The organism is Acetobacter lovaniensis (genome assembly GCF_014207635.1).
Lineage (GTDB): Bacteria > Pseudomonadota > Alphaproteobacteria > Acetobacterales > Acetobacteraceae > Acetobacter > Acetobacter lovaniensis.
Genome location: NZ_JACHIE010000001.1, coordinates 570,794 through 625,804, shown reverse-complemented (window position 1 = coordinate 625,804; position 55,011 = coordinate 570,794). Strand labels below are relative to the sequence as shown.

At 60.2% G+C, this 55,011-nt stretch carries 58 protein-coding genes and 1 tRNA gene (2 of these 59 only partly in view); 33 read left to right on the top strand and 26 right to left on the bottom strand.

Going from position 1 to position 55,011, the window contains the following annotated elements; genetic code table 11:
* The 5 genes from lpxD to gloA form a co-directional block, all read left to right on the top strand.
* A protein-coding gene (lpxD, locus tag HNR55_RS02890) for a UDP-3-O-(3-hydroxymyristoyl)glucosamine N-acyltransferase (RefSeq protein WP_166111010.1) crosses the window boundary here: on the top strand, positions 1-23 show its final stretch. 1,063 nt of this gene lie to the left of the window's left edge; the window shows 23 of its 1,086 coding nt (coding positions 1,064-1,086); the start codon falls outside the window, past its left edge; it ends in the stop codon at positions 21-23.
* A 45-nt stretch (positions 24-68) separates the two neighbouring features.
* Positions 69-545 carry a 3-hydroxyacyl-ACP dehydratase FabZ gene (gene fabZ / locus HNR55_RS02885; protein ID WP_166111007.1) on the top strand — a complete coding sequence of 159 codons (477 nt, stop codon included), beginning with the start codon at positions 69-71 and terminating at the stop codon, positions 543-545.
* 130 nt (positions 546-675) lie between these two features.
* Entirely contained in the window at positions 676-1,533 is an 858-nt protein-coding gene (lpxA, locus tag HNR55_RS02880; protein ID WP_166111294.1) for an acyl-ACP--UDP-N-acetylglucosamine O-acyltransferase, read from the top strand.
* The gene (locus tag HNR55_RS02875) at positions 1,530-2,378 is read left to right on the top strand and encodes an LpxI family protein (RefSeq protein WP_166111004.1); all 849 of its coding nucleotides are present in this window, start codon (positions 1,530-1,532) and stop codon (positions 2,376-2,378) included. Before lpxA ends, HNR55_RS02875 begins: the two co-directional genes overlap by 4 nt.
* 42 nt (positions 2,379-2,420) lie before the next feature.
* The gene (gloA, locus tag HNR55_RS02870; protein ID WP_166111001.1) at positions 2,421-2,810 is read left to right on the top strand and encodes a lactoylglutathione lyase; all 390 of its coding nucleotides are present in this window, start codon (positions 2,421-2,423) and stop codon (positions 2,808-2,810) included.
* Positions 2,811-2,818: 8 nt separating this feature from the next.
* Here the strand turns inward: gloA and HNR55_RS02865 are convergent, their stop codons facing one another.
* Positions 2,819-3,268: a hypothetical protein gene (locus tag HNR55_RS02865; protein ID WP_242005389.1), complete on the bottom strand. Its 450-nt coding sequence runs from the start codon at positions 3,266-3,268 to the stop codon at positions 2,819-2,821.
* A 101-nt stretch (positions 3,269-3,369) separates the two neighbouring features.
* Here HNR55_RS02865 and rpmH point away from each other — a divergent pair, with 101 nt between their 5' ends.
* From rpmH to HNR55_RS02825, 8 genes are all read left to right on the top strand, one after another.
* The gene (rpmH, locus tag HNR55_RS02860; RefSeq protein WP_081774758.1) at positions 3,370-3,504 is read left to right on the top strand and encodes a 50S ribosomal protein L34; all 135 of its coding nucleotides are present in this window, start codon (positions 3,370-3,372) and stop codon (positions 3,502-3,504) included.
* Positions 3,505-3,528: 24 nt separating this feature from the next.
* Positions 3,529-3,909 carry a ribonuclease P protein component gene (gene rnpA / locus HNR55_RS02855; RefSeq protein ID WP_086645211.1) on the top strand — a complete coding sequence of 127 codons (381 nt, stop codon included), beginning with the start codon at positions 3,529-3,531 and terminating at the stop codon, positions 3,907-3,909.
* A 126-nt stretch (positions 3,910-4,035) separates the two neighbouring features.
* Positions 4,036-5,808 (top strand): membrane protein insertase YidC, encoded by a 1,773-nt coding sequence (gene yidC, locus HNR55_RS02850; protein WP_166110998.1) that lies wholly within the window; start codon positions 4,036-4,038, stop codon positions 5,806-5,808.
* Positions 5,805-6,476 (top strand): ribosome biogenesis GTP-binding protein YihA/YsxC, encoded by a 672-nt coding sequence (yihA, locus tag HNR55_RS02845; RefSeq protein WP_086645213.1) that lies wholly within the window; start codon positions 5,805-5,807, stop codon positions 6,474-6,476. The genes yidC and yihA overlap by 4 nt, the downstream gene beginning before the upstream one ends.
* 39 nt (positions 6,477-6,515) lie before the next feature.
* Positions 6,516-7,433, top strand: a complete 918-nt coding sequence (gene argB / locus HNR55_RS02840) for an acetylglutamate kinase (protein WP_166110995.1) — start codon at positions 6,516-6,518, stop codon at positions 7,431-7,433.
* Positions 7,434-7,567: 134 nt separating this feature from the next.
* Positions 7,568-8,416, top strand: a complete 849-nt coding sequence (gene dapD, locus HNR55_RS02835) for a 2,3,4,5-tetrahydropyridine-2,6-dicarboxylate N-succinyltransferase (protein WP_166110992.1) — start codon at positions 7,568-7,570, stop codon at positions 8,414-8,416.
* Between the two features lie 31 nt (positions 8,417-8,447).
* Complete coding sequence (gene dapE / locus HNR55_RS02830; RefSeq protein WP_166110988.1) at positions 8,448-9,623, top strand: succinyl-diaminopimelate desuccinylase; 1,176 nt, start codon at positions 8,448-8,450, stop codon at positions 9,621-9,623.
* Positions 9,620-10,243: a hypothetical protein gene (locus tag HNR55_RS02825; RefSeq protein ID WP_166110984.1), complete on the top strand. Its 624-nt coding sequence runs from the start codon at positions 9,620-9,622 to the stop codon at positions 10,241-10,243. Before dapE ends, HNR55_RS02825 begins: the two co-directional genes overlap by 4 nt.
* Positions 10,244-10,295: 52 nt before the next feature.
* On the opposite strand, the gene truA is transcribed toward HNR55_RS02825, so the two are convergent.
* The 3 genes from truA to def are packed head-to-tail and all read right to left on the bottom strand — an operon-like array spanning position 10,296 to position 12,670.
* Positions 10,296-11,099 (bottom strand): tRNA pseudouridine(38-40) synthase TruA, encoded by an 804-nt coding sequence (truA, locus tag HNR55_RS02820; protein WP_166110980.1) that lies wholly within the window; start codon positions 11,097-11,099, stop codon positions 10,296-10,298.
* Positions 11,096-12,091 (bottom strand): methionyl-tRNA formyltransferase, encoded by a 996-nt coding sequence (gene fmt, locus HNR55_RS02815; RefSeq protein ID WP_166110977.1) that lies wholly within the window; start codon positions 12,089-12,091, stop codon positions 11,096-11,098. Before fmt ends, truA begins: the two co-directional genes overlap by 4 nt.
* A gap of 18 nt (positions 12,092-12,109) precedes the next feature.
* Positions 12,110-12,670, bottom strand: coding sequence for a peptide deformylase (gene def / locus HNR55_RS02810; RefSeq protein ID WP_166110975.1), 561 nt, complete (start codon positions 12,668-12,670; stop codon positions 12,110-12,112).
* Between the two features lie 249 nt (positions 12,671-12,919).
* Here def and HNR55_RS02805 point away from each other — a divergent pair, with 249 nt between their 5' ends.
* Positions 12,920-13,420: an Hsp20 family protein gene (locus HNR55_RS02805; RefSeq protein WP_095349089.1), complete on the top strand. Its 501-nt coding sequence runs from the start codon at positions 12,920-12,922 to the stop codon at positions 13,418-13,420.
* A gap of 19 nt (positions 13,421-13,439) precedes the next feature.
* Positions 13,440-13,706, top strand: a complete 267-nt coding sequence (locus HNR55_RS02800) for a hypothetical protein (protein WP_086645376.1) — start codon at positions 13,440-13,442, stop codon at positions 13,704-13,706.
* 74 nt (positions 13,707-13,780) lie between these two features.
* Here the strand turns inward: HNR55_RS02800 and hpf are convergent, their stop codons facing one another.
* Positions 13,781-14,395 (bottom strand): ribosome hibernation-promoting factor, HPF/YfiA family, encoded by a 615-nt coding sequence (gene hpf, locus HNR55_RS02795; protein WP_166110972.1) that lies wholly within the window; start codon positions 14,393-14,395, stop codon positions 13,781-13,783.
* A 322-nt stretch (positions 14,396-14,717) separates the two neighbouring features.
* Between hpf and HNR55_RS02790 the strand changes: the two genes are divergently transcribed.
* Positions 14,718-15,011 (top strand): hypothetical protein, encoded by a 294-nt coding sequence (locus HNR55_RS02790; protein ID WP_166110969.1) that lies wholly within the window; start codon positions 14,718-14,720, stop codon positions 15,009-15,011.
* Positions 15,012-15,034: 23 nt separating this feature from the next.
* Positions 15,035-15,889, top strand: a complete 855-nt coding sequence (locus HNR55_RS02785) for an MOSC domain-containing protein (RefSeq protein WP_166110966.1) — start codon at positions 15,035-15,037, stop codon at positions 15,887-15,889.
* A gap of 69 nt (positions 15,890-15,958) precedes the next feature.
* Here HNR55_RS02785 and lptB read toward each other — a convergent pair whose 3' ends face one another.
* From lptB to HNR55_RS02760, 5 genes are all read right to left on the bottom strand, one after another.
* Positions 15,959-16,780, bottom strand: a complete 822-nt coding sequence (gene lptB / locus HNR55_RS02780) for an LPS export ABC transporter ATP-binding protein (RefSeq protein ID WP_166110962.1) — start codon at positions 16,778-16,780, stop codon at positions 15,959-15,961.
* A gap of 2 nt (positions 16,781-16,782) precedes the next feature.
* A complete protein-coding gene (locus tag HNR55_RS02775) occupies positions 16,783-17,778 on the bottom strand; it encodes an LptA/OstA family protein (protein WP_242005422.1) in 996 nt (331 codons plus the stop codon).
* Positions 17,779-17,871: 93 nt separating this feature from the next.
* Entirely contained in the window at positions 17,872-18,609 is a 738-nt protein-coding gene (lptC, locus tag HNR55_RS02770) for an LPS export ABC transporter periplasmic protein LptC (protein ID WP_166110956.1), read from the bottom strand.
* The gene (locus tag HNR55_RS02765) at positions 18,606-19,610 is read right to left on the bottom strand and encodes a KpsF/GutQ family sugar-phosphate isomerase (RefSeq protein ID WP_166110953.1); all 1,005 of its coding nucleotides are present in this window, start codon (positions 19,608-19,610) and stop codon (positions 18,606-18,608) included. The genes lptC and HNR55_RS02765 overlap by 4 nt, the downstream gene beginning before the upstream one ends.
* Before the next feature lie 48 nt (positions 19,611-19,658).
* Positions 19,659-20,318, bottom strand: coding sequence for a ribonuclease D (locus HNR55_RS02760; RefSeq protein WP_242005388.1), 660 nt, complete (start codon positions 20,316-20,318; stop codon positions 19,659-19,661).
* A gap of 203 nt (positions 20,319-20,521) precedes the next feature.
* Here HNR55_RS02760 and rlmB point away from each other — a divergent pair, with 203 nt between their 5' ends.
* Positions 20,522-21,340 carry a 23S rRNA (guanosine(2251)-2'-O)-methyltransferase RlmB gene (rlmB, locus tag HNR55_RS02755; RefSeq protein ID WP_095349081.1) on the top strand — a complete coding sequence of 273 codons (819 nt, stop codon included), beginning with the start codon at positions 20,522-20,524 and terminating at the stop codon, positions 21,338-21,340.
* On the opposite strand, the gene HNR55_RS02750 is transcribed toward rlmB, so the two are convergent.
* Both HNR55_RS02750 and HNR55_RS02745 read right to left on the bottom strand, forming a co-directional pair.
* On the bottom strand, positions 21,304-22,650 hold the full coding sequence (locus HNR55_RS02750; RefSeq protein WP_166110951.1) for a purine-cytosine permease family protein: 1,347 nt from the start codon (positions 22,648-22,650) through the stop codon (positions 21,304-21,306). The two genes, rlmB and HNR55_RS02750, sit on opposite strands and share 37 nt — an antisense overlap.
* 43 nt (positions 22,651-22,693) lie before the next feature.
* Complete coding sequence (locus HNR55_RS02745) at positions 22,694-23,512, bottom strand: SDR family NAD(P)-dependent oxidoreductase (RefSeq protein WP_166110948.1); 819 nt, start codon at positions 23,510-23,512, stop codon at positions 22,694-22,696.
* A gap of 110 nt (positions 23,513-23,622) precedes the next feature.
* Between HNR55_RS02745 and gmk the strand changes: the two genes are divergently transcribed.
* A complete protein-coding gene (gmk, locus tag HNR55_RS02740) occupies positions 23,623-24,273 on the top strand; it encodes a guanylate kinase (protein ID WP_166111289.1) in 651 nt (216 codons plus the stop codon).
* Between the two features lie 62 nt (positions 24,274-24,335).
* Positions 24,336-25,832, top strand: a complete 1,497-nt coding sequence (locus HNR55_RS02735) for a replicative DNA helicase (RefSeq protein WP_086645231.1) — start codon at positions 24,336-24,338, stop codon at positions 25,830-25,832.
* A gap of 142 nt (positions 25,833-25,974) precedes the next feature.
* Here the strand turns inward: HNR55_RS02735 and HNR55_RS02730 are convergent, their stop codons facing one another.
* The 4 genes from HNR55_RS02730 to HNR55_RS02715 all read right to left on the bottom strand — a co-directional run bounded on the left by HNR55_RS02730 (position 25,975) and on the right by HNR55_RS02715 (position 30,565).
* Positions 25,975-28,398, bottom strand: a complete 2,424-nt coding sequence (locus HNR55_RS02730) for a DUF3772 domain-containing protein (protein WP_373318128.1) — start codon at positions 28,396-28,398, stop codon at positions 25,975-25,977.
* A gap of 349 nt (positions 28,399-28,747) precedes the next feature.
* A complete protein-coding gene (locus HNR55_RS02725) occupies positions 28,748-28,891 on the bottom strand; it encodes a hypothetical protein (RefSeq protein WP_166110940.1) in 144 nt (47 codons plus the stop codon).
* 88 nt (positions 28,892-28,979) lie between these two features.
* The gene (locus HNR55_RS02720; RefSeq protein WP_184382550.1) at positions 28,980-29,768 is read right to left on the bottom strand and encodes an ABC transporter ATP-binding protein; all 789 of its coding nucleotides are present in this window, start codon (positions 29,766-29,768) and stop codon (positions 28,980-28,982) included.
* An 11-nt stretch (positions 29,769-29,779) separates the two neighbouring features.
* Positions 29,780-30,565, bottom strand: a complete 786-nt coding sequence (locus HNR55_RS02715) for an MlaE family ABC transporter permease (protein ID WP_166110937.1) — start codon at positions 30,563-30,565, stop codon at positions 29,780-29,782.
* 224 nt (positions 30,566-30,789) lie between these two features.
* Between HNR55_RS02715 and radA the strand changes: the two genes are divergently transcribed.
* The 4 genes from radA (at position 30,790) to HNR55_RS02695 (ending at position 35,858) form a co-directional block, all read left to right on the top strand.
* Positions 30,790-32,181, top strand: a complete 1,392-nt coding sequence (radA, locus tag HNR55_RS02710; RefSeq protein WP_166110934.1) for a DNA repair protein RadA — start codon at positions 30,790-30,792, stop codon at positions 32,179-32,181.
* Positions 32,182-32,237: 56 nt separating this feature from the next.
* Positions 32,238-32,311 (top strand) — tRNA-Gly (locus tag HNR55_RS02705).
* A 619-nt stretch (positions 32,312-32,930) separates the two neighbouring features.
* Complete coding sequence (locus HNR55_RS02700) at positions 32,931-34,418, top strand: hypothetical protein (RefSeq protein ID WP_166111283.1); 1,488 nt, start codon at positions 32,931-32,933, stop codon at positions 34,416-34,418.
* A gap of 69 nt (positions 34,419-34,487) precedes the next feature.
* The gene (locus tag HNR55_RS02695) at positions 34,488-35,858 is read left to right on the top strand and encodes an amino acid permease (RefSeq protein ID WP_166110932.1); all 1,371 of its coding nucleotides are present in this window, start codon (positions 34,488-34,490) and stop codon (positions 35,856-35,858) included.
* Positions 35,859-36,037: 179 nt separating this feature from the next.
* On the opposite strand, the gene putA is transcribed toward HNR55_RS02695, so the two are convergent.
* Together putA and HNR55_RS02685 are read right to left on the bottom strand one after the other, a co-directional pair.
* Positions 36,038-39,673, bottom strand: coding sequence for a bifunctional proline dehydrogenase/L-glutamate gamma-semialdehyde dehydrogenase PutA (gene putA, locus HNR55_RS02690; protein ID WP_242005387.1), 3,636 nt, complete (start codon positions 39,671-39,673; stop codon positions 36,038-36,040).
* A gap of 193 nt (positions 39,674-39,866) precedes the next feature.
* Entirely contained in the window at positions 39,867-40,571 is a 705-nt protein-coding gene (locus HNR55_RS02685; RefSeq protein WP_166110926.1) for a GntR family transcriptional regulator, read from the bottom strand.
* Between the two features lie 564 nt (positions 40,572-41,135).
* Here HNR55_RS02685 and HNR55_RS02680 point away from each other — a divergent pair.
* The gene (locus tag HNR55_RS02680; protein WP_166110923.1) at positions 41,136-41,576 is read left to right on the top strand and encodes a DUF2501 domain-containing protein; all 441 of its coding nucleotides are present in this window, start codon (positions 41,136-41,138) and stop codon (positions 41,574-41,576) included.
* A gap of 208 nt (positions 41,577-41,784) precedes the next feature.
* Positions 41,785-43,728 carry an acetate--CoA ligase gene (acs, locus tag HNR55_RS02675; protein WP_166110920.1) on the top strand — a complete coding sequence of 648 codons (1,944 nt, stop codon included), beginning with the start codon at positions 41,785-41,787 and terminating at the stop codon, positions 43,726-43,728.
* A gap of 33 nt (positions 43,729-43,761) precedes the next feature.
* Here the strand turns inward: acs and HNR55_RS02670 are convergent, their stop codons facing one another.
* Positions 43,762-44,025, bottom strand: coding sequence for a DUF1653 domain-containing protein (locus HNR55_RS02670; RefSeq protein ID WP_166110917.1), 264 nt, complete (start codon positions 44,023-44,025; stop codon positions 43,762-43,764).
* Positions 44,026-44,161: 136 nt separating this feature from the next.
* On the opposite strand from HNR55_RS02670, the gene HNR55_RS02665 reads away from it, so the two are divergent.
* Together HNR55_RS02665 and HNR55_RS02660 are read left to right on the top strand one after the other, a co-directional pair.
* Positions 44,162-44,665, top strand: coding sequence for a hypothetical protein (locus HNR55_RS02665; RefSeq protein ID WP_253545047.1), 504 nt, complete (start codon positions 44,162-44,164; stop codon positions 44,663-44,665).
* A 4-nt stretch (positions 44,666-44,669) separates the two neighbouring features.
* Positions 44,670-44,963 (top strand): hypothetical protein, encoded by a 294-nt coding sequence (locus HNR55_RS02660; protein WP_166110911.1) that lies wholly within the window; start codon positions 44,670-44,672, stop codon positions 44,961-44,963.
* A gap of 51 nt (positions 44,964-45,014) precedes the next feature.
* On the opposite strand, the gene HNR55_RS02655 is transcribed toward HNR55_RS02660, so the two are convergent.
* A complete protein-coding gene (locus tag HNR55_RS02655; RefSeq protein WP_166110908.1) occupies positions 45,015-45,977 on the bottom strand; it encodes an SAM-dependent methyltransferase in 963 nt (320 codons plus the stop codon).
* A complete protein-coding gene (locus HNR55_RS02650; protein ID WP_166110905.1) occupies positions 45,974-46,342 on the bottom strand; it encodes a DUF423 domain-containing protein in 369 nt (122 codons plus the stop codon). The genes HNR55_RS02655 and HNR55_RS02650 overlap by 4 nt, the downstream gene beginning before the upstream one ends.
* A gap of 161 nt (positions 46,343-46,503) precedes the next feature.
* Between HNR55_RS02650 and HNR55_RS02645 the strand changes: the two genes are divergently transcribed.
* The 3 genes from HNR55_RS02645 to HNR55_RS02635 all read left to right on the top strand — a co-directional run bounded on the left by HNR55_RS02645 (position 46,504) and on the right by HNR55_RS02635 (position 48,494).
* Positions 46,504-47,082 (top strand): cob(I)yrinic acid a,c-diamide adenosyltransferase, encoded by a 579-nt coding sequence (locus HNR55_RS02645; protein ID WP_166110902.1) that lies wholly within the window; start codon positions 46,504-46,506, stop codon positions 47,080-47,082.
* Between the two features lie 253 nt (positions 47,083-47,335).
* The gene (locus HNR55_RS02640) at positions 47,336-47,995 is read left to right on the top strand and encodes a coiled-coil domain-containing protein (protein WP_166110899.1); all 660 of its coding nucleotides are present in this window, start codon (positions 47,336-47,338) and stop codon (positions 47,993-47,995) included.
* 31 nt (positions 47,996-48,026) lie between these two features.
* On the top strand, positions 48,027-48,494 hold the full coding sequence (locus tag HNR55_RS02635; RefSeq protein WP_166110896.1) for a hypothetical protein: 468 nt from the start codon (positions 48,027-48,029) through the stop codon (positions 48,492-48,494).
* A gap of 105 nt (positions 48,495-48,599) precedes the next feature.
* Here the strand turns inward: HNR55_RS02635 and HNR55_RS02630 are convergent, their stop codons facing one another.
* The 4 genes from HNR55_RS02630 to cysQ form a co-directional block, all read right to left on the bottom strand.
* Complete coding sequence (locus HNR55_RS02630) at positions 48,600-50,039, bottom strand: FAD-binding oxidoreductase (protein ID WP_166110893.1); 1,440 nt, start codon at positions 50,037-50,039, stop codon at positions 48,600-48,602.
* 62 nt (positions 50,040-50,101) lie between these two features.
* Positions 50,102-50,668 (bottom strand): hypothetical protein, encoded by a 567-nt coding sequence (locus HNR55_RS02625; RefSeq protein ID WP_166110890.1) that lies wholly within the window; start codon positions 50,666-50,668, stop codon positions 50,102-50,104.
* Positions 50,665-51,666, bottom strand: a complete 1,002-nt coding sequence (locus tag HNR55_RS02620; protein WP_166110887.1) for an L-threonylcarbamoyladenylate synthase — start codon at positions 51,664-51,666, stop codon at positions 50,665-50,667. The genes HNR55_RS02625 and HNR55_RS02620 overlap by 4 nt, the downstream gene beginning before the upstream one ends.
* A gap of 107 nt (positions 51,667-51,773) precedes the next feature.
* Positions 51,774-52,544: a 3'(2'),5'-bisphosphate nucleotidase CysQ gene (gene cysQ, locus HNR55_RS02615; RefSeq protein WP_166110884.1), complete on the bottom strand. Its 771-nt coding sequence runs from the start codon at positions 52,542-52,544 to the stop codon at positions 51,774-51,776.
* Between the two features lie 159 nt (positions 52,545-52,703).
* Between cysQ and HNR55_RS02610 the strand changes: the two genes are divergently transcribed.
* The gene (locus HNR55_RS02610; RefSeq protein WP_166110881.1) at positions 52,704-54,176 is read left to right on the top strand and encodes a leucyl aminopeptidase; all 1,473 of its coding nucleotides are present in this window, start codon (positions 52,704-52,706) and stop codon (positions 54,174-54,176) included.
* Positions 54,177-54,221: 45 nt separating this feature from the next.
* Here the strand turns inward: HNR55_RS02610 and HNR55_RS02605 are convergent, their stop codons facing one another.
* Positions 54,222-54,668, bottom strand: a complete 447-nt coding sequence (locus HNR55_RS02605; RefSeq protein ID WP_086645253.1) for a DNA polymerase III subunit chi — start codon at positions 54,666-54,668, stop codon at positions 54,222-54,224.
* A gap of 96 nt (positions 54,669-54,764) precedes the next feature.
* On the opposite strand from HNR55_RS02605, the gene HNR55_RS02600 reads away from it, so the two are divergent.
* Positions 54,765-55,011, top strand: partial view of an aldo/keto reductase gene (locus HNR55_RS02600; RefSeq protein WP_166110878.1) — the 5' end (the start) only. It continues 608 nt past the right edge of the window; 247 of the gene's 855 nt are visible here — the first part of the coding sequence; its start codon is at positions 54,765-54,767; its stop codon lies off the right edge, out of view.

The window sequence follows — 55,011 nt, the reverse complement described above, 5'->3', positions numbered from 1 at the left end:
AGGGCGATTCAGACAAGGTATGAACTTATCCCGGATTGCGGTCCGGTACAGAGGGTGGTTTAGGGGACGTGGAGACACAACAAGAATCCCGGCAGGACGGCAAGACAATCGCACGGATTGATGTCAACCGTATCATGCAGGCGATTCCTCACAGGTATCCTTTCCTTCTGATCGACAGGATGGAAGATATTGTCCTGGGGGAAGAAGCGACTGGTATCAAGAATGTCTCGGTTAACGAACCGTTTTTTCCGGGGCACTTTCCCGGACGGCCCGTTATGCCCGGCGTCCTTATTGTGGAGGCCATGGCCCAGACTGCGGCAACGCTTGTTGTCCTGTCGCTCGGGGAAGCCTTTGAGGGCAAGCTCGTCTATTTCATGACGATCGAAGGGGCAAAGTTCCGCCGCCCCGTAGAACCGGGTGACCAGTTGCGTATCCATGTGGTCAAGGAACGGCACCGCTCCAATGTATGGAAGTTCCGTGGGGAAGCGCGTGTTGATGGTGTTGTGGTTGCAGAAGCAACCTTTAGCGCCATGATCATGGGTTGATTTTTACGCTTGGTGTGCCGGTTGGCTCAAGATATGCTTCAGCCCGGTTCGCTTTTACCGGCCGGCAGTCTGGAGCATGGGCCCAGTGTTTCTGTGTTGCAGGTCAGGCGGAATATAAGGAACTGAAGTGGTGCACGCTGTAGAGGAAGCCAGGCAGACGCTTGTTCATCCAACGGCTCTGGTTGCCCCGGGGGCAAAGCTTGGGCAAGGCGTGATTATTGGTCCGTGGTGCTCTGTTGGGCCAAATGCAGTTCTTGATGACGGGGTGGAACTGATCTCCCACGTTGTTGTGGATGGGCATACCCATCTGGGTGCGCATTCGCGCTACTTTCCGTTCTGCACGGTGGGTATGGCGCCGCAGGATCTCAAATACAAAGGTGAGCCAACCCGGTGCGAGGTCGGGGCCCGCACGGTTGTGCGTGAGCATGTGACCATTCATCGGGGGACGGCCACAGGGTCTGGCGTTACGCGTGTTGGTCAGGATGTGCTCATCATGGCCAATGCACATGTCGCGCATGATTGTGTGCTGGGTGACCGTGTGATCATTGTCAACAATGTGGTCATGGGTGGCCATGTGACGATTGGCAATGATGCGCGGGTCATGGGGTCTGCCGCCATCCACCAGTTTGTCAGGATCGGGCATGCCGCCCTTGTGGGCGGAGTGGCTGGTGTTGAGGCCGATGTTATTCCCTATGGGAGTGTACTGGGTAACCGCGCCAGACTGATTGGCCTGCACTGGATATGGCTGCGCCGTAACGGTGTGCAGTCGGCCGAAATCCAGTTGATGCGCAAAGCCTTTTTTACCCTGTATCCCAAAGTCTGTGGTGATGTGTCCTTTCAGGCACGACTGGCGCATGTGCGTCAGACCTTTGGAGATAATGGTCGGATTCAGGAAATTCTGGATTTTATTGATGCTCCCAGCCATCGCGGGCTCGTGCGCCCTGCGCGGGGTGGAGCCGCTGATCAGGCGGAAACCGAAGGCGCGTGAGTGCCCCGCCAACAGCGGTTGGCATTCTGGCAGGGGGAGGCCCTCTGCCAGCCAGAGTGGCAGAGGCAGCGCATGCCGCAGGCCGACCTGTTTTTATTATTGGATTTGAGGGGTTTGCCGACCCTGCCACGCTAGCGCCCTGGCCGCATGAATGTGTGCGTCTGGGGGCTGCGGGCCGCATGTTGAGCCTGTTACGTGCCCATGCCTGTTCCGATCTGGTGCTCATCGGCCCTATCCGCCGTCCTTCTCTGCGTAGCCTTTACCCCGATACCGAGGGGGCTCGTATTCTGGCGCGTCTTGGTAAAGCCCTGTTTGCAGGGGATGACGGCCTGCTGGCAGCCCTTGTGCGTATTCTGGGGGAAGAGGGTTTTCAGGTGCGTGGCGCACATGAATTTTTATCCCATTCCGTGGCTGAAGCCGGTGTGCTGGGCCAGTCAAGGCCGGATGCGCAGGCTCTGGCGGATATTAGGCACGGCGTAGCCGTTACTCAGGCACTCGGCCGACTGGATATAGGGCAGGGCTGTGTGGTGCAGAACGGCGTTGTGCTGGCCGTGGAGGCTATGGAGGGCACGGATGCCATGCTGGCGCGCTCGGGGGTGTGTCGCCAGCCCGGAGATGGCGGTGTGCTGGTCAAGCTGCTCAAGCCGGGGCAGGAGAAAAGAGCCGATATGCCCACCATAGGGCCGACAACCCTGCGGAACGCGCATGCGGCAGGCTTGCGCGGGATTGCGTTTGAAGCCGGGAACACCCTGTTAACAGACCGCGCCGCCTGTGTGGCAGAGGCCGAAAGGCTGGGTTTGTTCCTGATCGCCATAGACCCGGCAGAACTGCATTCCGTAAAATAACGGCGTAAAAGAGTTCTTTGTTAAGCTGAGGGGAGGAACGTTATGTCCAGTTTTTTGCATACCATGGTGCGTGTTCGTAATCTGGAGCAGAGTCTGGCATTCTACGCGCTGCTGGGTATGCGTGAGTTGCGCCGCCGTGATGTGCCGGAAGGTAAGTACACCCTTGTTTTTATTGGCTTTGTAGATAACGCTGATGGGCAGGCGGAAATTGAACTGACCTATAACTGGGGGCAGGACGATGGGTACGAGGTTGGTACTGGGTTCGGGCATTTTGCCATAGGCGTGGCCGACGTTGCCGCTGTTGTGGAGCGTGTTCGTGCAGGGGGTGGCAAGGTGGTGCGACCTGCCGGGCCAGTCAAGTTTGGAACCAGCATCATCGCGTTTGTGGAAGACCCGGACGGTTACAAGGTGGAACTGATCGAACGCCCGTAAGGCAGCGTTTAATCCGTTTTGCGCTGCTTGAGGCGGGCAGTCAGGCGGTCCAGCGAATCATTAATGGTTTCGGCCGCTTTTTTTGTGGCAGGGTCGGTGCTGAGTGCCAGTTGATCCGCAACCAGCATAACGGGCGAAATAATACCACGGATGTCATGGCGCAGCTTGGGGTCGTTCTCCCCTAAGGTTGCGGCAGGGCTGGGTGAGGCGTCTTCCTGCCGGGCGGGGGCGGGTGCAGGCTGACGTGTCGCTATCCATGCCGCACAGGCCCCTGCAAGCCCCACGAATGCGGGGGTGAGGCTATGCGGCGCACCCATGTCCACAGCCAGCAGGCAGGCCAGAACAGGCAGGCCGATAATGGCCGGAATGGTCCAGAAGCGGGTGGAGGAGAGCGGCATGCGGCCTTCCATCATGCGGGTGATCGTGCGGGAATGGGCGTGCGACTCTGCGCTGCACATTGACGTTCTTCTATCTGAACTTTATAAGCCGCGACTTCAAGAGAGAGTGGCTCGTACTGCGGCCACTGGCGAAGCATATTCAAACTGAAGGGAGTGCAGCCATGAAGCGCACTTATCAACCGTCCCGGCTGGTCCGCAAGCGTCGTCACGGGTTCCGCACCCGTTCGGCTACCGTTGGCGGCCGTCGTATTCTGGCAAACCGTCGTTCCAAGGGCCGCAAGCGTCTTTCCGCGTAAGCGTTGTCCGGCAGTCCGGTTTTGATGGACTGGTCTGAAGGTCAGGAGCAGCCAGCCGCAGGGGCGCAAGCGTCCATGCGGCTAAAAAAGAGAAAAGAATTTCTCTTCATGGCGGCCAAGGGGCGAAAAGCCCCGGTGTCTGGTCTTGTCCTTCAGCTTTTCAGACGGCCCGATTCGGACCCTGCGCGTGTTGGCTTCACGGTGACCAAAAAAGTCGGGAATGCCGTGGTGCGTAACCGGGTGCGCCGCAGGCTGCGTGAGGTTGTGCGCAGAGTGGAAGCCGATACACCGCTAAATGGGCTTGATCTGGTGCTGATAGGGCGGGGTGCCACGCGCGACCGCTCTTTTGACGCACTGGTGGCCGATTTTCGGAAAGCGTTGAAACTCTGTATGCGGGAGTCGTGAATGTCCCGTCTTGCATTCCTGTCAATCCTGCGCTGGAACACGGTTGTGCCGTTCAAGACCGCCCCTTGGGGTGGGTGTTGAGTTTTCCACTTTTGTTATGTGCAGGGGGCCTGTAGGCCAGAGCTCATGGATTCAAAACGTCTCATACTGGCAACGCTGTTGTCAGCTCTGGTTCTTATCGGGTTTGATTACTTCTTTCCCCAGACTCCGGCACATCAGCCTGCTCCGCAGGTAACTCAGAATGTGGCCAGCCAGACGGCTCCAGCCTCGGCGGCTGCGGCTGGCGCGGGTCAGGCAGCAACCGCGCAGGCCGCCAGTGCGGCGGTGGCGGATGTGCCCGATGGGCCGGATACCCGTATTGCCATTAATGCCCCGTCCGTTCAGGGGAGCATCAACCTGCGTGGTGCCCGGCTGGATGATCTGGTGCTCAAACAGTACCGCGAGACCGTAAAGCCCAACAGTCCGGACGTACGCGTTCTCAGCCCTGTGGATACCAAGCGGGCTGACTATGTGGATTTCGGCTGGCGCGCCGCATCGTCCGATGTGCCGGTCGCCCTGCCGAACGCTCACACATTGTGGAAAGCCTCCGGCACGCAGCTTGATGGCGAACACCCGCTGACCCTGAGTTGGGACAACGGCGCGGGGCTGACGTTTGAAGTCGCTCTTGGGGTGGACAAGGACTATATGTTCACGGTCACCCAGCGCGTGCACAATGCAACGGGGCAGAGCATTGCCCTGTACCCCTACTACCGTGTGAACCGTGGTTACACCCCGGAAGAAACCGGCGGTATGCTGGTGCATGAAGGCCCGATTTCGGTCATTGATGGCCGCCTGAACGAAGGGTCCTACAAATCCGTCCGTAATGACGGTGTGCCGCCTGAAAACGTGGCCTGGAGCCATCAGGGTACAGGTGGCTGGGCCGGGATTACCGACAAATACTGGCTTATGGCCATTGTGCCCGATCAGGCTGCCAGCGTGGTGGGGACGTATGCGTGGCAGGCTGCGCAGACGCAGTATCAGGTCGGGTTTACGGCAACGGCTCCCATGCAGGTGGGGGCAGGGCAGACCATTTCCACTCAGGCGCATGTGTTTGCTGGCGCCAAGGAAGTGCGGCTGCTTGAGCAGTACGAACACGACCTGCATATTCCCATGTTCTGGAAGGCCGTGGACTTCGGGTGGCTTTCCTTCCTGACCCGTCCTGTGTTTTTTGTGCTGGACTGGCTGAACAGCCATCTGGGCAGCTTTGGTCTGGCGCTGCTGACCTTTACGGTTATTGTGAAGGTGGCCTTCCTGCCGCTGACCATCAAGCAGATGCGCATGACCTGGAAGACCTCCCGCCTGAAGCCGCAGGTGGACCTGATCCGGGCACGCCACAAGGATGATCCGGTGGTGATGCAGCAGCAGATCATGATGCTGTATCGCAAGGAAAATGTAAGTCTGTTTGGCGGCTTCCTGCCCCTGTTCATTCAGGCTCCCGTGTTCTGGTGCCTTTACAAGGATCTGTATGTCACGATTGAAATGCGACATGCGCCCTTTATTGGCTGGGTGAAGGACCTTTCTGCTCAGGACCCGACCAATATCTTCAATCTGTTCGGTCTGATCCCCTTTGATCCGGCGCAGATCATGCCCATCCTCACGCTTGGGGCGTGGCCCATCATTTACGGTGCGACCATGTTTGTCATGCAGAAGGTCAGTGCGAGTTCCACCAGCATGGACCCCGCACAGCAGAAGGTGATGATGTTTATTCCGCTGCTGTTCACCTTCTTCATGGCGCGGCAGCCCGTGGGTCTGGTCATTTACTACTGCTGGAGCAACGTGCTGACCGCCATACAGCAGATTATCATCATGGGTCGGCTTAAGGCGGCGGACGCCAAGCCCCAACTGGTTGCCAAGAAATGACGTATCAAGAGCCTTCTTTCCGCGAACTGAAGGACGAAGCAGACATCGCCGCCGCTCTGGAAGAAGGGCGGCGGCTTTTTGCCGGTTCATGCGATTTTGTGTTTGGTGCTCAGAAGCTGGGCCAACTGCCACCGCAGACACTGCCTGAAATCGCATTTGCCGGGCGCTCCAATGTGGGCAAGTCCAGCCTGATCAATGCCCTCACGGGGCGTAAGACGCTGGCCCGCGCCTCGTCCGAGCCGGGGCGGACCAAGCAGCTCAACTTCTTTGATCTCGCACAGCGCCTGATGCTGGTGGACATGCCCGGCTACGGCTATGCCCGCGCTGCCAAATCCGTAAAGGAAGACTGGCAGGAGATGATGTTCGATTACCTGCGTGGCCGCCCCAGCCTGCGCAGGGTCGTGCTGCTGCTGGATGCACGGGTGGAAATGAAAACGCACGATCAGGAAGTTATGAAGCTTCTGGATCGTGCAGCTGTCAGCTTTCAGGTTGTGCTGACCAAGTGTGATGATGTTAAGCCCACCGCACTGGCCCGCAAGCAGGCTGATGTAGAGGCTGAAATTGCACGCCATGCAGCCGCTTTTCCGCATCTTTCTCTTACCAGCAGCCAGACCGGGCTGGGTATTGAGGCATTGCGGGCGGAACTGGCAGAGTTTGCCCTGGCGTGATCAGGGATTATGGACAGACGACGGCAGGATTTTCACAGCATGACTGAACCGAGACTTCCTTCTACCGGCGACAAGCATGATGCTTTGCATGAAGCTGCCGTGCTGGCCAATGCCCTGCCGTACCTGCGGCGCTACGCGGGGGATACCATTGTGGTCAAGTACGGTGGCCACGCAATGGGGGATGTAGGGCTGGCCAAAACCTTTGGCCGGGATATTGCCCTGCTCAAGCAGGTGGGCATTAACCCGGTTGTGGTGCATGGGGGTGGTCCGCAGATCAACCAGATGCTCAAACGGCTGGATATTCCCTCCCACTTCATTGACGGGCTGCGGGTTACAGACGCCAATGTGGTGGATGTGATCGAGATGGTTCTGGCCGGTTCGGTCAACAAGCAGGTGGCCGAGCTGATCTGCGAGGCCGGAGCCCTTGCAGTCGGGATTTCGGGCAAGGATGGCAAAATGATCACCGCCCGCAAGATGCGGCGCACCGTGCGGGATATGGACAGCCAGATCGAGCGCGTGCTGGATCTGGGTTTTGTGGGTGAACCGGTCAAGGTTGACCCGCGTGTGATCTATGCCCTCTCCGGTTCGGGGCTTATTCCGGTTATTGCTCCGGTAGGTCTTGGTGAAGATGGCGAGACCTATAACATCAATGCCGACACCGCAGCCGGTGCCGTGGCAGGGGCCGTGCATGCGACCCGCCTGCTGATGCTGACCGATGTTCCCGGCGTGCTGGACAAGCAGGGCAACCTTATTCCCGAACTGACCGCCGCACAGGCGCGCCAGGCCATTGAGGAAGGGGTGATTACCGGCGGCATGATCCCCAAGGTGGAAACCTGCATCGAGGCTGTGCAGGGTGGCGCAAGCGGGGCTGTCATCATTGATGGCCGCATGCCCCATGCCTGCCTGCTGGAACTGTTTACGGCCTCCGGCTCGGGCACGCTGATCCGCGCGGAATAAGGCTGCGCGGGCAGGGGTGACAGAACAAGACCTGCGTTGACAGGACAGGCCCCTGTCCGCATGGTCTTTTCCTCTTTTGTTGCCGGGCGGGCCTGTCGCCCGGGTTTATTTTTCATGTTTCTGATTGGTGTGCCATGACAGACGAAACCCTCCGCGCTCACATTGAAACCCTGTGGGAAGAGCGTGATCGCATTTCTTCCGCAACCGTGGGCAAAGACCGTGACGCCATTGAAACAGCGCTTGAAGGGCTGGATTCAGGTCGCCTGCGCGTGGCTGCCCCGCAGGAAGATGGTTGGGTTGTGCATGAATGGCTGAAAAAAGCCGTACTGCTCTCCTTCCGTCTGAATGACAGCATTGTTCAGCCCGGTGGCGCTGCTGGCGCTCCGGCTTACGATAAGGTGCCTCTCAAGTTCGCTGGCTGGGATCAGGCCCGTTTTGACAAGGCCGGGTTCCGTGTTGTGCCCGGTGCGGTTGTGCGCCGCTCTGCCTTTATCGCCCCTGGGGCTGTGCTGATGCCGAGCTTTGTCAACGTTGGTGCCCGCGTGGATAGCGGAACCATGGTGGACACGTGGGCAACTGTTGGCAGCTGTGCGCAGATTGGCAAGAACTGCCATATCAGCGGTGGTGCAGGCATTGGTGGCGTGCTGGAGCCGTTGCAGGCTGCCCCGGTGATTATCGAGGACAACTGCTTTATCGGTGCCCGCTCCGAAGTGGCCGAAGGCGTTATTGTTGAACGGGGTTCTGTCCTGTCCATGGGTGTGTTCCTTGGGGCGTCCACCAAGATCGTGGACCGCGCAACGGGCGAAATCTACATGGGTCGCGTACCGGCCTATTCCGTTGTGGTGCCGGGCACCATGCCGTCTTCCAATCCGGTCGGCCCGGATGGTCGCCCTAACCCGGCACTGGCCTGTGCGGTTATTGTCAAACGTGTTGATGAGCGCACCCGGTCCAAGACCTCCATCAACGACCTGCTGCGCGACTGAACACGTCAAGCGTAAAGGACGAGACTGACGTATGACAAAGGCCACATCCGGTTCCCTTCCCGCTGATCTGGCGTTGACAGACCCGCTGGGTGTGGCCCGTTTGCTCATCCGTCAACCGTCTGTTACCCCCGACCCCGGTGAGTCCCTGCACCTGTTGGGGGCTATGCTGGAGCGTCTTGGTTTTACCGTAAACCACCTGCCTTTTGGCGAAGGGGCGGTGCGCACCCCCAACCTGTTTGCCCGTCTGGGGGAAGGTGCCCCCCATATCTGCTACGCAGGCCATACGGATGTGGTGCCTGCCGGGAACGAAGCAGACTGGACGCACCCTCCCTTTGCCGCCGATGTTGTGGATGGTGTGCTCTACGGCCGCGGTGCGTGCGACATGAAAGGCGGCATTGCCGCCTGCGTGGCTGCCATTGCCCGCCGGGTACAGAGCGGGGTTGGTCAAGGCTCCATCAGCCTGCTGATTACAGGCGATGAGGAAGGCCCAGCCACCTACGGCACCCAGAAGGTGCTGGAATGGATGGCCGTGCAGGGTCAGATTCCCGATTACTGTCTGGTGGGGGAGCCCACAAACCCCCAGACATTGGGTGAGATGGTCAAGGTAGGCCGCCGTGGCAGCCTGAACGCCCGTATTGTGGTCGAGGGCACGCAGGGGCATGTGGCCTATCCGCACCGGGCGGATAATCCCGTGCATCGCCTGCTTGCCGTGCTGGCCGCTCTGCGGGCTGCGCCGCTGGACCATGGTTCGGAGTATTTTGAGCCTTCAAGCCTTCAGGTCACCAGTCTGGATGTGGGGAATACGGCCACCAACCTTATTCCTGCACGGGCGGAAGCACGGCTGAACATCCGGTTCAATGACCTGCACACTGGTGCGGCCCTTGGTGGATGGATCAAAACCGTATGCGCCCAGCATGCACCGCGCGCACAGGTAGAGATCAGCATTAGCGGCGAATCCTTTTTTGCTCCCCCGGGGGCGGAAATGGCCGTGCTGCAAGAGGCCATTACAAGTGTGACCGGGCTTTCTCCCAAACTGGACACGGGCGGGGGCACGTCGGATGCGCGCTTTATTGCCCGTTACTGCCCGGTTGCGGAGTTTGGTCTGGTTGGGGCCAGTATCCACAAGGTGGATGAACATGCCGCTGTTGCTGACATGGAAAAACTGACCCGGATTTATGAAGCCTTTTTAAAAGGGGTAGGGGTGTGATCCCAGATACAGGCAAGTTGGGCGCGGCCAGGCGCATAGTGCAGGGCATGTTGCAGTTGGCCGCTGGCAAGCGGGAAGGTCTGGCCTGTTTTGAAGGCACGCCAGATGCCTTTGGCGCAGCCCTTGCGCCACAGATGGCCTGCATACTGGTGGGGGGGATTCAGATCTTCCTGCTGCCTGATAAGGTCATGTCCGCGATCAAGCTGCTCCTTTCCCTTTGCGTGCTGCTTCTGCCTGCGGTTATTTCCCAATTTTATGCCCAACGCTGGGGGCGTGGCGCACTCTGGCTGCGCTACATAACGGCAGCAACATGGTGTGGCTGGGTTGTGGTGCTGATCTCGCTGGCCTGTGCGGTTATTGCGGCGGTTATTACGCCGGACATCGCGCGCCAGCAGGTTTTTATCGGGGCGCTGGCATTGTGTGCCGCAGCGTACGAGCTCTGGCTGCAATGGTTTGTGGCCAAGGTGGGGCTGGGTATTTCCGGCGGCCGGGCTGCGTTGCTGTATGTGTCCATTCTGGTGGCATCAGCCACGCTTTATGGGCTGGCCGCACTGCTGCCCCCGCATTACATGGTTATTCATGACCTGCTTCAGCCCATGGTGAACGTAAAGGCCAAGTAAGGGGGATCCCTTTTTTGCCTTAAGGCTGGATGTGAGCCGCCGGTAAGGTGGCTTATGTGCGGTTTTGTGGGGTCGGGCTGGCAAATGGGTCTGGCTCATAGCCAACACCATTTAAATATAAGCCGTCTGGCGGGGCTGTGGGGCCAGCGGCGCTCCGGTCGCGCGCAGCCAGAGCCAGAGCCACCCGTTCGGGCTCCCATGCGCCGGTTCCCACCTTTTTGAGTGTCCCGACCATGTTGCGGACCTGATGGTGCAAAAATGACCGGGCCTTGGCAAACACCACCACTTCATCCCCCTCACGCGTAATGTCCAGCTGGTCCAGCGTGCGGACAGGGCTGTTGGCCTGACAGGCCACGGCGCGGAAGGATGTAAAATCGTGCAGGCCCAGCAGCATGTTGGCGGCCTGCTGCATGCGGTGCACATCCAGCGGGGATTTAACGTGCCAGACATGGCCTTCGGCCAGTGCAGGGCGTGTGCGCCGGTTGAGAATGCGGTAGCGGTAAGAGCGCCATGTGGCAGAAAACCGGGCGCTCCAGTCCAGACTGACCGGGGCCGCATCCAGCACAACCACGGCGTGGGGTTTAAGGTGGTAGCTTAACCCCTCCCGCACGGAATAGCTGGAAAAACTGGCATCTGCCGGGAAGTCCAGATGCGCGACCTGCGCAAGCGCATGCACGCCCGAATCCGTGCGCCCCGCTGTAATGCTGGGTACGGGCCTGCCACCGGCAAGGCGAAAAGCGGCTTCTTCCAGCAAGGCCTGAACAGACAGGCCTGAAGCCTGCCTTTGCCAGCCGACAAGTCCACGCCCGTCATATTCCAGTTGAACAGCCCAGCGCTGGATGGCGGGGGTGGTCATGGGGTGCTGTCAGGTGCAGGGGAGCCAAGGCATGTGCCTACAGGCAGGGGTTGCCCGCGCAGGAACGCATCGGCTTCCATCATGCCGCGACCGGGGCGTTGCAGCCGGGTCAGGCGGATGCAGCCTGTGGCACAGGCCACGGTTAGCTGGTCGTCCACAACCGTGCCGGGCTGCTGTGCAACCGGGTTGCGGGGCAGAGGTACGCCCCCCCCGATTTTGATAACGGTGCCATCTTCCAGCGTGGTGAAGGTGCCGGGCCAAGGCGTGAGGGCACGGATCTGGCGGTCGATGGTTGTGGCGTCCTGCGTCCAGTCAATACGACCGTCTTCGCGCGTCAGGCGGGGGGCGTAGGTCACGCCCGTATCTGGCTGTACCTGCCGTGCCGGGCGGTTTGCGGCTATGCGGGCCTGTATATCCGCCGTGTCGGATTCGGTCGGGGGGAAGTCCTGCAACACCCGCAGCACCATTTCTCCCCCCAGAGCGCTCAGAGCGTCGTGCAGGGTGGAAGCGGTTGTTTTATCTGTAATGGGAACGGCCTCACGCAGCAGCATGGGGCCTGTGTCCAGCCCGGCTTCCATCTGCATGATGGTCACACCACTTTGGGTATCTCCGGCCAGAATGGAACTCTGGATCGGGGATGCTCCCCGCCAGCGGGGCAGCAGGCTGGCATGGATGTTCAGGCAGCCCAGCCGGGGAGCGTCCAGCATGGTCTGGGGCAGGATCAGCCCGTACGCAGCAACAATGGCGGCATCGGCCCCTAGTGCAGCAAACTCTTCCCATTCCTGCGGATTATTACGCAGCGAGAGCGGGTGGCGCACAGGCAGGCCAAGCTCCTGTGCGGCCTGCTGCACGGGGGATGCACGCAGCGCCTTGCCCCGCCCGGCCGGGCGGGGAGGCTGGGAATAGACGGCAGCAATGTCGTGCCCGGCGGCATGGAGTGCCTTTAGGGCGGGTACGGCAAAATCTGGCGTACCCATGAAAACAAGACGCATCGGGCGGGATTTTTCCACTTAGTTGCGCTTCAGGTCCTTGGCCAGACGGCGCAGGATCATGTTGCGGCGCAGGGCGGACAGGTGGTCCACAAACAGAACCCCCTCAAGGTGGTCAAGCTCGTGCTGGATGCAGGTGGCCAGCAGACCCTCCACATCACGTTCCTGTCTGTCGCCATGAATGGTCTGCCAGCGCACACGCACTTTTTCGGGGCGGACCACTTCGGCGTACTGGCTGGGGAGGGAAAGGCAGCCTTCCTCCCGTGTGGCCATCTCTTCCGTTTCGGCCACAATTTCCGGATTGATCAGGATCATGGGCTCGCGGTTTTCTTTTTCGCCCAGATCAATCAGAACAAACCGCTGGCTCAGGCCAACCTGCGGGGCGGCCAGTCCAATACCGGGGGCCTGATACATGGCCGCAAACATGCCGGGGAGAATCTTCTGGATTTCCGCCATGTCTTCGGGTTTGACCAGTCTGGCTTTCTGGCGCAGCACGGGGTGGGGCGGCGTCAGGATGGTCATGGGGGCCGCTTTATCCGAGGCAGCGGAAAATACGGCGTCTGTCAGGGCTGCGTTTGTCATACAGCCGGATTTAGCGTTCCGTTGTGGTGGATGCCAGCACAAAACGGCATGAAAAGCCTTTCTGATACAAAAAATCTGTAACTTTGCCGCCACAATATGGCGTGCAGACCACAGTGTGTGCCCATCAGGCCATAATGAAGCGGGACACAGGGTTGCGTGTGTCCGCTTCTATCCCATATCGTGGAGAGACCGGATGCCGTGGCGGGTCCGGTTTTATACGTCTCGCTCAGAAAGGAGGAGGCTTGTACGATGTCAGGCAGGCTTTTTGGCTCGCCCATGTTTTTGGGTTTTGATCATCTGGAACAGATGCTGGAGCGCGCCAGCAAGGGTTCGGGTGACGGGTATCCACCTTACAACATAGAGCAGATAGCCCCCAACGGCCTGCGTATTACCCTTGCGGTTGCCGGTTTTCGGATGGAAGATCTCCAGATCACGCAAGAAGACAACCAGCTTGTTATCCGTGGGCGTCAGGCGGAAGAGGGGGAGGAGCGTGTTTACCTGCATCGTGGTATTGCCTCCCGCCAGTTCCAGAAGGCGTTTGTGCTGGCCGAGGGCATAGAAATCGGCGGTGCATGGCTGGATAACGGACTGCTGCACATTGACCTGTTCCGCCCTCAGCCCGAGGTCAGGGTCAAGCAGATCGAAATTATGCAGGGTGGGCAAAAAGGGCAGGTTGGTGCGAGCACTGGCGTTAAGCCCCGGCCCACGCCGCGTATGCTGCATCCGGTTATGGATGTGGATGGTAGTTGAAACCCGAAAGGAGGACGCAATGAAAAGCAGCATGCAGGGTGGTTACATGCCAGCTGGCCTGCCGCAGGCCGAACGTGTGGCGGATGTGCGGCAACTTTCGGATATGCAGTTCCGCTCCCTTGGGCTGAGCAAGGTCGCCTATACGCGCCCGGCCACTCTGGAGGACGGCGAGGAAGGCTGCGCCATTTACGCAGCCGACGGGTCGCTGCTGGCCGTGGTGGATGACATGGAAACAGCATGGGGCGCCATTGTGCAGAATGACATGGTGCCAGCCTCTCTCCAGTAATCCGTGATGACGGGATTATAAAAAAAGGACCGGTTTGCGCCGGTCCTTTTTTGTTAGGGGCATGGCCCGCCAGTTCAGGCTGGCGGCGTATCCAGCGGGGCAGTGTCCAGCCAGCCGATGTTGCCATCGTCCCGGCGGTAAACAAGGCTGATATGGCGGCTGGCCGAATTGCGGAAAAGCAGGAAGTTCTGACCCGACAGGTCCAGCCGCATCACCGCCTCACCGACCGAGAGCACGGGAATATCCGCAGGCTGTTCGGCAATAATGGTGGCAAAGGTTTCCTCATCCGCTGTCAGGGGGGCGGAGGGGGGCGTGTCTGTTTCGAGTTCTTCTTCTATGGGTTGCAGAATATAGGAGCGTGCGCGTTCGGGCAGTTCCTGCCGGGTGGTGGAACGGGCGTGGGAGGTTACGCGCTTGTGGTAACGGCGCAGGCGCTTGGCAATGTGCTCGGCAGCGTCATCAAAGGCGGCATTGGCATCCGCGGCCTCGCCCTCTCCGCGCAGGACCAGACCGCGACCGGCCTTTACGTTGATGTCGCATGTAAAAAAGGAACGGGCTTTACCAAAGGTGACCTGCGCCTGTAGCCCGGTATCAAAATATCGCTCTGCAAGATTGCCCAGATGGGTGTTAACCCGATGTTTCAAGGCGTCGGAAAGATCAATCTGTTTACCGGAAACCTGAATATGCATAGGACATCGTTCCTTGCGACTGGCAGGACGGTCCATCCTCAAAGCAGCTTCGTGCGCGTTCAGGCGGCACTGCGGAGCAATGGACTGGCCTGTGTGGCATTGCAGACAGGGTCTGCAATGTTTCAACCTGTATTTGGGCATGGGTAAGGTGTTTATGTCCATGCCTTTGTTACAGATATAATGCAAAGCTTTGCCCGCTGGTTGCATGGCCGAGGCGTTGGATAAAAATATAAAGGCGCATGGCAGGCTTGTCGCCAGCCCCACCCTGTGGCTACACAGGATGTGCAGGCCTTACACGTTGTCATCCGGATATTTGCCCACCATGCTTTTACGTTCCGCTCCACCTGAGCACATGCCCAAAATGCCGCGTGGCTGGGGGTGGCAGATCAAGCTGGGGTGTCTTGCCGCCCTTGTGGCATTGTATGGCGGCTTTATGTGGCATGTCACACACCAGAAAATACGTCCGGTCATGGAGCGGGTGGATATTCCGGTAACCGTTGTGGCCACCCCCAGACAGGCAGCGCCGCCAGCACCCCCCATAACCATGCTTCCACCGCCCCCGCTGGCTGGGGTGGTTCCTCCGGTTCTGCCGGGGGGTGCGGCGCAGCATCCCTGAGTGCCTGAATCTGGAGATAGGGCGTGAGTGAACTATGCGTGACCAGCTTGCATATCTACCCGGTCAAGGGGTTGCATGGGCTTTCTCCCCCCATGGCCATGCTCAGTCCGTGGGGGCTGGATGGTGACCGCCGGTGGATGGTGGTGGACCCCGATGGCAGGTTTATAACCCAGCGCACCTGCCGCGCCATGGCGCTGGTGACACCTATCCCCACGGCGGAGGGGCTTACGCTCACCCGTGCCCGTATGCAGCCCTGCCCGGTGCGTTTTCCCGGCTCCGAAGCCCCCATGGCGGTGGTGACGGTCTGGAAGGATCAGGTACAGGCGCGCGATGCGGGCGATATGGTCGCGGCATGGCTGGAACAGGCGCTGGGGCAGCCGTGCCGTCTGGTGTGGATGCACCGGCCAGAGCTGGCGCGTATCCGCCAGCTTGGTGCGCAACCACGCCCTGTTTCGTTTGCGGATGGCTACCCGCTGCTGCTGGCCAACACCGCCTCGCTGGATGACCTGAATACACGCCTGCCTGCAGGGCAGGGCGTGCCTATGACCCGCTTCCGGGCCAATATTGTGCTGAGTGGCGCACAACCCTGGGCGGAGGATGGATGGCGGCGTTTATCCATTGGCGGGAGTGTTGTGGTGCGTGTGCTTGCCCCGTGCTCGCGCTGTGTGGTCACATCCATCGACCAGAATACGGCGCAGGTGCCCAACCCCAAGGAACCACTGGCCACACTGGCCAGTTTCCGGCGTGCGCAGGGTGGGGTGATGTTTGCGCAGAATGCAGAGGTGGAAAAAGGTGGGCTGATCAGCGTGGGGGATAAGGCCCAGGTGCTGGAGGAAGGCCCTTCCAACCTGCTGGATACGCAGGGTATGCTGGCCTGAACAGCGCCGGAGGTGTGGGCATCAGTCCCTGTGCCCTCCGGTTCCGCCATGCCTGCTGCGGGTGCTGGGCTAGAGCGAGAAGCTGTCGCCCAGATAAACGCGCCGGACGTCTTCATGCGCGACAATTTCTTCCGGCACGCCCTGCATCAGAACCTGCCCGCTATGCATGATGTAGGCGCGGTCAATCACTTCGAGTGTTTCACGCACGTTGTGGTCGGTGATCAGCACCCCGATCCCGCGGTCCTTGAGGTGGGAAACCAGATCACGGATTTCGCCCACGGCAATGGGGTCAATCCCGGCCAGAGGTTCGTCAAGCAGGATGTAGTGTGGCTGGCTGGCCAGAGCGCGTGCAATTTCCAGCCGTCTGCGTTCCCCACCGGACAGGGCGAGGGAGGGGGAGTGGCGCAGGCGGGTAATGCCAAATTCGTTGAGCAGTCCATCCAGCATGACCTGCCGCTGGTCGGGGTCGGGTTCAACCACCTCCAGTGCCGCCATAATGTTCTGCTCCACATTCAGGCCCCGAAAAATGCTGGCTTCCTGCGGCAGGTAACCAATGCCAAGGCGTGCGCGCCGGTACATGGGGAGTTGGGTAATGTCGGCCCCATCCAGCGTAATGGTGCCGGTATCGGGCTGGACCAGCCCCACAATCATGTAAAAACTGGTGGTTTTACCCGCGCCGTTAGGGCCAAGCAGACCAACGGCTTCCCCCCGATGGACTTCGAGCGAGACGTTTTTGACCACCTGACGTTTTTTGTAGCTTTTGCCTATGTTATGGGCGATCAGGCCGTGGCCTGACTTGTGGGGGGCGCTCAGGTCAATGGGTTCTGGGCCAATGCTTACAACTTCTTCGCGCACCGTTTCTTCGGACGTCCAGCTTACTTCCCGGTTCATTATTACTTCCTGTCCGATGAATCGCCATTATTGGGAACAATCAACCCGCTGACCCGGCCACCGGGCCGTTCCGTCATGGTGGCGATACCCGTGTGCATGTTGATAATGGCCGCAGCCCCCTGAATCTGGTTTGGCCCGCGTGTAATGTGCACGTTGCCAACAATGCGGGCTATGCCCGAATCCGGTACATACACGCCGCGATCGCCGGTTACGATTTCGGTCTGGGTGCGGACCCACACATGGCCGAAGGCATTGACCTTTTCCAGCTTGTTGGAGCCGGAGGCAAGGGGGTCACCCGAACTGCCGGTTTTGTTCTGGCCGGAAGTGTCCGTCCTGGGGGTGTCAACCAGAGAACTGTACCCTACAAGCACATCGGCCCGGATCTGCCTGTGATCATCCGTAGTGACGGTGGCGTCTCCCCGACCAATGGAAATATGCTGCTGTGAGTAGTATTCCATGGAATCCCGCGCGGTCAGCACATCCTGCGGGGTTGTCAGCCGGAGGTTTTTGCCGGTCATGACCAGCACGGCCTTGTCCATGTCATAGACCGCCTTATCCCCCCATGCCTGATCGGTATCGGTAAAGATATGGACGTGGCCTATGGCTTCCAGCCGGTAGATTTCGTTCGAGCCGGAGTCCTGATCATCAGCGGTCTTGCCTTCACCCGTCCTGGCGGTGGAGGCAGTGGCCGTGGTGCCCGGCGGCGTTGCCGTTGTGGTGGATGGAGCCGGGTCGGGGGTGGGGTGGTCCGGCTGGACGGCAGGCGGGGGAGCGGCCTGTTCGGTGGCCGTAGCACCTGCGGGCAGCTTTTTGCGGTAATAGGCAATCAGCTTGTCCGCCGTGACCGTGGCGTTGTTCCGTACGGCTTTGGCCTGATCATAGGCGACCACTTTTTTAAGGTTCTGGTCCCAGTCAAACCCGCCCAGAGCCGTTACCGCAATCTGCCCGCCATGTGACAGGTCAATCGCCTGCGCCAGTGCCGCACCATGCCAGAGCATGCTGCCTGTGGGCAGACTGGCCAGCAGGCAGCAGCAGCGCGCAAAGGAACGTATGGCGGAGGAAGGGGAGGGCGAGGCTTGTGTTGTCATGCTTCAGGATGCCTTTTTGCCAGTCCTGGCATCGTTCTGGCGGTCATCATTAAGGATCAGGCGGCCGGGGCCACGGAACTGGGCCAGACCATCATGCTGGCTGAGCAGGAAGCCACGCGCATCCAGCGAACCAAACGGACCTTCAGCCCGGACCCATGAGTCAGAGGTGATAATACCGGCCTTGATGTCAATATCGGCAAGGGGGGTGTGCATCATCAGACCATCATCGCGGTACAGGGTGACTTCTCCGGTCAGGTCAAGAATCTGTGCGTGCTGCATGTAAACGCCTTTTTCCGATCGGACCATAAGCCAGTCCCCGCCCTGTGTCAGAATGTCGGCCATGGGGTTGCTCAGGTCCAGCCTGTTGCTGGGGGCCTGATGCACCGTATCCGCCGTGATCGTGAACGGGCGGTCGTGTTCATCCACGCCACGGTAGGTGGCCCCGACAAGGTTGCCGCTTTCTATCTTGACCTTGCTTAACTCGCGCATGGTGGTCTGGTTGGCGCTTATCAGGTGCTCCACTTCAGGCCAGACGGCAATGGCGGATAAAAGCAGTAGAGCCGTGGCAGGCAGCAGCCATTTGGCCCAGCGCAGCAGGGTGCGCCTGCGCGCCAGTGTGGCGGCATCTGGCACCCTGCGCCGGATGGACGACGCCGCAAGGCGTTCGCGCTGCTGCTGTATATCCACGCCCGAGCGGGCGTAGTCCTCACGCTCGGGGCGTTTGCCGGGGGTGTCTGTCATCCAACGCCTGCCCGGACCAGATCATGCAGGTGCACAACCCCAATGGGCTGGCCTGCGGGGTTAAGAACAAAAAGGGCGGTAACGGGCCGCTCACGTGCATTCATGACCTGCAACGCCTCGGAGGCAAGCACATCCGGGTTTATGGTGAGCGGGCGTGGGTTCATAATGTTTTGTGCCAGTGTGGTTGTAAGGTCATGGTCCAGCGCGCGACGCAGGTCACCATCCGTGATCAGCCCCGCCAGTTCCCCATTCTGCCCCACAATGCCAACGCAGCCTAGCGCCTTGTGTGTCATTTCCATAATGACATCCCGCATGGGCGTGTCAGGCGCGGTCAGGGGCATGGCGTTGCCTGTGTGCATGACCTCGCGCACCGTGCGCAGGCGTGCGCCCAGCCTGCCACCGGGGTGGAACGCTCCAAATTCTGTTGCGGTAAAGCCCCGCTGCCGCAGCAGGGCCACGGCCAGTGCATCACCAAAGGCAAGCTGCATGAGCGTGCTGGTGGTGGGGGCCAGCCCCATGGGGCAGGCTTCTGGCATGGCGGGCAGGGTCAGGGCCAGTGTGGCTGTTGTGGCCAGAGTGGAGGTGGCCTTGCTGGTTACGGCCAGCAAAGGCTGGCCGGTGCGCAGGGCATGGGCGGCAATATCGGCCAGTTCCGTGGTTTCCCCCGAATTGGAAAAAGCCAGAATGGCATCTGCGGGCAACACCATGCCCAGATCCCCGTGCGAGGCTTCGGCGGGGTGCACATAAAACGAAGGCGTGCCCGTGGAGGCCAGTGTTGCCTGTATCTTGCGCGCAACATGGCCGGACTTGCCAATGCCCGTAACCGCCACCCGGCCGGTAATGCCCAGCAGAACAGCCACAGCCTGAGCAAATGCCCCCCCAAGGCCGGAGGGGTCTTCCAGCGCAAGGGCCAGTGCGTTCAGCCCGGCCAGTTCCATGCGCACGGTGGCTGCGGCGTCCATGTCGGGGGTGGGGGGCGGGGTGTGGGCTGGGGGTGTCATGGGTGTCAGGTCGGTCCGGTGGCAAAGGGGTGCCAGATACGCCGTTGCTCAGGCGCGGTGAGAGAAAATATCCGGGTCTTCGTAACCCATCATGTCCAGCCGTGCGCGCGTGGGCAGAAAATCATAGCATGCCTGCGCCAGATCGCGCCTGTTTTCACGCTCCAGCAGGGCGTCCAGCTTGTGCCACAGCGCGTGCAGGTACAGCACGTCCGAGGCGGCATAGGCCAGTTGCTCGGGTTTGAGTTCTGGCGCGCCCCAGTCCGAACTTTGCTGCTGTTTGCTCAGGTCCACGCCCAGCAGGTCCCGGCACAGGGCGGCCAGCCCGTGGCGGTCCGTAAAGGTGCGGACCAGCCGGGCCGCAATTTTGGTGCATACAACGGGGCTGACCGTAATACCCAGCGCATGTTGCAGAATGCGTACATCAAACCGTGCAAAATGCATGATTTTGGTCAGCGTGGGGTCTGCCAGAACGCGCTTGAGGTTGGGGCAGTCATACCCGGTTCCACCAAGGGAGGGCGGCATAAGCTGGACCAGATGGGCCGTGCCATCTCCACTGGAAAGCTGGACAAGGCAGAGCCGGTCCCGGTACGGGTTCAGGCCCATTGTCTCCGTATCCACGGCAATGGAGCCGGTAAAGCGCAGGCCATCGGGCAGGTCATTTTTATACAGGGTAATGGCGCCCGCACATGGGCCCTGAGCTGCGGACATGGGGCGCTCCCGTTCTGCTGTTGTGTCTAGGCTGCTTTGCATCAGACGGATTACAGCCGCAGGGGGGGAATGTCCATTCCCTGCTACGCCCATGCCCTGCGACAGACTAAAGATAATCCCCGCGCTGTTGCAGGGATAGGCGGAGACCCCGCTCATGCGCTAGGGGAGAGGCAGAGTGACTCCAACCTGGAACCGTATTGTCCATGCAGAACCCCCGCAAAGCCGCACGCCCCGCACGCCGCTCCCGTTCATCCGCCCATGGTGGCGGTGGGCGCGATGGTACGGCTCCGGCGGGCAAATGCTGGCTGTTTGGCACACATGCCGTGGCGGCGGCTCTGGCCAACCCGCGCAGGGTGTACGAGCGCCTGCTGGTGACCGAGGCCGAACACCCGGTGCTCGAAGAAGCCGCCCGTGCCGGTGGGCGGGGCTTGCAGGTCAACCCCGAACTGGTGCAGCGCGCGCGGCTGGACGACCTGCTGGGGCCGGAGGCGGTGCATCAGGGTGTGGCCATGCTGGCGCAGATTCTGCCTTCGCTCTCGCTGGAGGAGGCGCTGGAACGCCCCGGCCCCGTGCTGGTGCTTGATCAGGTCACAGACCCGCGCAATGTTGGCGCCATACTGCGCTCTGCCGCAGCCTTTGGGGCGGCCTGCATTGTGGTGCAGGACCGCAATGCCCCGGAAGAAACCGCCGTGCTGGCCAAGGCCGCATCCGGCGCGCTGGAAACCGTGCCTTTTGTGCGCGAGGTCAACCTCTCCCGCGCAATAGAAATGCTGCAAAAGGCGGGCTGCTGGACAGTGGGGCTGGATGCTGGCGGCACAATTCTGAACGGTGCCGGGTTTGACGGGCGACGCGTAGCCCTTGTGCTGGGGGCCGAAGGGCGTGGCCTGCGCCGCCTGACGCGTGAGAGCTGTGATGAAATTGCCGGGCTGTACATGCCCGGTGAGATGGAAAGCCTGAATGTGTCCGTTGCGGCTGCACTCGGGCTTTACGAACTGGTGCGTCGCGGCATGCCTGCCGCGTAACAGCCAGCAGCAACAAAAAACCCGACATAATACCCAATATCGGCCCCACCCAGCCAGCGGGCAATGGGGCCGGTGTACAGGCTGCTGGTGGAAAACAGGCCAACGGTCAGGGCGGTGGTTATGGCAAATATGCTGGCACCCCGTGTCCATCCGCTTGGCGTGGGCCGTGGGGCGTGGTCTGTGCAGTACCAGTCCGCCAGCACAATGCCTATCCACGGGGCAATCCAGTACAGGGTGACCATCAGGTAGTCAGTGTAGAGCGTTGTGTATCGCCCCGCACCGGCTACGGCCAGCACGTAGCCCAGTGTGGCTGTCAGTATGGCTGCGGCAACGCGGGGTACATGCACCCCGGCGGAAATAAGGCTGTAACTTGCCGTGTTGTCATTGAATGAATTGCCGGTAATGGAAGACAGCGCAATGGCAGCCAGCGCAAACGTGCCCAGTGGGCCCAGAGTATGCAGGAGCGATGCAATAACCGCTGTGGGGGAAGCATCTGCCACACTACCGGCTGAGATCAGGCCCAGAATCTGGAATGGAATGGCCGAAGCCAGCAACCCGGCCAGCGCAAGCAGCACCACTTTTTTGGGATTGGCGCTGGCAGGCAGGTAGCGCGTATAATCTGAAGAATAAGACGCCCATGACAGGTTAAAGCTGACCAGAACCCCCACAGCCAGCAAGAATGTGCTCACGCTGACGGGGTGATGACTGCCAAGTGGCGCCTGCCCGCGCAGGGCAAACACAATGCCAATAAACGCAAAGGCCAGCAGCAGGAACGCGCCAAGATATTTCTGCAAGGTCTGCACCACATGATGGCCGTAAATGGAGGCCAGCATCTGCACCCCGGCCAGCACGCCAAGGGCCGCCCAGAACGGGGCGTGTATGCCGCCAGCCAGAAGCAGTGCAATCAGGGCGGTTGCTGCGGGGACGTTGTTCACCGCGTCCCACCCCACGCAGTAAATCCAGTTCAGGAACGCAGGCAGGCGCAGGCCCATCTGCCCCAGCGCACGGCGGGATGCCTCCATTTGCGTCAGCCCGGTTACAGGGCCAATGGCAGCGGCCAGTGCCACGGGGAGTGCGCCAATCAGGTTGCCCAGTATTACGGCGGCAACGCCTGTTTTAAAATCCAGCCCCATGCTGACCAGCAGCGCCCCCGTAACCCAGCCGCCCAGACCCAGATTGGGGGCAAAATGGCTCCAGAACACGCGGTCCATTCGCATGGTTTTCAGGTGTTCGGGCACAGGTTCGCGCACGGCGGTGGCGGACATGTCCTCCATTACGGCATGTGCGCGCCGGGGGGTGTCCTGCGTCATGTCTGAGGTTTTTTCTGCATTGGGCCGGGGGGTGGGGCTGGGGTCAACTCAGGTCGGGCTCGGGCATGCTGCCGGGGGCTCCGGCAGGCTGGTTGTTATAGTAGGCTTCTGCCAGCGAGATAGGTAACAGGTCCATAAGGCGTGAGCCCGCCGCCAGCCAGAGTGGGAAGGTAATACGCCGCTCATTGCGGGCAAGCCCGCGCAGAATGCGGCGGCTTGCGCTGTTAACATCGGTCAGGCCGGGCATGGAGAACGTGTTGTGCGCCACCATGGGCGTGTCCAGAAAACCGCAGACAACCGAACTGAGCAGAATACCCGCCTTTTTGGCGTTGCCCCCGGTTGCGACCATAAACCGGTCCACCGCCGCCTTGGCCGCACTGTAAGAGGGCGTGCCGGGGAAGGAGACAAGCCCGGCTACGGAGGAAATGGCGCAGATGCGCCCGCGCAGGCCATCCGCGGCGCGGGGCTGGCCCTGCATCAGCTCCAGTGCGGGGAGCACGGTATTGAGCACGCCGGTCAGGTCGGTTGCAAAAATCCGGCGGATCTGGGCCTGCGGTTCGGTGGCAGCGCTATCCGGGCCTGTGGGCCTGCGCGTGCCACCGGTAATGCCCGCACAGGCCAGAACCATGTCCACCCCACCTGTGCCATGCACCCATTGCGCCATGGCTGCGGTATCTGTGACATCGCATATATTCAGGTGGACGGCAGCGCCACGGCTTATGCAGTGTTGTGCCGTTTCTTCCAGCCGTGCGGTGTTGCGCCCTCCCAGCCAGAGCGTGCGGCCGGGCCGGGCCAGAGTCTGGGCCAGTGCGCGCCCCAGACCAGAGGATGCGCCGGTTATGAGAACAGTGTTGTGTTGCATGGCAAGGTCCGCCTTCCTTGTGGCATAGAGCGCGGTGGCGCAGCATGGCCGCTTCTGGCATGAAGAGGCAAGAGCGTAAGTTTGAACAGGCAGGGTGTGAAAAGAGCAGTATGGCGCACAATGGAACGGCTCATCCGGGTCAGGCAACGCGGCGGGGCGTATGCCTTGTTATTTCCGCTCCTTCGGGTGCTGGCAAGTCAACAATCGCCAATGCACTGCGTGCGTCGGACACAAAACTGAAGCATTCCGTGTCCGTGACCACGCGCCAGCCCCGACCGGGGGAAAAAGAGGGTGTGCATTACTATTTCCGGACCATGGAGCAGTTTGAGGCCATGGCGCAGGCGGGTGACCTGCTCGAATGGGCCATTGTGTTCGGCCGGGGCTACGGCACCCCCCGTGCTCCGGTGGAGCAGGCCCTTGCCGCAGGCCATGACATGGTGTTCGACATAGACTGGCAGGGACACCGGCAGATACGCGAGGCCCTGCCGGGGGATGTGATCGGTCTGTTTGTGCTTCCGCCCTCTCTGGAGGAACTGGAGCGCCGTCTCAAGGGGCGCGGTTCCGACCATCCGGACGAAATTGCCCGGCGTATGGCTGCCGCGCGGGATGAAATTTCGCACTGGCAGGAGTTTGATAATGTTATCATCAACACAGAGCTGGACCGGGCCGTGGCCGAGGCGCGCTCCGTGCTGGTGGCGGGCCGCCTGCTGACGCGCAGGCAGACCGGACTTGCCGATTTTGTGGCAACCTTTGGTGCCTGAAAGACCGACTTGCCCCGCGCCATATGCCAGACCCGCACCCGTAACAGGCCATGAATGTGAGCATGACAACACAGACCGACAAACCAAAGGAAGATGGCCTGCTGGGGCTGACCCTGCGCCAGCCTCCGGCCAATATCGAGGCCGAGCAGGCGCTGCTGGGCGCGTTGCTGACCAATAACCGGGCGTATGACCGGGTATCCGACTTTCTGGCCGGTGAGCATTTTGCCAACCGTGTAAACGGGCAGTTATATGCCGCCATTGCCCGCAGGATCGAAAACGGGCAACTGGCCGACCCCGTTACCATGCGCGCGGAGCTGGAAAACTCCGGCATGCTCGATAACGTGGGCGGCATGGCCTATCTGGCCAAACTGCTGACGTCCATGGTCGGGATTATCAACGCCGGGGATTACGGGCGCGCCATCCATGATGCGTGGATCCGCCGGCAGTTGATTGAGATTGGCGAAAATGTTGTTAACAGCGCTTTTGGGGCAACGGGGGACCTGTCCGGCCCTGACCAGATTGAGGCAGGGGAAGAAGCCCTGTTCAAGCTGGCGACCGAAAAAGGCAAGGAGGGCGATTTTGTCGCCTTCAACAAGGCGCTCACAGGCGCGATCAATGTGGCGGCCCTAGCCTTCCAGAGCGAAGGGCACGTCACGGGCCTGACATCCGGCCTGCGGGATCTGGATAAAAAGACCGGTGGGCTGCATCCGTCTGATCTGCTTATTCTGGCAGGGCGTCCGGCCATGGGCAAAACGGCGCTGGCGACCAAGATTGCCTTTTCCGCCGCGCGCTCCCTGATGGATGACGCGGAGGAAAAAGGAGGCAAACCCAATGGGTCTGTTGCCATTTTCTCACTCGAAATGTCGGCCGAGCAGCTTGCCACACGTATTTTGTCCGAACAGGCCGAGGTATCGGGCGAGCGTATCCGCCGGGGTGATATCGGGCAAAAGGAGTTTGACCGGTTTGTGCGGGTCAGCCACGAGTTGTCCCGCCTGCCACTGCTGATTGATGATACGCCTGCCATTTCGCTCTCGGCCATGCGTACACGCTGCCGCCGCCTCAAGCGCACGCAGGGGCTGAGCCTGATTGTGGTGGATTACCTCCAGCTTATGCGCCCCTCCGTTGGCACCCGCCCCGAAAGCCGCGTGCTCGAAATTTCCATGATCACGCAGGGCCTCAAGGCTATTGCCAAGGAACTGGAAGTGCCGGTTATTGCGCTGTCCCAGCTCTCCCGTCAGGTGGAAAGCCGCGAGGACAAACGGCCAATGCTGTCTGACTTGCGTGAATCCGGCTCCATCGAGCAGGACGCCGATGCGGTGATGTTCGTCTATCGTGACGAATATTACCTGCAACAGCGTATGCCCAAGGAAACAGCCTATGATTCCATGGACAAATACGCAGTGGCCATGGACGAATGGCAGCGCAAGATGGGGCTGGTCCATAACAAGGCCGAACTGATTCTGGAAAAACAGCGTCATGGGCCAACAGGCACCATCAACCTGTTTTTCGAAGGCGAATACACACGCTTTGCCGATCTGGACAATATTCACGAGCAGTAATGCCCGCCCCATCTGGCTGGCGTGACCTGTACGTAAAAAAGCCCGGCTCCCCTCATGAGGCCGGGCTTTTTGCTGTGGGGTGCTGGTTAAAAACCCGGTTCTGTAGCGGGTGCGCGCCACAGAGCCGGGTATGGGCTGGCGCTTAGGGTGCGCGCACGGTCTGGCGGAATGTGACGGGGATCTCGTTTTCCTGAAAAGCCTGCCAGATTGCAAACAGCGCGCTGCTGCGGGCGGTTTTTATTTCCACCCCGTCGCGTGCTTTGGCAGAGCCGGTCAGTACGGCCGAGCCGTCGGCAACCGATGTCATGCTTACGGTCGGGGGGCTGTCCGGGTCGGTATCGGCACAAGCGCTCAGGGTGGCAATAACCACGCTGCTGGCCTTGTTCAGGTCCGAGGCAAAGGGCAGGTCCAGTTCCACGGTAAACACGCCGGGCTTTTGTGCCCGTGTGGCGTTTTTGACCGCGGATGTAATGAACTGCGAGTTCGGGACAATCATGGTGGATTTGTCGTCCAGCCTTATGTCCGTGGAGCGTACGCTAATGCGCTCCACCTTGCCGGTAACCCCTGCAATGGTCACCACATCCCCAACAGACACAGGGCGTTCGGCCATAAGAATAATGCCCGATACAAAGTTCTGCACAATGGATTGCAGGCCAAAACCAATCCCCACCGACAGGGCGCTGACAACCCATGTCATGCTTTTGACCGTAACCCCAAGGGCTGCAAACATGGCCAGCCCGATCAGGATCCACGCCGCATATCCCAGTATGCTCAGGATGGAGGCCTGCGCGCCTATGTCCAGATTGGTGGCAGGGAAAAACCTTTGCTGGAACCACGATTTAACAATTTTGATGGCCTGGTACCCCACCAGAGGCAAGGCAATGCACAGCAGAATGGCATCGAGCGAGACGGAGGATGTATTGCTGTCTTCCGTGCCGTGGAACAGGGCGTAAAGCTGCTGCCATATCTGGGGTGGGTCAAAATTGGCGCCCGATGTGGCCACGGCATAAGCCACAGCCAGCAGCAGCACGTTGATCAGGCCGGGGATAAGAATACTGGCCTGATTGATCAGGCGTGGTGGCAGCCCCAGTTCCACCAGATGGCGGCCCAGCGGCGCGCGGGAGGCAAACAGTGCGCCCCCAATGGCGGTTGTGAGCATGGACAGCAGCAAGAGCGCGGTCATGCTCAGGGCCATGACGCTCACCCATGAGATCAGGGTGTAGGCGAGGGGAATATAACCCGAAAGTACTGCAATCCAGCAGATGATGGAAATGCCCATGGCCATGCTACGCAGAAACTGCGCGAGTGGCGGGGTCTGCTCCGTTATGCCCGGTTCGGCATCTTCCTCCTGATCCTGTGCGGCTGTCAGACGCAGCTTGCGTGGAATGGCAAACAGGAGCGGGCTGACCGCAAGGGTATAAAGCCCATTCATAAGCTGTACACTCAGCAGGGAAAGCCCGCTCTGCGTATCCACATACCGCAGGATGCCCCGCGCGATCATGGCAATGGCCAGCCATGCGGGGAACAGGCGCAGGCTGCGGGCCAGATCGTCCGACATGTTGAAAACACGCCATTCCGCCTTGCTGCTTAAAAAGCAGAACCCAAGCTCAAGTACCAATCCGCACAATGGGGCCTGTGTGGCGACCATGCTGGCAAGCTGGACCAGATCATCCCCCACGGCGGGGTTGTCAAACGCCAGCGTGTTCCAGAAAACCTGAAAGGAAATGCCACAGGCCAGCGCGCCTATTGCCCCGCACAGCACCGTTGCGGCAATGGGGCGCACGCGGCCTTTGGGCAAAAAACGGCTACAGAGCAGGCGTACGGGCCTACGTGCGTTCAGCCACCCCACCAGCAGCAGGATGGATGCGCACAGACCTGCCAGTGTTATAAAAACCCGTTTGCCAGTCAGGGCTGTTGCCAGCATGGCAAGGGTTTCGGCCCCAAGTGCGTTCAGCCTGCGGCCATCCTGTGGCGCAGTTTGCACGAACTGCGACCAGAAGTTGACACCAAGCGGGGAGGGCATCTGCTGCCACAGTGTGGCCTGCTGGATGGCGCTGTCATGCTGGCGCAGTTCATTCACGAGCTGCTGCGCCTCGACCTGATAAAGCCTGAGCCGGGTCATACGGGCGGAAATATCTTTTTGCCGTCGGTTCAGGCTTGCGCGCTGCTCGGTAATGGAGGCGGCTTCGGGCGGGTCATCCTTGGCGGGGGGCTTGCCCAGAATATCCACAAAGTTCTGGTAGATGTCCTGATACGGTTTGATCCGCGCCAGCAACCTGTCTGTCCGGGTGGAAACAGCCGTTGCACGCTGGAGTAGTGTGCTCAGGTCCAGCGCACTGTGCCCTGCCTGCTGTTCCGTGACGCCATTTGTGTAGATCGAGCGGATTTCCGCCCCGATTTCATCAAGCGTTTTGTCAGAAACAATATCCTGCGCGCCCATGATCAGCGGCGTGAGCGTACTGCCTGCCGCTACGGGCTGGTCGGTATTCTGCGCGCCCGCCGGAGCGGACAGGCCGGGCAGGGAAAAGAGGAAGAGCGAAAGTAAAACAACTACGCGGACAGGCATACGAAGCATCAGGCAACCTTGCGCCGTGGGGAGGAAACATGACGGCTTGGAACGATCAGGGCGGATAACAGGTTGCATGCCGCCATGGCGCAAAGCCGGAGCGCTTTATACCATGGTCGGATTAATGTGAGAAAAGTTTATCTTTTTTGAAAACAGTCCGGCAGCAAGCGCCATACTGTAAAGCGCACTGGCATTACCAGCCTGCCATTGCGCGACCTGCGCCTGATGGCAGGAAGGGCAGCCATGCCGTCTCGCCAGTCGCCACAGGTGCATGGTGCTTATACCTACACGGGCCCGGATAGGCCGCCCGGGCGGCCCTGTGTTGTTCCCGGTGGGTTGCCTGTGCGGGTTAGTTGTCGCTGCTGCTCAGGTGGTCGTGGTAGCCCAAGGGCTCCCACTGTGCGGGTTTGGTCAGTTGGCGCGGAGGGTGGTGGAACATTCCGCAGGCGGAAAGTCCAAGCGCGCATGCCAGCAACAGAACCGCACGTTTCATTATGTGTCTTTCTCCACAGAAGGATATGAATGTCTCTATCTCATTCCCGCCTGCCATGGGCAAGGTAATTAGAAGGCCGTTAAAATCGTTATCGTCTTAATTCCATCGTAATCGGGCCCTGACGGCGGCCGTGGGTAAACTGATCCACGTAATCGTTGCCGCTATCCATGAGCGATGCCGCAGCCCCCTGCCAGACCAGTTTGCCCTTGTAGAGCATGGCGGCTTCATCCCCGATCCGCTGGGCGGAGGCCATGTCATGCGTAATGGCAATGGCGGTGGAGCCGAGTTTTTTAACGCAATCCACAATCAGCCCGTCAATGACCGCGCCCATAATCGGGTCCAGCCCGGTTGTGGGTTCATCAAAAAACAGAATGTTGGGCTGGGCGGCAATGGCGCGCGCCAGCCCGACACGCTTTTGCATGCCGCCAGACAGTTCGGAAGGGAACAGGTCCCCCACGGAAGGGGCCAGCCCCACCTGTTCCAGAATGGCCCCGGCCTTGTCGCGCGCGTTGGCACGGGTCAGCTTGTTGAGGGCGAGCAGGCCAAAGGTCACGTTTTCCCACACGGGCAGACTGTCAAACAGTGCGCCGTTCTGGAACAGCATGCCAATTTCGCTACGGAGCTGGTCGCGTCGTCTGGCGGAGGCTGCAAGCACGTCCTCGCCATCAATTTCAATACTGCCCGAATCCGGGGTCATCAGGCCCAGAATGCAGCGGAGCAGAACGGACTTGCCAGAGCCTGAGCCGCCAATAATGACAAACGACGTTCCCTGCGGCACATCGAGCGAAATGCCATCGAGCACCTTTTTATCCCCGAAGGATTTGTGCAGGTCCCGAATACGGATTTTGGGGGGAGCACTGGTCATGCTCTGGTCCATGGCTGCGGCACTCATTGTGAGAAGAACAGGTCTGTAATCAGGTAGTCAAAGGCCAGCAGCAGAATGGACGCCACCACAACGGCCGATGTGGTGGCAGAGCCTACGCCCTCGGCCCCGCCCTTGCTGTTATAGCCATAATAGCAGCCCATGAGCGTGATCAGGAACCCGAACAGCCCGGCCTTAACCAGCCCCACCGTTACGTCCATGACCTTAACCGAGTTAAGTGTTGCCGTAATATAGGCTGTGGGGGAAAACCCGAGCTTGACCACGGCAACCGTAAAGCCACCAGCCACGCCCAGTACGTCCGCCACCAGAACCAGCAGGGGCAGGGCGATCATGCCCGCCAGCAGGCGTGGGGCGACCAGATACTTCATGGGGTTGGTGGAGAGTGTGCTCAGCGCATCAATCTGGTCGGTCACGCGCATGGTGCCGATCTGGGCGGCCATGGCGGCCCCCACGCGGCCAGCCACCATAAGGCCAGCCAGCACGGGCCCAAGTTCGCGGGTTACGGCCAGCACAACAATACCGGCTATGGCGCTCTGGGCGTGGTACTGTGCAAAACCCGTATAGGATTGCAGCGCAATAACCCCACCCGAGAACAGGGCGGTCAGGGCTACAACCGGCAGGGAGAAAAACCCGGTTTCCAGAAACGTGCGTACAAACACGCGCCCGTAGAACGGTGGCCGCAGAATGTGGGACAGCCCCGCCAGTGCAAAGAGCGCCAGAGCGCCCGCGCTGCGGACAAGCGAGAGTGTGGCGCGGCCTGTGCGGGCCACAAGATCAAGCACCATATCCATGGGTTCGGGCTGTCTGTTCCTGTTGGGTGTGGTCTGGGTCTGCTGTGGTGAGAGCCGTAACCCGTTCGGGCCGGGTTCGTCAAAGCATGGTTTTGTTTTGTCGGCCCGGAGGCGTTTGGCCCGTAATGGTGTGGGGTGGGGTTATGCCTGCTGCCGGGGGTTGAGTTTGTTCTTGTTTTATTCCATTTATAAGGCTCCAACAGGGCAGGAACAGAGGAGTCTTCGTGGCCAAAAAAACGTCCCGCCAGTATGTGTGCAGAGCGTGCGGCGCTGTTCATGCCAAGTGGGCAGGCCAGTGCGATGCCTGTCAGGAATGGAATACGCTGGAAGAAATGGCCGTGGAGCCTCTGGCCGCCTCCTCGGCCTCATCCCGCGCAGGCAAGGGGCGGCGTGTGCAGTTGCACGGGCTGGGGGGCAAGGTTGAACTGCCTCCGCGCACGGGCACGGGTATTGCGGAGCTGGATCGGGTGCTGGGCGGGGGGCTGGTTCCGGCCTCTGTGGTGCTGGTCGGGGGGGACCCGGGTATTGGCAAATCCACCCTGCTGTTGCAGGCGGCCAGCCGTCTGGCGGGTAAGGGGGAGCGGGTTCTCTACATTTCGGGGGAAGAGGCGGTGGACCAGATCCGCCTGCGCGCCATCCGTCTGGGGGTTGTGGAATCCAGTCTGGACCTGGCGGCCTCCATTAACGTTGCGGATATTGTGGCAACGCTGGAGGCCGAGCCGGACGTTAAGGTGGTGGTGATCGATTCCATCCAGACCATGTGGCTGGAAACGGTGGATAGCGCGCCCGGAACAGTCTCGCAGGTGCGGGCCTGCGCGTTTGAGCTGATCAGGGCTGCCAAGCGCCGGGGCTTCAGCCTTATTCTGGTCGGGCATGTGACCAAGGAGGGCGCACTGGCTGGCCCGCGTGTGCTGGAGCACATGGTGGATGCGGTCATGTATTTTGAAGGCGACCGGGGGCACCAGTTCCGTATTCTGCGCGCTGCCAAAAACCGTTACGGCGCGACAGATGAGATTGGCGTATTCGCCATGACAGACCGTGGGCTGGAAGAGGTCAGCAACCCTTCTGCCCTGTTTCTGGCCGAGCGGCGGGGCAATATTGCTGGTTCCGCCGTATTTGCGGGGCTGGAAGGGTCGCGCCCTGTGCTGCTGGAGGTGCAGGCGCTGCTCTCCCCCAAAGGGGGGGATGGCGCGCCTCGCCGTGCCGTGGTGGGGTGGGATAGCGGGCGTCTGGCCATGTTACTGGCGGTGCTGGAAACACGCTGCGGGCTCAAGCTGTCCGGCATGGATGTTTACCTTAACGTGGCAGGCGGGCTCAGGGTGGTTGAGCCTGCGGCGGATCTGGCTGTGGCGGCGGCTCTGGTTTCTGCTGCCAGTGGTGTGCCCACAAGCCCCGGTGCCGTGTATTTTGGAGAGGTCGGGCTGTCGGGGGAGGTCAGGCAGGTGCCGCAGGCGGATGCACGGCTCAAGGAGGCCGCCAAGCTGGGCTTTACACAGGCCGTTCTGCCACGCCGCATAGCACGGGGGAGCGCACGTTCCCGCCCGCCTGAAGGCATGAGTCTGCTTGAACTGGGCCATATTTCCGATCTGGTTGGCCCGGATGTGGAGGCGGAATAATTCCGTATGGCATTGCAAGTCGTGTTGGAGCGCGCTATAAGCCGCCCACGCGCCATGCGGATGTAGTTCAATGGTAGAACGGCAGCTTCCCAAGCTGCATACGGGGGTTCGATTCCCCTCATCCGCTCCATGCGTGCTTCTCCCTTCTAATCATTGATAAAAATGTTTCCAGCTCACGCCAAACCTGCCGTCGAGCATGTCAGGCCCGGACAGAGCTGTGTCCCTGCATTTTATACGCAATAAGCGGGGAGGGCGGGCTGCGCTTTATGTATCCATTAGAATATATTGGGCTGTCATGGTTAACAGAAGCTGAATTTATTGCTGTGTATATTATTTCGGTATCGGTATATTAAGGTTATTTTTCATTATAAATCGTAAAAGAAACGATATAAAATTTCACCATTACTTGTGTCCGTGTGGATATGATTTCAATAATACATAAATGCTGATGTGACGTATTTTTTCTTATATCATCTTGAACATATTATAGGATAATGCGATCATTATATGTCATTGCTTTATCCGGGTTATGGGGGCGCGGGCTCTATAGCTTATTTTCAAAGGGAGTGCTTCTGGGCGTGACTGGTCTGCTGCAAAGACCCAAAACTCATGTTGGTCTGTTCAGTTATGCTTCCGGTCATGCTGCGGTCCCTCATCCTGCTGACAGGCGGCGTGTGTGTTCTGCCCGGGGGGCGGAAGCCGCGCTTTCGGGTGTGCTCAGGTTTGGCTTCTCTTCCCTGCTGCTGTGCATGCTGGGTGAGAGCGTACCCGCGCAGGCGGAGCAGACGCTTGTCTCGGTCAGTGGCGTAACCATCCAGAGCGGGCTGGATATTGGGGGATCCGCATTCCATCTCCCTCACATCAATTTTGGTAGTGGCTCCTATGCCCCTCGGGCATCGGGTGGATACACACGCCATGCAAACACGACTTACGGCGAACTGTATGGCAAACCCATGCTTAAAGGGGAATGGAAGACCGGCTGGGGGTTTGACATCATAGGCAGTGCCTCAGCCATTGGCGCAACGACCCTTGGGGATGGGGACGCCGAGCAGGTCTCGCAAACATCAGGCACTCCCCGCTCGGTCTATCTGGAAGAGGCTTATGCCGGAATAAGGGTGCCGGTGCGTCTGGTGGGTGGGCATCAGGTCTTTACCGTTCAGGGCGGGCGTCAGGCTTTTGCGGTGGACGACGGATTTTTGATTGGCAAGGGCACCTATAGCTCGGGCGAGCGCGGGGCATGGTGGTATGCGCCCCGTTTTGCCTTTTCCGGCCCCGGTGTGATCAAGCTGGAGGGCGACCCCATCCGCGCCGATGTTTTCATGCTTGAGAGTAATTCGGATAATGATATTGACCGGGGCTTTGACCGGCCCAAAACCAGCTTTGTCGGGTTTGACGTGACATGGTTTGCCAACAAGGCTGGCGGGCATGGAGCATCGGTTTATGCCGACCGCGCCGCCTATGTGACGCTCACCTATTTTCACGTGCGTGATGCCGATACATCCGCCCATTATGATTATTCAACCCGCGCGGACCGGAATGGCATGAACGTGGCCGCCCTGAGCTGGGGAGGTAGGGTGCTGCCGGTCAAAGCCATGGGTATTTCCAGGAACTTTACGGTCTATGGCAATTTTGTTTCGGAGCAGAACAGCCATCCGGGCAATGGGTATCAGGGGGTTTCGGCTTACGGAATGTATTTTGAGCCGGGCTATACGTTTTCCATGCTGCCATGGACCCCGCATGTTTTTTACCGTTACACCCGCTTTGGTGGTGGCAAAAATGCCAAGGGCGGCGTCAAGCACAACTACGATACGTTCTTTTTGTATGACGGTAAGCGCTACACCTATGGCGGTTACTGGCCGGGTGAAATTGTGGGCATGTATCTGGCCCCCCTGTCCGATCTGGAGGACCACCAGATTGACCTGACCGTGATCCCCCCCGTGCACCTGATCCGCCCCGGTGATCAGGTCAAGCTTGGTCTGCATTTTTATGACCTGTCGCTTATTCATGTCACGGGTATGGGGCTCAGAAACACTGGCCGCCACGTGTCGGACGAGCTTGACGCCTCGGTTGAATACACGCTGGACGAAAACACATCCGCCGCACTGGCGGGCGGGGCGGCCTTTGCCGGACCGGCAGGGCGCGCCCTGTCTAAAGCCGGGGTGCCGGGGGGGCAGCCCATGCCCAGAATTGGCCACCATGCCGGGGTGGTCGAGGCATATTTCTACAAGCATTTTTAAGGGGCATTTCCCAGTTTATTTCCCTTGAGTTATGAACGCACCAAACCAACAAGAACAAAGGACCTCTCCATGGCTGAGCAGACTATCAGGTGCTCCGTTAAACCTGCCACCGGGCTACGGAGCCGCCACATCGCCATGATCGCGCTGGGCGGGACCATTGGCGCGGGCCTGTTCGTGGGGAGCGGGGCCGCAATTCAGGCAACTGGCCCGGCGGTTCTGCTGGCTTTTGTCATGGTCGGGTTTCTGGTCATTCTGGTCATGCGCATGCTGGGCGAGATGGTGGTGGCGGACCCCGGCCGTGGTTCGTTTGTGGAATATATCCGCGCCGCACACGGGGACAGGCTGGGTTTTACCTCGGGCTGGCTTTACTGGTTTTTCTGGGTCGTGGTGCTGGGGAGCGAGGCCATAGCCGGAGCAATCTTGATTCAGGACTGGATTCACCTGCCAATATGGGTGTTGTCCATCGGGCTGATCGTGCTGCTGAAGCTGGTCAACTTTGCTGCACCACGCGTGTTTGGGGAATGCGAGTTCTGGCTTTCCGCAGTCAAGGTGTTCAGCATTCTGGCCTTTGTGGCTGTTGGCGGGCTGTATGTGATGCATGTTTTTGGTCCCGGCGTACCGGCATGGGATAACCTTGTGGGGCATGGTGGCCTTATGCCGCATGGCATTGTGGCGGTGCTGTCCATTATTCCCACAATTCTGTTCACCATGATGGGGTCGGAAATCGCAACGGTTGCCGCAGGCGAATCCCCCGAGCCGGACAAGAACGTGGCGCGGGTCACCCGCAGCCTTGGCACACGCGTAACCCTGTTCTATCTGGCCTCTGTCGCCATGATCCTGCTTGTCGTGCCGTGGAGCAGCATTGTGGCCGGGCGTTCCCCCTTTGTAACCGCCATGGATACAATGGGCATTCCCGGTGCGGGTATGATGATGCGCATTGTGGTGCTGAGCGCCATTCTCTCCTGCCTTAACTCCGCCATGTATATTACCTCGCGCGTGCTGACCGAACTGGCCGCACAGGGCGATGCCCCGGCGTTCCTGACCCGCCGCTCCGTCAGTTCCGCGCCAAGGCTTGCCATCACGGTCAGCAGCATTGCGGGGACTCTGGTGGCGTTTTCTTCCATTCTGGCGCCACAGACCATTTTTGCCTTTCTGCTGAGCTGTAGTGGTGGGGTTATCCTGCTGATCTACAGCCTGATTGTGACAGCCTACATCACCACCCGTTTTGCAGCCCGCCGGAATGGGACGGAAAAAGGGAATTACACGCTGTTCCTGTTCCCGCTGTGCAATTATGCAACCCTTGCCGGTGTGGTGTTGGTGTTTGTTGCCATGTTGATCAACCCCGAGGAGCGTATGACCGCTCTGGCAACGCTGGGTACATCGGTGGTCTGCTACGCTCTGGCATCCTACTTTGCCATGCAGAATAAACAGGCCGCCTGATTTTTAACCCTACCCTGTAAACCGGAAAGGCCCGTCAGTAATGGCGGGCCTTTCCGGTTCTGGTCACTCCGGGCTACGCCCACAAGCCGTGACTGCGGCACAGGTTTTTACGGGGTGCTCCTCCGGCCCGGAGCCATAGCCTCCATGGGGCCATGGCTCCGTGCTTATGAGCCTACGGCCTAGTTCAGGGTCATCAGGCTGGCGTTCCCCCCTGCTGCGGTGGTGTTGATGCTGCGGGACTGCTCCTCCAGCACGGCTTCGATCGAGGGCAGACCGTTCTGGGTGATATAGGCCGATACAATAGGCCCGTTGCCAGCAGCCAGCAGGGCGCGCGTGGCGCGGAATGCCGCGTTGTCCGCATCGCTCAGCAAAATGCTGCATGTGAGGGATTTGGCGGAGGAAACAGGTCGCACAAACTGCCTAATGGACGCTGGCAGGGTTGCAATGGCAGCCAGAAATGTGGCGTCCGCCAGAATGGCTGCGGTGTTCCCGCCCGCCAGAGTGAGGGAGATCTGGTCGTAAAGTCCCGCTATGGTCTGGGCCATGCACAGCACCGTGCCACGTGCGCCCAGCCTGTACAGGTTCAGTTCTCCCACAGGGCCGGGCAGGGTGATCTGGGCATTGGTCAGCGGCTGGCTGGCAAGGGCATGGGCACGCCGGGCGGCTTCGCTTTCGCCTTGCGTGCGGAGCCAGTCTGCCCATTCGGTCATGGCCTGTGGGGTCGTGCCGCGCGCAATCTGTGGCAGGGGGGACACCTGTGCCAGCAGGCGGCGCAGAATAAGCGGTCCCCCCGCTTTTGGCCCCGTGCCAGACAGGCCACGCCCGCCAAAAGGCTGCACGCCTACAACCGCGCCAATGGTGTTGCGGTTGACGTACAGATTGCCCGCTTCCACCTGTTCCAGAACGCTCTGCACGGTGGAATCCAGCCGGGTATGCAGGCCAAAGGTCAGGCCGTAACCGGTGGCGTTAATGTCTGCCAGCACAGAGGCAAGCCGGGCGCGTGGGTAGCGCAGTACATGCAGGACGGGGCCAAACACTTCCTGCCCGACGTCCCGAATGGACATGACCTCGATCAGTGTTGGCGGCACAAAGCTGCCATTGGCACAGTGGTCTGGCACGGGCAGGGCGTGGACCGGAGCGTTTCTGCTGCGGAAGGCTTCAATATGCGCGGTAATACCGGCAGCGGCTTCGGGGGTAATGACCGGCCCCACATCGGTTGCCAGAAGGCTGGGGTTGCCCAGCCGCAGTTCCTGCATGGCGCCGCGCAGCATGGCCAGAACGTGGTCCGCGCAGTCGTCCTGTACGCACAGGATACGCAGGGCGGAACAGCGCTGGCCAGCACTGTCAAACGCTGAGGCCAGAACATCGGCCACAACCTGCTCTGCCAGTGCGGACGAATCCACGATCATGGCGTTCTGCCCGCCAGTTTCGGCCACAAATGGCACGGGCTGGCCGGTGGCTGTGCGCCGGTCGAGCAACTGGCGGTTGATCAGTTGGGCCACAGCAGTGGAACCGGTGAACATAACCCCCATGATCCGGGCATTGCTTACAAGGGCTGCCCCAACGTCGCCCTCACCGGGCAGGAGTTGCAGGGCAGGGGCGGGTATGCCTGCTTCGTGCAGAAGGGCTACGGCCACGGCTGCAATCAGGGGTGTTTCTTCCGCCGGTTTGGCAATTACGGCGTTGCCAGCGGCAAGGGCTGCGGCAATCTGGCCAATAAAAATGGCAAGCGGGAAGTTCCACGGGCTAATGCAGGCCACAACGCCAAGGGGAACATGGGTCGTGTTATTAAAATCACGCTGGATGGTGGTGGCGTAGTAACGCAGGAAGTCCACCGCCTCGCGGATTTCGGCCACAGCGTTGGGGAGTGATTTGCCTGCTTCACGGCAGATCAGGGCCATAAGGGCTGGGTGGCGGTCTTCCAGCAGTCTGGCGGCTTTGAGCAGGCATTCCGCCCGTGCGGTGGGGGGCTGGGCTGCCCAGTCCGCAAAGCCTTTTTGTGCGGTGTCCACGGCCTGTTTTACGGTTTCCGGCGTGGCGTAGGTGACGTGGCCGACCAGATCCCGCCGGTCGGCGGGGTTGGTTACCGGGTGCTGGGTGCCTCCGGGTGTTGCGCCGGGCACAATGGGGGCGGCCTGCCACTGCCGGGGCGCTGCTGCAATGCCTGCTGCCAGTGCCTCAAGTGCGCGGTCATCGGCCAGATCAATCCCTGCGGAGTTCTGGCGTTCTGGTGCAAACAGGTCGAGCGGTTTGCGGATTTCGGAATGAGGGGCCCCAAACGGCGTGTAGTGCTGGGCGGATGTGATGGGGTTTTCAATCAGGGAAGAAACGGCAATGGCGCTATCCCCGATCTGGTTGACAAAGGAGGAGTTTGCCCCGTTTTCCAGCAGGCGGCGGACCAGATAGGCCAGCAGTGTCTCATGCGTGCCAACCGGTGCGTAAATGCGTGCGGGACGGTTGAGTTTGTCTGCCCCGACAACCTGGCGGTAGAGAGGTTCGCCCATGCCGTGCAGGCATTGGAACTCGTAAGACCCGATCTCGTATTTTTGCCCTGCCAGTGTGTAAATGGTGGCAAGGGTACGGGCGTTGTGGGTGGCAAACTGGGGGAAAATCACATCCCGCGCGTTCAGCAGTTTGCGTGCGCAGGCAATGTAGCTGATGTCTGTATGGCATTTGCGGGTGTACACGGGGTAGTCTGCCATACCCTCGACCTGCGCTTTTTTAATTTCGCTGTCCCAGTAGGCACCTTTAACAAGGCGGACCATAATCCGCCGGTTGGTGCGCTTTGCCAGATCAATAATGTAATCCAGCACAAAGGGGGCGCGCTTGCCGTAGGCCTGCACCACAAAGCCAATGCCGTTCCAGCCTTCCAGCCCCGGTGTAGCGCACAGGGCTTCCAGCAGGTCGAGCGAAAGATCAAGCCGTTCGCTTTCTTCGGCATCAATGTTGATGCCAATGTCATACTGGCGGGCGAGCAGGGTCAGTTCCTGCACAACCGGCAGAAGCTCCCCTATGACCCGCGCATGCTGGGCGCGGGCATAGCGGGGGTGCAGGGCGGAAAGTTTGATGGAAATGCCGGGGCGTTCGTAAACATTGCCCCCTTTGGCGCTGCGGCCGATAACGTTAATGGCGTTAATGTAATCCTGCCGGTAACGCTGGGCATCTGCTGCGGTGTAGGCGGCCTCCCCGAGCATGTCGTAGGAATAGGCGAAGCCGATTTCTTCAAGCTTTGCGCTGTTCTTGCGGGCCTGCTCAATGGTCTGGCCCAGCACGAACTGCTCGCCCATCATGCGCATGGCGGCATCCACGGCCTTGCGAATAACAGGGCGTGTGCTCCGTTCCACAAAACCCATAAGCGCGCCAGAGAGCGTTTTGTCATTATGCTCGGCCACCACGCGGCCCGTCAGGGCCAGCCCCCATGCGGCGGCGTTGGCAAAGAGCGGTTTGCCGCGCCCTACGTGGGAGAGCCAGTCGCTCTCACCAATCTTGTCCTGAATAAGCGCATCGCGCGTTGCCATGTCGGGAATACGCAGCAGGGCTTCGGCCAGACACATCAGCGCCACGCCCTCGGCGGAGGAAAGGGCAAATTCCTGCACCAGTGTTTCCACCAGTCCGGGGTTGCGCTGGCTACGCAGGGTTTCGGCCAGTCTGGTGGCCAGTGCGGCTACGGCGTTGTCCTCTGGCACGCTCAGCGTTGCGGCGGGGGCCAGAGCCTCCACGCATGTCTGCTCGGGGCGGCGGATTGCCTGGGTAATCGCTTTGCGCAGCGGCGTGCGGGAGGAAAAATTGGGGGCAAATGTGTTGGTAGAGGACATGGCGTTGTTCATCCGAATCAACCGCCAAACCGGGCCTCTGCGGGGGCGCAGGTGGTTTTGGCTTCACAATGATTTTTTCGCTCTGACATGATAATATATGATTTGCAACATCATATATTATTCAATCAGGCATGATGCATCGGCCAAATAAACAAGTGTTTGCAAAATATGGATTTTTATAAGCTGAAAACACTCAGCCCGGATTGTGCCCGGCCTGCCTGCGACGGAAGACATCCACCGAGATTCTGGCGGCTTCCAGAATATGGATGCGCGTCAGCCGTGCACACAGATCCGCATCCCGGTCACGGCAGGCGTCCAGAATAGCCTTGTGCTCGTCATGGGTAATGGTTGTGCGGCCCTCAATAATCAGATGGCCGCGTATGTAACGGTCCAGTCTGGTGTTCAGGTCCTCTATCATTTCCAGCAGGCGCGGGCGGGGGGCTGCGGCATAGATGGCATTATGGAACGCACGGTTAAGAACACCAGAGCGGATCATGCCCTGTGGGCCTTCCACACCGGTCACAAAGGCTTCGTAGGCGTCTTCCACACGGGCAAAATCCACGCGGCTCATGTTGCGTACGCCTTCGGCGGCGGCCTGTTCTTCCAGCACTGCGCGAATCTGGGAGTATTCCAGAATGTCGGCTTCATCCAGACCAATAACCAGCGCGCCCTTGTTGGGTGTAAACGCCACCAGTCCTTCGGCCTCAAGGTGTTTGAGCGCTTCACGCACGGGGATAATGCTGACCCCGAACCCGGCGGCCAGCTCAGACTGGGGCAGGGCGCGGCCTGCTTGTAGCTGGTCTTCCAGTATGGCCTTGCGCAAAGCCGTGCAGATGCTCTCTGACGCGGTGCCATGCGGTGCAATTTCAACACTTTTGAAAAGGCTGGCAGGCAGCATGTCGGTATAAGCTCCCGCTTAACTTTGTTACGCACTCGTTAAGGTTGTTATAGGATGGATGCCCGAACTGTTCAATCGGCCGGTCACCCGACCGACCGATTGCAGCCTGTATCGGGCAGATGGACCGGGGGTTGAGTGTTATATCACCTGATCGTGATGGCCGCATGATCGGGCGGGAAAACACTCTCGCCAGCCTGGTGCGGAGCGTCTGGTGGAAGGCGGATTTCCCTGTCCGGGCACGGTTTGGTCATGAAGGCGGGCTGAGTTGGGTAAAAGTGGCACAGGGCCAGCAAAATTACAGAAGACAAAGATAATATCGTAATGTTTCAAGACCCTTATTTTATGTCCGGAGGGTTATCGTACCATTTATGGCCTGTTTGCACAGGCGCGCAGGGGCCAGCGGCATGGTGGCGCAGCAGGGCACCGTTGCTGTTATGACAGGCATGGCGCTGCTCCACATGGACGGGACTGTGGGCTGCCATGTTTTTTGTGCGCGCGGGGGCTGCTTGATCTTTGCGGGGGTTACGGGGCAGTTTGGCGCATATTCCGTTTGGGAGATTCTGAATGAAACTGTTTGCCGTGCGTGCCTTGTCGGCGCTAGCCCTTACCACGTCCGTGCTGGCATCCGTGCCAGTACTTGCTCATGCAGAGGATAAGACCCTCACCATGCCGGTCATCCGCGGGGGGGATACGTCTCTCCTCTCAACCGTGGACCCATCGGGTTATGTGGCCTCCATTGACCCGAAGGAAAACGCAGGTCTGCTGAACTACTGCGTCCAGAACGAATACGTGCCGGATTATGACGATGCCTTCCGCACGCTGCTTGAATACAACAAGAAGACCAGTGCCGTGTCCGATGGCGCGGATGGCAACATGTTCTATGCGATCGGCTCCGCAGGCCAGATCCGCCTGAACGACCATACCTACACCGTGGCAATGGCAACCCTGCCGCTGCGCCAGAAGACCTGCAAGGCCGTTCTGGAACGCGCCAAGGCTGCTCTGTAATAACAGGGTCAGGCCCTTGTTCCGCGCCAACCGGAATGAAGGTGTGGAATAAAAACGGCATAACAAAAAAGGCTGGTCACTGCTGTGGCCAGCCTTTTTTTATGCCTGCCCGGTCACTTTAATGTGCCTGTAGGGGTGTGCATGTCTTTTCTCTGACGGCGTGATATGGTCAAAGACCATCTGGTTCGGGTGCAAAATAAGAACGTAAATGAAAGGACCAGTCCGAGTGGAAGAAAATATTCCCTGCACGACGGAGACAGGCGTCTCTGATCGCTACCTTGGTCAAGTGCAGCGTGCGCAACGCGATCCAGAGGCTTTCTGGCTATCGCAGGCGCGCAGACTGGTCTGGCATAAAGCGCCTTCTCACGCCTCCCGTTCCGACTTTAACGGCGATGTGCGCATAGACTGGTACGGTGATGGCCAGCTTAACGTGGCCGAAAACTGCCTTGACCGCCACGTTCTGACCCAGCCCGACAAGGCCGCCCTGATCTGGGAAGGGCAGGAGGACGGGCAGAAACTGGTCCTGACCTACCGCGAACTGCATGCGCAGGTCTGCCGCCTTGCCAATACGCTGCGCAGGCTGGGCGTTGGCAAGGGCGACCGTGTTGCCATTCACCTGCCCATGGTGGCCGAGGGCGTGGTGTCCATGCTGGCCTGTGCGCGCATTGGTGCAATCCATGTAGTGCTGTTTGGCGGTTTTTCGGCCGAAGGGCTGGCCGAGCGGCTTATGGATAGCGGCGCTGCTGTGGTGATTACCGCGGATGTGGCGCGGCGTGGGGCCAAGTCCATCCCCAGCAAGGTGACCATGGACGAGGCCCTGCTGGCCTGCGGTGCGGCCTGCACCGTGCGCCATGTGCTGGTGGTGCCTGTTACGGGTACGGAAGTGCCCATGCAGCCCGGCCGGGATCTGTCTTATGCTGCGGAAGTGGCGATGGAAATCCCGGATTGCCCGCCCGAGGTCATGGATGCGTGTGACCCGCTCTTTCTCATGTACACTTCTGGCAGCACGGGGCGGCCCAAGGGGGTTGTGCATGGCACGGGAGGGTATCTGGTCTGGGCGTCCTATACGCATGAGGTGGTTTTTGCCGCCCAGCCGAACGATGTCTTCTGGTGCACGGCAGATACAAGCTGGATTACCGGGCACACCTATGTTGTTTACGGCCCGCTGTGTAACGGCGCGACAATCCTGATTTATGAGGGCCTGCCCTCATGGCCGCAGCCGGGCCAGTGGTGGGATGTGATCGACCGCAACAATGTGAGCGTCTTTTACACATCTCCCACCGTGGTGCGTGCTGTCATGCGCGAGGATGCGGATGTGGTGCGTAGCCGCTCCCTGTCCAGCCTGCGTGTGCTGGGTACGGTGGGTGAGCCGATCAGCCCCGAGGCGTGGCAATGGTTCCATGATGAGGTCGGCAAAGCGTGCTGCCCCGTGGTGGACACATGGTGGCAGACCGAAACCGGGGGCGTCATGCTGACTTCCAGTGCCGGGCAGGTGCCGGGCCGACCGGGGGCCGCAGGGCTGCCGTTGCCGGGTGTAAACGCCGTACTGGTGGATGCACAGACCCAGACGGAGGTTGAAGGGGCGGGGGATGGCCTTTTGTGCATGGCCCGCTCATGGCCCGGTCAGGCCATGACCCTGTGGCGGGACCATGAGCGTTTCCGCCAGACCTATTTTACCACCTGTCCGGGGCGCTACTTTTCGGGCGATGGTGCGCGGCGTGAGGCAGACGGATATTTCTGGATCACGGGCCGCGTGGATGATGTGGTCAATGTCTCTGGCCACCGGATTGGCACGGCGGAAATTGAAGATGCCGTGGCAACCGATGCCGAGGTGGTGGAAAGTGCCGCCGTTGGCGTACCCCATGATTTGAAGGGGCAGGGGCTGGTGGTGTTTGTTGTGCCCCGCACTGAAGGGACGCTGGACCCCGCCGCCGTACGCCGCGCCATTGCCGATGGGGTTGGCCGTTATGCTGTGCCGGAGCAGATTTACGTTGTGCGGGACCTGCCCAAAACCCGCTCTGGCAAAATTGTCCGTCGCCTGCTGCGCAAGATCGCTTCGCACGATCTGAGCAATCTGGGCGACCTTTCCACCCTGTCCGATCCGGATATTGTGGAAGAAATTATTGCTCAGGTTGCCGGGCAGGCGGGTTAGGGCATTCGGTCCGTGGCGTGTGAGGGGGTGCCCTTACGCGCCACGGGTTTGCTCTGGCTTATCCCCGATCAATGCAAAACGGGGCACGCCCTGAACTGTCTGGAGCCACATGTCCAGCGGGCGCACCCAGTAGGTTCCCTGTGAATCGCACCGGTAAGTGACCAGCCATTCTTCCGTCTCACTGTGGCGGCCTACGCATAGAAGCGTGTACAATCCTCCCTTATAATGGCGGTAGAGGCCGGGCTTTGGATGCCGGGGCTGTTCTGGCGTGGTATTTTGGCTTGTCTGCTCGGGCATGCTTGGGCTCTACTCCACAAAGGGACTATTCTGGTCTGGAAAAACAAGGAATGTGCGCTTGAGGCATCGTGTAGGGTTGTATTGTGTGTTGGCAGGGTTGTCTGCCCTGCCGTGCGGTGTTTTTGGCGCAGCACAGGTGCTGGGCGCAAAGCCTGCCCGGCAAGGCGCATTCACCCATGGTAAAACCGATCCCGTGGCCCTGACTGACCAGCGTGGCAGCGTACTGGACAGTGCCGCGCGTGAGCTGAACGCGGATGATCTTGCCGCCGCCGCCCGCCATAATGACAAACCGCTTGTGCTCGTGGGGTCTGCCCCCCTGTCTGCCAACGGTGCGAATATGGCGCTGTTTGTGCAGGTGCAGGCAGCCAGCCTGTGCGGGTCCGCCGGATGCTCGACAGATGTGTATGTCAAACGCAACGGTACTTGGACCAAGGTGCTGGATTCCGTAAGCGGGCCTATTGAACTGCTGCCCACAACGCATGGGGGCCTGCGCGATATTCTGGTCGATGGCTCGGACCGCTGGGTGTGGAAGAACAACACCTACGTGGATACGCTGGTGGCGCAGGACGTGCCGGGGCTGAAAGCTTCGGTGGAGGAGCATCAGGCGCATATGAACCACCAGCCCGCAGACCGCCTGTAACCTTATGGCGCAGGATGAAGGCAGTATCCGGCTGACCGTAATCAAGACAGGGGCCACAATCGGGTTGACGGCCCTTCTGGTTTTTCTGCTGCGCTGGGTATTGAGTGTTCTGCCCCGGTTTGATGCCATGACCGGCGGACACACCGGGGGGGATATTCTGCGTTTTCTGGCCTCCAACGGTCAGGCGCAGGCCCAGCAGACAGTTGCGGTTGTCATGATCGTGCTGTGTTTTGTGCTTGCCGTGCTGCTGGTGCATGGCGCTGAGCGCCTGCTCCGCCGCAGGCGGGCTAGCCGCTAGGCATGTGGCAGCATGGGCTGGGCGTTACGGCCACCCCATGCCTGTACACGTTCAGGCTATGGTGGTGGGGAGGGGGGATACGCCTTTGTCGGCTGCCTCCTGTGACCAGAAGAATGTCAGTTCGTGCTTGTTATGCGCCAGATGGGCGAGTGCCCCGCCGGGTATGGCCTCAAAGGCGGCCACGGTTTCGTGGTCTGTTTCACCCTGAAACTTGACTGTCAGCACAATGTTCTTGGTCTGCCCCGAATCAATCCATGCTCGGGTCAGGCGCAGCAGGCGCTGGGGGTAGGCAATAATGTCGGAAAAAACCCAGTCCGTGGCGGGGAGCTGTTTTGGGTCCAGCCCAAATGCGCTGGCCTGCTGGAAGCTTACGCCCGGCATGGCCTCAACCGATGGGGCAAGCGGTGCGCGGTCAAACGCGGTTACCTCTGCGCCAAGGCTTGCCAGTGCCCATGTCCACCCACCCGGTGTAGCGCCCAGATCATAACACCGCTCACCCGCAGCGGGCCAGCGGCCCAGCCGGGTGCAGGCCTCCCAGAGCTTTAGGTAGGCGCGGGAGGGTGGGTCTGTCCGGTTTTCCACAAACTCCGGTGCGCCATTGACAAAGGGGCTGGTTTTTGTGGCCGAAAACAGCAAGGAGGAGGTGTCCAGCAAGGTCCATGCCCCAAGCGGGCTGGTCGGTGCGGGGGTGGGGAAAACCAGAGCCGCGGCTTTGACCGGGGGCAGTTTTTGCACAATCAGCCCGGAGCGTCGGAAGTTGTCCACCGCATACAGGCTCCAGTTGCGCTGGATGGCGCGCAGTGTGTCTGACGCATTGCGGATGGAGGTAATGCTGGCGCGTTGCGGGTCAGTCCATATATCCAGCGCCCAGGGGGAGTAGAGTGCTTTGTGGGTGGAAAGGGCAAGCATGCCATGCCATGCCACAACCTCCACTCCACGGAGCAGCAGGTCCTCTTGCAAAACGTGTTTAAGCCCGTCCGCTGCCAGCCATGCGCCCTGTATGGAGGTGCTCATGACCGGCGGACCCAGCCTGCGGCCAGCACCAGCCAGGAAAGAATGAGAATACTGCCGCCAATAGGGGCAATATGGCTGCCATGGTGGCCGGTAAAGGCCGTGTTGTACACACCGGCACAGAACAGGAGCGTACCCACCAGTACCCCGCTACCCCCCGCGATGAAGAGACGGTTGGTGCGTTCAGCCAGCCCAAGCCCCAGAACCAGCAGGGCAATGCCCTGCCACATCTGCATATCCATGGCGCTGCGCGCCATGACCCGCCCACCTTCGGCAAAATGCGCATCGGGCAGGTGTGCGGTCAAAGCGCCCATAATAGTCCCTGTGGCAACAAGGAGTGCTCCACAGATCCGCCATAGACGTGTCATGAAAGGTCCGGTCAACATCATTGAAGCTGTATAGGCGCGTCTGTGGCAAACGGGAATAGGACTGCATGGCCTGTTCCCGGTTTTAGTCTTTGCAATGCCGGGTAAGGTGGTGCGATTTGTACGAATACAGGAATATAAGGTCAGCATCAGGAGCCCGGAATATGAGCATACGGATTGATAAAATTGTAACCCGTGGCGGAGATGGCGGGCAGACATCGCTGGGTGACGGGTCACGCGTTGCCAAGGATGAAGTCCGTATTGAAGTTCTGGGTGCGCTGGATGAGGTCAATGCCATGGTTGGTCTGGTGCAGGCGCATATTCCGGCAGATGGCAGCGTTGCCCGGCAACTGACAGAAGTGCAGAATCTGCTGTTTGATATGGGAGCCGATATCTGCCTGCCTGAAGATGGCCCCATGGCCGCGCGCGCCCGTCGTGTGGAAGAGGCTGCCCTGCTGGTGCTGGAGCGCAGGATAGAGGAGCTAAGGGTGCGCCAGTCTCCGCTTGACGGGTTTGTGCTGCCCGGTGGTTCCGTGCCAGCGGCAATGGCGCACATGACCCGTACACAGGTACGCAGGGCCGAACGCCGCATGGTGGCTCTGGCGCGGGTAGAAAAGGTGAACCCGGTTTTGCTGAAAATACTGAACAGATTATCCGATTACTTTTTTGTGCTGGCCCGTCACTTCAACCATGACGGACAGACGGATATTGTGTGGCAACCCGTGCCAAAAGGCGAAAAATAGTGCTCTGCGGTACAACCTCTTGGAAAAAGAGGGGGGATATGTTATGGAGGACCACAGCAGACGTTGCCTGTATGGCAGTGTGCAAAATACCCTGCTGCCGGTGCTGCGGCCATATCTCTGTTTTTATTATACCGTCCGGCTATGACCATAGATGCTCTGCATCTGTCCTGTGCGGACGCCATAAAAACATAATTGGTTTTCTGGCAGCTTTTAATACAGTCCATAATATATCTGAAACGTGACATCTGAATTCATGAATACATCATCTTTTCTCTCTGCCCCCGTAGTGGACAGGGATCATGAGGAAGGGCTTGAAGAAGCGTCCATGCGCAATGCGCTTGAACGTATTGGACATTCCGCCCGTCCCCGCTCTCCCGCTGCTCCGCAAACCCGTCCTGCCGTCGAGAATGCCAACAACAAGCGCCGCCGCTTTGTGCGCGATGGTGAGGTGCAGGTGGAAAAACACTCCCTTGCGCGCACAACGCCGCGTACGGTTGCCGCACCACGGATTGCAGGCACCTCCCGCGCCGTGCATTTTAATGAAGAAGACAACAGCGAACTGTCCCGTCTGCGTCGCCAGTTGGCGGAAGAAAAGCTGCGGGCGGAAGAAAATGACCGTCAGTTGGCGGACATGCAGGCTGTCCAGCGTGGGCTGACGACACGCATCGGCCATGCTGATGCCCTGATTGCCGAACAGAAAAACAAACTGGCCGAACGGGAAGCCGAACTGGCTCTTGCCGGGCGCGAAATTCGTGCCGGTCGCCGCCAGATAGAAGAGCAGGAGGCCGAAATAGCCGCCCTGCGTCGGCAACTGGACGCCAAGCCGCGTGGCCGCCCTCGCAAGGAACCTGAGCAGGTTGACGCTGAGGCGAATGTGGAAGAGCCCCAGCCCGTCAAGTGGTGGAAGGATTAATCCCTGACCTTGCGTCAGAGGGTTTCCCGGTATGAAAAATAATACGGCCACCCCTACTCTGGCCCTTCTGGTTCTGGACGTGGCTCTGGGGGTGGCGTGTGTTGTGCTTCCCCCTGTTGTCATGGGGTTTGTCGGCCTGCTGCGTGATGTGTTTGGTGTGCTGGTGCTGCCATTCAGCTTCCTGTTCGGGCTGGCGGGCTGGTCATCTGATCTGTCCTCCCTTTCCAGTGTGCATGACGGTCTGGTGCCGCAGGCCACAAGCCATCCGCTTTATGCGGTTATGGCTGCCGTGGCGCTGGGTGTGGGGGGCGTATGCTCCGTTCTGGCGTGCAATACACCGCAGGGGGCCAGAGTTGAACGGGCTGCGGCCCCTATACTCACGGGCCTTGCAATGCTCATGGTGGGGTTTGACCCCGGCCTGATTGTTCTACCCGCTTTTATTTTACAAATACTGTGCTTTTGGTATCCAACACTGTCTTTTTCTTCACGGGGGCAATAAAGCCCTTATTCCGTGCGGGGGCAGTGTTTATGCCTGCGTGGGCCGCAGGCCCGTGCCGGGATGGACCGGAGGCGCGGGTTGCCATGCACCCGGTCCTGTAACGGATTATGCCTGAGCGGGGGGTAAAACCTTGCCGGGGTTCATAAGGTCCTGCGGGTCCAGTGCCGCTTTGATCCGGCGCATGGCTTGCAGTTCCGCACCCCCACGCCAGGATGGCATCATGTAGGTTTTAAGCTGGCCGACCCCATGCTCGGCCGAGAAAGACCCGCCCAGTTTGCGCACGATTTCGGCCACCGTATCCATCATGGCGTGGTCCTGCGCCAGAAATGCTGCGGGGTCCGCACCTTCAGGCTGCACCAGATTAAAGTGGATGTTGCCGTCGCCAATATGGCCAAAGGGCGCAACCCGAATACCCGGAATAAGGGCTTCGCAGGCTTTGGTGGCCGCTTCAATAAACTCCGGTATGGCTGCCAGTGGTACGGAGACATCGTTCTTGACCGACGCCCCTGCGCGTTTTTGTGCCTCGGCATGTTCTTCGCGGATCATCCACAGGCTCTGGCGCTGGCTTTCGCTTTCGGCCAGAACGGCGTCGGTTACCAGCCCGTCTTCCAGTGCGCTTCCCAGTACATCTTCCATCAGGCTGCGCAGGCTGTCATCGGCGCGGGGGCTGGCCAGTTCCACCAGCACATAGGCCGGGGCCGGGGCTTCCAGCGGCAGGGTGGCACCATCAATCAGCCCATTGACCAGCGCCATGGACGTGCCGGACATGAACTCGAACGCATGAATGGCGGAGGGGTCCTGCTTGCGGAAGGCCGCAAACAGGTTGAGTGCCCCCTGCGGGTTTTCCACCGCGCAAAGTGCCGTCTCGCGCGAGCGCGGGGCAGGCTGAAGCTGGATGACCGCCTGCGTAATAATGCCCAGAGTGCCTTCCGAGCCAACCAGAAGCTGGCGCAGGGCATACCCTGTGTTGTCCTTGCGGAGCTTGCGCATCAGGTTGAGCACATTGCCATCGGGCAGCACGGCCTGTAGTCCCAGAGCCAGTTCGCGGGCATTGCCGTAGCGCACCGTGTTGTTGCCGCCTGCATTGGTGGCCAGAATCCCGCCAATATCAGCCGATCCTTCGGACGAGATGGAAAGCGGGAGCAATAGCCCCTGAGCACTTGCCGCATCCTGTGCCGCTTTAAGGGTGACCCCTGCATCCACGGTCATGGTCAGGTCCGCATGGTCAATCGTGTGGATCTGGTTCATGCGGGTGGTGGAAATGACAACGGCCCGCCCGCTCGAATCCGGCGTGGCTCCCCCTACCATGCTGGTATTGCCCCCCTGAGGCACCATGGGCACGTTGTGTGCGTGGCACAGGGCCACGGCTTTTGCACACTCCTCCGTGTTGGCCGGGCGTAGCACTGCGGCACAATGGCCGTGGTAGAGGGCGCGCCAGTCCACACAGAACGCCTCTGTATCCGCAGGGTTGGTCAGAACACCCGAAGGGCCAAGGATCTGCACCAGCGCATCATGTAAGGACGGGGGGAGGGACGTTTGTGGCATGGCTCTGGTTTTCCCTGCAAAAGCACAAAAAGACAAAATTGAACGCGCGGGTGGGTGACCCGTCAGTAAAGATAATGGGTGTTGTCGGCCATGGTATGGGCTGGAGGTGGTGTCGCAGGCCACAGGGCATGCACGGCCTGCGACCCCGCAACCCCCACCAGCATGCCAACCAGCAGGCCAATGGCAATGGTTAGCGGCTTCTGGGCACGTTTGGCGGCCTGAAGTGTCGCCAGATGGGTCTGGAGTTCCGCCCGGGATTTCTGGGTCAGATAAAGTTCGGATTTGAGTGTTTCGTTCTGGGAGTGGGCAACGCGCAGGTTGCGGTCCAGCCGGGTAATGCTGTCGGCCATTTCGCGCAGCTGTACGCGGTACTGGTCCGGCATGTCCGTTGTTCTGGGCTTGCTGGCGGAGGCACGCGCGCCAGTCTGGCGGGTTGTGCTTTTGGCCTTGGATGGATTGACCGCAATGGTCTGGAACAGGTTTTTGAGCGCTCCCCCGGTTGTGCTGTTCTTGCGGGCACGGTTGCGCAGGGCCTGCAGGGCCGTGTCCGACTGGCCGGGGTGATCTTCAAGCACCAGCGCCAGAATGTCCGACAGGATTTTGAGTTCCTTGGGATCAATCTCGGTCATGGTGCCATGTCTTCTGTTCCGTCCTGCGGGCGGGGGGCTGCCGCGCGGTTCAGGCGGTCCTGTATGGCACGGCCCAGACCGTGCTGGGGTATGGGTTGCACGGCAATGCGACGCAACCCAAGGGTCTGCCCTTCGCGGTCCAGTGTGCGCAGGCCGGTAAACAACCTTGCTGCGGCTTCTTCCAGATTTCCAGTGCTACTCAGGTTCCATACCAGCGGGGCAAGGGTGGGACGGGTGGCGCCAAACGCCAGCAGGGCCTCGTCCGGCCGGGCCTGCAAGGCGTTCAGCCGCACAGGCAGGTGTGGCGCGTAATGCGAGACCATGCGACCGGGGGAATGTGGTGCTGCATCACTCGTGGTTTGCGGCAGGCTTATGTGCGGGCAGATGGCGACAAGCTCTTCCAGCGTTATACCACCAGGGCGCAGCAGGGTGGGGGTGTCCGGGTCTGTCAGGTCCACCACGGTACTTTCCACCCCCACGGTGCAGGGGCCACTGTCCAGCACGGCGTCTATCCGGCCGTCCAGTTCCTCCAGCACATGGGCCGCGTCCACGGGGCTGATACGGCCGGAGCGGTTGGCCGAAGGAGCGGCTATGGGGCGGCCCGCCTGTTCCAGCAGTGCAAGGGCTGTGGCATTGGCGGGTACGCGCACGGCAAGGCTGGCAAGGCCATCTGCCGCCAGATCGCTAATGCTTGCCCCCGGCGCGCGGGGGAGGATGAGCGTAAGTGGCCCCGGCCAGAACGCCTGTACCAGCCTGTGGGCCATGGCATTGGGCACCACCTGCGTAAACGCCGCCTGTGCATTGGCAAAATGGCTGATCAGCGGGTTAAAGCGCGGGCGGTTCTTGGCTTCAAAAATCCGGGCGACAGCCTGTGGCTGGCTGGCATCTGCCCCAAGGCCGTAAACGGTTTCCGTGCCAAAGGCCACAAGCCCGCCAGCCCGCAGAATGCTGGCAGCAGTAGCAATGCCGCTTTGGGTGGCATCCAGACGTCTGGTCATGGTGTTCTCATGGCAACAGGGCGCAATCCGTAGGCCGATCAGTGAGGCTGCAATGTTTTGGCAACAGGAGGCCCCTGCGTAAAGGGGCCACGGTTGGCCTGCCCTGTTTATAGCGTTCCGGTACAGACAAAGGGAGGGTTTTTCCAGCCTGTTTTGCCATAAACGAGGGGGGAACCATCCAGCAGCGTAATCTGGCCACCCGCGGCTTCCACAATGGCCTGCGGGGCGGCTGTGTCCCACTCCATGGTGGGGCCGAGGCGGGGGTACAGATCAACCAGCCCTTCCGCCACGCGGGCAAACTTTACGGCTGATCCGATATTGCCCAGATGCGCAATTTTTTTGCCATTCAGATATTCGGCCAGACGGGTGTCATCCGCATGATGGCGGGATGCCAGAACGCTCAGTCCCTCAGCAGGAGCCGTGCGGACATGAATGGCCTGTAGCCCGTTTTTGTCCAGCCGGTGCGCGCCCAGACCCACGCCCCCCGTGTAAAGCTGGTGGTAGGCTGGCAGGGCCATGGCCCCCAGTGCGGCATGGCCATTGCGGACAAGGCCGATATTGACGGTAAAATCGTCCCGCCCGGCGGCAAACTCCCGCGTGCCGTCCAGCGGGTCCACCAGCCAGTAGGCCGGGGTGGCGTAGGCTTGCAGGCCTGCGGCAACTTCTTCTTCCGCAATAACGGGAATATCGGGTGTGGCCGCGCGCAGCCCGCGCAGAATATGGGCTTCTGCCGCGTGGTCCGCCTCCGTTACGGGGGAGGAGTCGGTTTTGGTCACGGTCTCAAACCCCCGCGCGCGAATGGTGCGGATGATTTCGGCGGCTTCGTTGGCCAGTCTGGCGGCAAGGGCCAGCAGGTCTGTATCTGCAAGGGTGCTCATGGGCCTAGCATACGCCAGCTTGGGGCTGCCGTCATGCCCTGTGGTGTGGTGTTGGTGTTTATCGTGCAATCGGGGCGTGGGGGCGGCTCTGGCTATTGCCAAGACAGGGTGGGGGACTTAGGCAGAATAGATGTGGTTTTCAGGGAGATTGGTCAAATCATGCTACAGATTTCGTTTTCCACCCAGATAGAGCCCACGGCGGGCGCGCTGGCCATTCTGGTGCCCGAAGGGGATGCATACCCAACTGTTTTTCAGACATTTGATGCCGCAACGCAGGGCGCTCTCAGCCGTGCGGCCAAGGCAGAGGGGTTTAAGGGCAAGGACGGCACAAGCTGTGTTGTGCTGGCGCCATCTGCCAGTTTTGAACGCATTGTGCTGGTCGGCCTTGGCAAGGCTGGTGATGTGGATGCATGGGGGGCGGAAAAAGCAGGCGGGCTTGCGGCCTCCCTGCTGGCGCGTGCGCCAGAAGCGGCTGTGGCTGTAGGCGACCTTTCTGGCGCACTGGCGGCCCATGTGGCTTTGGGTGCCGTGCTGGGTGCCTACCATTTTGGTCTCTACCAGACCAAAAAAGAAGATGACAAAAAACACCAGCTGGCCGAACTGTCCGTGCTGGGCGCGCATGTGGGTGCGGCGGAGGACCTCTGGCCGTCCCTGCAGGCCGTTGCCCGTGGCGTTGTGCTGACGCGTGATCTGGTGAGCGAACCGGCCAATGTGCTCAATCCGGTCGAGTTTGCCGAGCGCGCCACAACCCTGCGTGCGCATGGGCTGGAGGTAGAGGTACTTGACGTTGCCGCCATGACCGAACTGGGCTTTGGGGCCCTGCTGGGTGTGGCGCAGGGGAGTGCTAACGAGCCGCGTACAGTGGTCATGCGCTGGAATGGCGGCAAGGAAGGGGACGCCCCCGTAGTCTTTATTGGCAAGGGCGTGACCTTTGACTCGGGTGGTATTTCCATCAAGCCCGCCGCCGGTATGGAAGACATGAAGTGGGATATGGCCGGTGCCGCAACGGTAACCGGGCTTATGGCCTCGCTTGCGCTGCGCAAGGCCCCGGTTAATGCTGTGGGTGTTGTGGGGCTGGTGGAAAACATGGTGTCCGGCACGGCCCAGCGCCCGGGGGATGTGGTGCGCAGCGCCTCTGGCCAGACAATCGAGGTGCTCAACACCGATGCCGAGGGCCGTCTGGTTCTGGCCGATGTGCTGTGGTACGCGCGGGACCGGTTTGCTCCGCGCCTGATGGTAGACCTTGCAACCCTGACCGGGGCGATCATTGTGGGGCTTGGCCACGAATACGCGGGCCTGTTCTCCAATGATGATGATCTGGCCGTAGGGCTGGCTGATGCCGGTGCCTTTACGGGTGAAAAGCTGTGGCGCATGCCTTTGGGCAAGGAATACGATGCCCTGCTGAAGTCCGATATTGCGGACATGCAGAACATTAGCGGTGGCCGGGCTGGTGGTTCCATTACCGCAGCACAGTTCCTCAAGCGCTTTGTGGGTGAAACCCCCTGGGCACATCTGGATATTGCCGGGGTTGCCTGGGCCAGCAAGGCCAAAAACGGTCAGCCCAAAGGGGCAACCGGCTTTGGTGTACGCCTGCTTGACCGCTTTGTGCGTAACGGGTTTGAGCAGGGCTGAGTAGTTTCTGCTTCCGCCTGCCCGGTTATACGGGCAGGCGGGTTTTTAGCGGGCGCGCTTCCAGCCCTTATCTTCCTGCCGCCAGTATGCAAGGTCATGTCCTGCCTTGTGGGCCTGTGCCCAGCGTGCGCGGGCGGCGGTAACGGCACTTTCGTCATGCCCGTCAAACAGGTCGAATATCCGCTCAAAGCGGGCCGGGTCCGCGCAGTGCCGGTTTTGCGTTAAAAACAGAAAACGCGCCTCGTTCGGGCAGTCATCCCCAGTGCTCAGCCATATGGGTTGAAGGTCGGGGCAGGCTATGCCCGCACTGCCATGGGGCAGCCAGCGCGGGGTGGCAATCTGCCAGAGCGTTTTGTCCAGTTCATCCAGCGCGGGTTTGTCCGTGCACCACACAACCGCTTTCTGTCCACTGTCCAGCGTGCGGGTCAGCAGCATGGGCAAGGCTTCTGTCAGGCTGGTGCGGGTCAGGTGGTAAAAGCCGATCTGGGTCATATATCCACTATAACAGTCTTGCCGTGGGGTGGAACAGCATGGTCCTGCGCTGTTTTATGCTGCCTGATGGCCCGAGGATACAAGGAGAAACCCGCAATGGTCCCAACCATAACCCTGCCAGATGGCACACCCCTGCCCGCATTGGGAGTTGGAACATGGAATATGGGCGACACCCCCGCCCGCCGGGAGGAGGAAATAGCAAGCCTGCGTTACGCGGTGGAGCAGGGCATACAGGTTGTGGATACGGCGGAAATGTATGGCAATGGCCGGTCGGAAAAACTGGTGGGGGAGGCCATAGCCCCTTTGCGTGAACAGGTTTTTCTGGTCAGCAAGGTGCTGCCGG

Excerpts from the sequence above, each read along its gene's own strand:
- gloA (WP_166111001.1), top strand. The coding sequence starts at position 2,421 with ATGTCCAGTTTTTTGCATACCATGGTGCGTGTTCGTAATCTGGAGCAG.
- HNR55_RS02865 (WP_242005389.1), bottom strand. The coding sequence starts at position 3,268 with ATGTGCAGCGCAGAGTCGCACGCCCATTCCCGCACGATCACCCGCATG.
- rpmH (WP_081774758.1), top strand. The coding sequence starts at position 3,370 with ATGAAGCGCACTTATCAACCGTCCCGGCTGGTCCGCAAGCGTCGTCAC.
- rnpA (WP_086645211.1), top strand. The coding sequence starts at position 3,529 with ATGGACTGGTCTGAAGGTCAGGAGCAGCCAGCCGCAGGGGCGCAAGCG.
- yidC (WP_166110998.1), top strand. The coding sequence starts at position 4,036 with ATGGATTCAAAACGTCTCATACTGGCAACGCTGTTGTCAGCTCTGGTT.
- yihA (WP_086645213.1), top strand. The coding sequence starts at position 5,805 with ATGACGTATCAAGAGCCTTCTTTCCGCGAACTGAAGGACGAAGCAGAC.
- argB (WP_166110995.1), top strand. The coding sequence starts at position 6,516 with ATGACTGAACCGAGACTTCCTTCTACCGGCGACAAGCATGATGCTTTG.
- dapD (WP_166110992.1), top strand. The coding sequence starts at position 7,568 with ATGACAGACGAAACCCTCCGCGCTCACATTGAAACCCTGTGGGAAGAG.
- dapE (WP_166110988.1), top strand. The coding sequence starts at position 8,448 with ATGACAAAGGCCACATCCGGTTCCCTTCCCGCTGATCTGGCGTTGACA.
- truA (WP_166110980.1), bottom strand. The coding sequence starts at position 11,099 with ATGACCACCCCCGCCATCCAGCGCTGGGCTGTTCAACTGGAATATGAC.
- fmt (WP_166110977.1), bottom strand. The coding sequence starts at position 12,091 with ATGCGTCTTGTTTTCATGGGTACGCCAGATTTTGCCGTACCCGCCCTA.
- def (WP_166110975.1), bottom strand. The coding sequence starts at position 12,670 with ATGACAAACGCAGCCCTGACAGACGCCGTATTTTCCGCTGCCTCGGAT.
- HNR55_RS02805 (WP_095349089.1), top strand. The coding sequence starts at position 12,920 with ATGTCAGGCAGGCTTTTTGGCTCGCCCATGTTTTTGGGTTTTGATCAT.
- HNR55_RS02800 (WP_086645376.1), top strand. The coding sequence starts at position 13,440 with ATGAAAAGCAGCATGCAGGGTGGTTACATGCCAGCTGGCCTGCCGCAG.
- hpf (WP_166110972.1), bottom strand. The coding sequence starts at position 14,395 with ATGCATATTCAGGTTTCCGGTAAACAGATTGATCTTTCCGACGCCTTG.
- HNR55_RS02790 (WP_166110969.1), top strand. The coding sequence starts at position 14,718 with ATGCTTTTACGTTCCGCTCCACCTGAGCACATGCCCAAAATGCCGCGT.
- lptB (WP_166110962.1), bottom strand. The coding sequence starts at position 16,780 with ATGAACCGGGAAGTAAGCTGGACGTCCGAAGAAACGGTGCGCGAAGAA.
- HNR55_RS02775 (WP_242005422.1), bottom strand. The coding sequence starts at position 17,778 with ATGCTCTGGCATGGTGCGGCACTGGCGCAGGCGATTGACCTGTCACAT.
- lptC (WP_166110956.1), bottom strand. The coding sequence starts at position 18,609 with ATGACAGACACCCCCGGCAAACGCCCCGAGCGTGAGGACTACGCCCGC.
- HNR55_RS02765 (WP_166110953.1), bottom strand. The coding sequence starts at position 19,610 with ATGACACCCCCAGCCCACACCCCGCCCCCCACCCCCGACATGGACGCC.
- HNR55_RS02760 (WP_242005388.1), bottom strand. The coding sequence starts at position 20,318 with ATGTCCGCAGCTCAGGGCCCATGTGCGGGCGCCATTACCCTGTATAAA.
- rlmB (WP_095349081.1), top strand. The coding sequence starts at position 20,522 with ATGCAGAACCCCCGCAAAGCCGCACGCCCCGCACGCCGCTCCCGTTCA.
- HNR55_RS02750 (WP_166110951.1), bottom strand. The coding sequence starts at position 22,650 with ATGACGCAGGACACCCCCCGGCGCGCACATGCCGTAATGGAGGACATG.
- HNR55_RS02745 (WP_166110948.1), bottom strand. The coding sequence starts at position 23,512 with ATGCAACACAACACTGTTCTCATAACCGGCGCATCCTCTGGTCTGGGG.
- gmk (WP_166111289.1), top strand. The coding sequence starts at position 23,623 with ATGGCGCACAATGGAACGGCTCATCCGGGTCAGGCAACGCGGCGGGGC.
- HNR55_RS02735 (WP_086645231.1), top strand. The coding sequence starts at position 24,336 with ATGACAACACAGACCGACAAACCAAAGGAAGATGGCCTGCTGGGGCTG.
- HNR55_RS02730 (WP_373318128.1), bottom strand. The coding sequence starts at position 28,398 with ATGCCTGTCCGCGTAGTTGTTTTACTTTCGCTCTTCCTCTTTTCCCTG.
- HNR55_RS02725 (WP_166110940.1), bottom strand. The coding sequence starts at position 28,891 with ATGAAACGTGCGGTTCTGTTGCTGGCATGCGCGCTTGGACTTTCCGCC.
- HNR55_RS02720 (WP_184382550.1), bottom strand. The coding sequence starts at position 29,768 with ATGGACCAGAGCATGACCAGTGCTCCCCCCAAAATCCGTATTCGGGAC.
- HNR55_RS02715 (WP_166110937.1), bottom strand. The coding sequence starts at position 30,565 with ATGGATATGGTGCTTGATCTTGTGGCCCGCACAGGCCGCGCCACACTC.
- HNR55_RS02700 (WP_166111283.1), top strand. The coding sequence starts at position 32,931 with ATGCTGGGTGAGAGCGTACCCGCGCAGGCGGAGCAGACGCTTGTCTCG.
- HNR55_RS02695 (WP_166110932.1), top strand. The coding sequence starts at position 34,488 with ATGGCTGAGCAGACTATCAGGTGCTCCGTTAAACCTGCCACCGGGCTA.
- putA (WP_242005387.1), bottom strand. The coding sequence starts at position 39,673 with ATGTCCTCTACCAACACATTTGCCCCCAATTTTTCCTCCCGCACGCCG.
- HNR55_RS02685 (WP_166110926.1), bottom strand. The coding sequence starts at position 40,571 with ATGCTGCCTGCCAGCCTTTTCAAAAGTGTTGAAATTGCACCGCATGGC.
- HNR55_RS02680 (WP_166110923.1), top strand. The coding sequence starts at position 41,136 with ATGAAACTGTTTGCCGTGCGTGCCTTGTCGGCGCTAGCCCTTACCACG.
- acs (WP_166110920.1), top strand. The coding sequence starts at position 41,785 with ATGAAAGGACCAGTCCGAGTGGAAGAAAATATTCCCTGCACGACGGAG.
- HNR55_RS02670 (WP_166110917.1), bottom strand. The coding sequence starts at position 44,025 with ATGCCCGAGCAGACAAGCCAAAATACCACGCCAGAACAGCCCCGGCAT.
- HNR55_RS02660 (WP_166110911.1), top strand. The coding sequence starts at position 44,670 with ATGGCGCAGGATGAAGGCAGTATCCGGCTGACCGTAATCAAGACAGGG.
- HNR55_RS02655 (WP_166110908.1), bottom strand. The coding sequence starts at position 45,977 with ATGAGCACCTCCATACAGGGCGCATGGCTGGCAGCGGACGGGCTTAAA.
- HNR55_RS02650 (WP_166110905.1), bottom strand. The coding sequence starts at position 46,342 with ATGACACGTCTATGGCGGATCTGTGGAGCACTCCTTGTTGCCACAGGG.
- HNR55_RS02645 (WP_166110902.1), top strand. The coding sequence starts at position 46,504 with ATGAGCATACGGATTGATAAAATTGTAACCCGTGGCGGAGATGGCGGG.
- HNR55_RS02640 (WP_166110899.1), top strand. The coding sequence starts at position 47,336 with ATGAATACATCATCTTTTCTCTCTGCCCCCGTAGTGGACAGGGATCAT.
- HNR55_RS02635 (WP_166110896.1), top strand. The coding sequence starts at position 48,027 with ATGAAAAATAATACGGCCACCCCTACTCTGGCCCTTCTGGTTCTGGAC.
- HNR55_RS02630 (WP_166110893.1), bottom strand. The coding sequence starts at position 50,039 with ATGCCACAAACGTCCCTCCCCCCGTCCTTACATGATGCGCTGGTGCAG.
- HNR55_RS02625 (WP_166110890.1), bottom strand. The coding sequence starts at position 50,668 with ATGACCGAGATTGATCCCAAGGAACTCAAAATCCTGTCGGACATTCTG.
- HNR55_RS02620 (WP_166110887.1), bottom strand. The coding sequence starts at position 51,666 with ATGACCAGACGTCTGGATGCCACCCAAAGCGGCATTGCTACTGCTGCC.
- cysQ (WP_166110884.1), bottom strand. The coding sequence starts at position 52,544 with ATGAGCACCCTTGCAGATACAGACCTGCTGGCCCTTGCCGCCAGACTG.
- HNR55_RS02610 (WP_166110881.1), top strand. The coding sequence starts at position 52,704 with ATGCTACAGATTTCGTTTTCCACCCAGATAGAGCCCACGGCGGGCGCG.
- HNR55_RS02605 (WP_086645253.1), bottom strand. The coding sequence starts at position 54,668 with ATGACCCAGATCGGCTTTTACCACCTGACCCGCACCAGCCTGACAGAA.